51 protein-coding genes and 4 pseudogenes (2 of these 55 cut by a window edge) are annotated in these 57,671 nt (G+C 57.9%); 40 read left to right on the top strand and 15 right to left on the bottom strand.

Translation table 11 applies throughout. The annotated features are described in order from the left end of the window. The 19 genes and pseudogenes from HKK53_RS32755 to tssA all read left to right on the top strand — a co-directional run. A pseudogene (locus HKK53_RS32755) lies at positions 1–61 on the top strand (hypothetical protein); it begins 493 nt to the left of the window's first position. A 90-nt stretch (positions 62–151) separates the two neighbouring features. Then, positions 152–544 carry a hypothetical protein gene (locus HKK53_RS32380; RefSeq protein ID WP_169374128.1) on the top strand — a complete coding sequence of 131 codons (393 nt, stop codon included), beginning with the start codon at positions 152–154 and terminating at the stop codon, positions 542–544. Between the two features lie 102 nt (positions 545–646). Next, positions 647–1,042 (top strand): immunity protein Tsi6 family protein, encoded by a 396-nt coding sequence (locus HKK53_RS32375; RefSeq protein ID WP_237150635.1) that lies wholly within the window; start codon positions 647–649, stop codon positions 1,040–1,042. Positions 1,043–1,155: 113 nt separating this feature from the next. Beyond that, positions 1,156–1,434 carry a DUF6966 domain-containing protein gene (locus HKK53_RS32370; protein WP_169374127.1) on the top strand — a complete coding sequence of 93 codons (279 nt, stop codon included), beginning with the start codon at positions 1,156–1,158 and terminating at the stop codon, positions 1,432–1,434. A 623-nt stretch (positions 1,435–2,057) separates the two neighbouring features. Beyond that, a complete protein-coding gene (locus tag HKK53_RS32365) occupies positions 2,058–2,807 on the top strand; it encodes a hypothetical protein (RefSeq protein ID WP_169374126.1) in 750 nt (249 codons plus the stop codon). A 68-nt stretch (positions 2,808–2,875) separates the two neighbouring features. Further along, entirely contained in the window at positions 2,876–3,409 is a 534-nt protein-coding gene (gene tssB, locus HKK53_RS32360) for a type VI secretion system contractile sheath small subunit (RefSeq protein ID WP_149658792.1), read from the top strand. Positions 3,410–3,419: 10 nt separating this feature from the next. Further along, on the top strand, positions 3,420–4,922 hold the full coding sequence (tssC, locus tag HKK53_RS32355; protein WP_059404744.1) for a type VI secretion system contractile sheath large subunit: 1,503 nt from the start codon (positions 3,420–3,422) through the stop codon (positions 4,920–4,922). 25 nt (positions 4,923–4,947) lie between these two features. Beyond that, complete coding sequence (gene tssE / locus HKK53_RS32350; RefSeq protein WP_149658793.1) at positions 4,948–5,430, top strand: type VI secretion system baseplate subunit TssE; 483 nt, start codon at positions 4,948–4,950, stop codon at positions 5,428–5,430. Next, positions 5,430–7,262, top strand: a complete 1,833-nt coding sequence (gene tssF, locus HKK53_RS32345; protein ID WP_169374125.1) for a type VI secretion system baseplate subunit TssF — start codon at positions 5,430–5,432, stop codon at positions 7,260–7,262. Before tssE ends, tssF begins: the two co-directional genes overlap by 1 nt. Then, positions 7,226–8,296: a type VI secretion system baseplate subunit TssG gene (gene tssG / locus HKK53_RS32340; protein ID WP_149658795.1), complete on the top strand. Its 1,071-nt coding sequence runs from the start codon at positions 7,226–7,228 to the stop codon at positions 8,294–8,296. Before tssF ends, tssG begins: the two co-directional genes overlap by 37 nt. After that, positions 8,293–10,896 (top strand): type VI secretion system ATPase TssH, encoded by a 2,604-nt coding sequence (gene tssH, locus HKK53_RS32335; protein WP_169374124.1) that lies wholly within the window; start codon positions 8,293–8,295, stop codon positions 10,894–10,896. Before tssG ends, tssH begins: the two co-directional genes overlap by 4 nt. Positions 10,897–10,919: 23 nt before the next feature. Continuing rightward, complete coding sequence (tssJ, locus tag HKK53_RS32330) at positions 10,920–11,678, top strand: type VI secretion system lipoprotein TssJ (RefSeq protein ID WP_169374123.1); 759 nt, start codon at positions 10,920–10,922, stop codon at positions 11,676–11,678. Beyond that, a complete protein-coding gene (gene tssK / locus HKK53_RS32325; RefSeq protein ID WP_149658798.1) occupies positions 11,671–13,014 on the top strand; it encodes a type VI secretion system baseplate subunit TssK in 1,344 nt (447 codons plus the stop codon). Before tssJ ends, tssK begins: the two co-directional genes overlap by 8 nt. Then, positions 13,011–13,724: a type IVB secretion system protein IcmH/DotU gene (icmH, locus tag HKK53_RS32320; RefSeq protein ID WP_169374122.1), complete on the top strand. Its 714-nt coding sequence runs from the start codon at positions 13,011–13,013 to the stop codon at positions 13,722–13,724. The genes tssK and icmH overlap by 4 nt, the downstream gene beginning before the upstream one ends. Before the next feature lie 30 nt (positions 13,725–13,754). Continuing rightward, entirely contained in the window at positions 13,755–17,639 is a 3,885-nt protein-coding gene (locus HKK53_RS32315; protein ID WP_169374121.1) for a type VI secretion protein IcmF/TssM N-terminal domain-containing protein, read from the top strand. Between the two features lie 31 nt (positions 17,640–17,670). Then, a complete protein-coding gene (gene tagF, locus HKK53_RS32310; RefSeq protein ID WP_169374120.1) occupies positions 17,671–18,597 on the top strand; it encodes a type VI secretion system-associated protein TagF in 927 nt (308 codons plus the stop codon). Then, complete coding sequence (gene tssM / locus HKK53_RS32305) at positions 18,594–21,089, top strand: type VI secretion system membrane subunit TssM (protein ID WP_169374119.1); 2,496 nt, start codon at positions 18,594–18,596, stop codon at positions 21,087–21,089. Before tagF ends, tssM begins: the two co-directional genes overlap by 4 nt. Positions 21,090–21,254: 165 nt before the next feature. Beyond that, entirely contained in the window at positions 21,255–21,773 is a 519-nt protein-coding gene (locus HKK53_RS32300) for an Hcp family type VI secretion system effector (protein ID WP_059404755.1), read from the top strand. Between the two features lie 94 nt (positions 21,774–21,867). Beyond that, complete coding sequence (tssA, locus tag HKK53_RS32295) at positions 21,868–22,965, top strand: type VI secretion system protein TssA (RefSeq protein ID WP_169374118.1); 1,098 nt, start codon at positions 21,868–21,870, stop codon at positions 22,963–22,965. Positions 22,966–23,145: 180 nt separating this feature from the next. Here tssA and HKK53_RS32290 read toward each other — a convergent pair whose 3' ends face one another. The 3 genes from HKK53_RS32290 to HKK53_RS32280 all read right to left on the bottom strand — a co-directional run bounded on the left by HKK53_RS32290 (position 23,146) and on the right by HKK53_RS32280 (position 27,010). Further along, the gene (locus tag HKK53_RS32290; RefSeq protein ID WP_169374117.1) at positions 23,146–24,237 is read right to left on the bottom strand and encodes a GlxA family transcriptional regulator; all 1,092 of its coding nucleotides are present in this window, start codon (positions 24,235–24,237) and stop codon (positions 23,146–23,148) included. A 106-nt stretch (positions 24,238–24,343) separates the two neighbouring features. Continuing rightward, positions 24,344–25,750: a GABA permease gene (gene gabP, locus HKK53_RS32285; protein ID WP_169374116.1), complete on the bottom strand. Its 1,407-nt coding sequence runs from the start codon at positions 25,748–25,750 to the stop codon at positions 24,344–24,346. A 351-nt stretch (positions 25,751–26,101) separates the two neighbouring features. Next, positions 26,102–27,010 (bottom strand): LysR family transcriptional regulator, encoded by a 909-nt coding sequence (locus tag HKK53_RS32280; protein ID WP_169374115.1) that lies wholly within the window; start codon positions 27,008–27,010, stop codon positions 26,102–26,104. 194 nt (positions 27,011–27,204) lie between these two features. On the opposite strand from HKK53_RS32280, the pseudogene HKK53_RS32750 reads away from it, so the two are divergent. From HKK53_RS32750 to HKK53_RS32255, 5 genes and pseudogenes are all read left to right on the top strand, one after another. Further along, positions 27,205–27,463, top strand: a pseudogene (locus HKK53_RS32750) (aldo/keto reductase); the annotation flags it as partial. 103 nt (positions 27,464–27,566) lie between these two features. Next, the gene (locus tag HKK53_RS32270) at positions 27,567–28,340 is read left to right on the top strand and encodes a carboxymuconolactone decarboxylase family protein (protein WP_169374114.1); all 774 of its coding nucleotides are present in this window, start codon (positions 27,567–27,569) and stop codon (positions 28,338–28,340) included. A 139-nt stretch (positions 28,341–28,479) separates the two neighbouring features. Next, the gene (locus tag HKK53_RS32265; protein ID WP_169374113.1) at positions 28,480–28,893 is read left to right on the top strand and encodes a putative quinol monooxygenase; all 414 of its coding nucleotides are present in this window, start codon (positions 28,480–28,482) and stop codon (positions 28,891–28,893) included. 132 nt (positions 28,894–29,025) lie between these two features. Continuing rightward, a complete protein-coding gene (locus tag HKK53_RS32260; protein ID WP_169374112.1) occupies positions 29,026–29,958 on the top strand; it encodes an NAD(P)-dependent alcohol dehydrogenase in 933 nt (310 codons plus the stop codon). Between the two features lie 2 nt (positions 29,959–29,960). After that, a complete protein-coding gene (locus HKK53_RS32255) occupies positions 29,961–30,665 on the top strand; it encodes a helix-turn-helix transcriptional regulator (RefSeq protein WP_169374111.1) in 705 nt (234 codons plus the stop codon). 122 nt (positions 30,666–30,787) lie between these two features. Here the strand turns inward: HKK53_RS32255 and HKK53_RS32250 are convergent, their stop codons facing one another. After that, complete coding sequence (locus HKK53_RS32250) at positions 30,788–31,399, bottom strand: cytochrome d ubiquinol oxidase subunit II (RefSeq protein WP_169374110.1); 612 nt, start codon at positions 31,397–31,399, stop codon at positions 30,788–30,790. Between the two features lie 251 nt (positions 31,400–31,650). After that, positions 31,651–31,812 (bottom strand): annotated as a pseudogene (locus HKK53_RS32745) (general stress protein); the annotation flags it as partial. A 266-nt stretch (positions 31,813–32,078) separates the two neighbouring features. Between HKK53_RS32745 and HKK53_RS32240 the strand changes: the two are divergent. Then, positions 32,079–32,636, top strand: a complete 558-nt coding sequence (locus HKK53_RS32240; RefSeq protein ID WP_169374108.1) for an ATP-dependent Clp protease proteolytic subunit — start codon at positions 32,079–32,081, stop codon at positions 32,634–32,636. Between the two features lie 95 nt (positions 32,637–32,731). Next, positions 32,732–34,897 (top strand): ATP-binding protein, encoded by a 2,166-nt coding sequence (locus tag HKK53_RS32235; RefSeq protein ID WP_169374107.1) that lies wholly within the window; start codon positions 32,732–32,734, stop codon positions 34,895–34,897. A 184-nt stretch (positions 34,898–35,081) separates the two neighbouring features. Here HKK53_RS32235 and HKK53_RS32230 read toward each other — a convergent pair whose 3' ends face one another. Together HKK53_RS32230 and HKK53_RS32225 are read right to left on the bottom strand one after the other, a co-directional pair. Beyond that, a complete protein-coding gene (locus HKK53_RS32230; protein ID WP_169374106.1) occupies positions 35,082–36,500 on the bottom strand; it encodes an aldehyde dehydrogenase family protein in 1,419 nt (472 codons plus the stop codon). A gap of 94 nt (positions 36,501–36,594) precedes the next feature. Then, a complete protein-coding gene (locus HKK53_RS32225; protein WP_429515418.1) occupies positions 36,595–36,912 on the bottom strand; it encodes a creatininase family protein in 318 nt (105 codons plus the stop codon). Between the two features lie 130 nt (positions 36,913–37,042). On the opposite strand from HKK53_RS32225, the gene HKK53_RS32220 reads away from it, so the two are divergent. Further along, positions 37,043–37,972 (top strand): LysR family transcriptional regulator, encoded by a 930-nt coding sequence (locus tag HKK53_RS32220; protein ID WP_169374105.1) that lies wholly within the window; start codon positions 37,043–37,045, stop codon positions 37,970–37,972. Positions 37,973–38,148: 176 nt separating this feature from the next. Here the strand turns inward: HKK53_RS32220 and HKK53_RS32215 are convergent. The 6 genes and pseudogenes from HKK53_RS32215 to HKK53_RS32190 all read right to left on the bottom strand — a co-directional run. Next, positions 38,149–38,484 (bottom strand): annotated as a pseudogene (locus HKK53_RS32215) (LysR substrate-binding domain-containing protein); the annotation flags it as partial. A gap of 194 nt (positions 38,485–38,678) precedes the next feature. Then, the gene (locus HKK53_RS32210; RefSeq protein ID WP_169374104.1) at positions 38,679–39,749 is read right to left on the bottom strand and encodes a threonine aldolase family protein; all 1,071 of its coding nucleotides are present in this window, start codon (positions 39,747–39,749) and stop codon (positions 38,679–38,681) included. A gap of 113 nt (positions 39,750–39,862) precedes the next feature. Next, positions 39,863–40,678 carry an AraC family transcriptional regulator gene (locus HKK53_RS32205; protein WP_169374103.1) on the bottom strand — a complete coding sequence of 272 codons (816 nt, stop codon included), beginning with the start codon at positions 40,676–40,678 and terminating at the stop codon, positions 39,863–39,865. A gap of 74 nt (positions 40,679–40,752) precedes the next feature. After that, positions 40,753–41,076 carry an antibiotic biosynthesis monooxygenase family protein gene (locus tag HKK53_RS32200; RefSeq protein ID WP_169374102.1) on the bottom strand — a complete coding sequence of 108 codons (324 nt, stop codon included), beginning with the start codon at positions 41,074–41,076 and terminating at the stop codon, positions 40,753–40,755. A gap of 41 nt (positions 41,077–41,117) precedes the next feature. Then, positions 41,118–42,092, bottom strand: coding sequence for a zinc-dependent alcohol dehydrogenase family protein (locus HKK53_RS32195; RefSeq protein ID WP_169374101.1), 975 nt, complete (start codon positions 42,090–42,092; stop codon positions 41,118–41,120). A 62-nt stretch (positions 42,093–42,154) separates the two neighbouring features. Beyond that, complete coding sequence (locus tag HKK53_RS32190; RefSeq protein WP_123509004.1) at positions 42,155–42,457, bottom strand: ArsR/SmtB family transcription factor; 303 nt, start codon at positions 42,455–42,457, stop codon at positions 42,155–42,157. A 215-nt stretch (positions 42,458–42,672) separates the two neighbouring features. On the opposite strand from HKK53_RS32190, the gene HKK53_RS32185 reads away from it, so the two are divergent. From HKK53_RS32185 to HKK53_RS32170, 4 genes are all read left to right on the top strand, one after another. Next, positions 42,673–44,103 (top strand): IS1182 family transposase, encoded by a 1,431-nt coding sequence (locus tag HKK53_RS32185; RefSeq protein WP_169374100.1) that lies wholly within the window; start codon positions 42,673–42,675, stop codon positions 44,101–44,103. A gap of 236 nt (positions 44,104–44,339) precedes the next feature. After that, positions 44,340–44,747 (top strand): hypothetical protein, encoded by a 408-nt coding sequence (locus HKK53_RS32180; RefSeq protein ID WP_169374099.1) that lies wholly within the window; start codon positions 44,340–44,342, stop codon positions 44,745–44,747. Positions 44,748–45,312: 565 nt separating this feature from the next. Then, on the top strand, positions 45,313–46,362 hold the full coding sequence (locus tag HKK53_RS32175) for a DUF262 domain-containing protein (RefSeq protein ID WP_169374098.1): 1,050 nt from the start codon (positions 45,313–45,315) through the stop codon (positions 46,360–46,362). Positions 46,363–46,379: 17 nt separating this feature from the next. Continuing rightward, entirely contained in the window at positions 46,380–47,024 is a 645-nt protein-coding gene (locus tag HKK53_RS32170; RefSeq protein WP_169374097.1) for a hypothetical protein, read from the top strand. Positions 47,025–47,147: 123 nt separating this feature from the next. Here HKK53_RS32170 and HKK53_RS32165 read toward each other — a convergent pair whose 3' ends face one another. Beyond that, positions 47,148–47,879, bottom strand: a complete 732-nt coding sequence (locus tag HKK53_RS32165; protein WP_178117473.1) for a carbon-nitrogen hydrolase family protein — start codon at positions 47,877–47,879, stop codon at positions 47,148–47,150. Positions 47,880–48,223: 344 nt separating this feature from the next. On the opposite strand from HKK53_RS32165, the gene HKK53_RS32160 reads away from it, so the two are divergent. The 3 genes from HKK53_RS32160 to HKK53_RS32150 all read left to right on the top strand — a co-directional run bounded on the left by HKK53_RS32160 (position 48,224) and on the right by HKK53_RS32150 (position 51,383). After that, complete coding sequence (locus tag HKK53_RS32160) at positions 48,224–48,634, top strand: hypothetical protein (RefSeq protein WP_169374095.1); 411 nt, start codon at positions 48,224–48,226, stop codon at positions 48,632–48,634. A 400-nt stretch (positions 48,635–49,034) separates the two neighbouring features. Continuing rightward, positions 49,035–49,895 carry a CAP domain-containing protein gene (locus tag HKK53_RS32155; RefSeq protein ID WP_169374094.1) on the top strand — a complete coding sequence of 287 codons (861 nt, stop codon included), beginning with the start codon at positions 49,035–49,037 and terminating at the stop codon, positions 49,893–49,895. A 183-nt stretch (positions 49,896–50,078) separates the two neighbouring features. Then, positions 50,079–51,383, top strand: a complete 1,305-nt coding sequence (locus HKK53_RS32150) for an MFS transporter (protein WP_237150819.1) — start codon at positions 50,079–50,081, stop codon at positions 51,381–51,383. Positions 51,384–51,539: 156 nt separating this feature from the next. On the opposite strand, the gene HKK53_RS32145 is transcribed toward HKK53_RS32150, so the two are convergent. Then, positions 51,540–52,580: an ABC transporter substrate-binding protein gene (locus tag HKK53_RS32145; RefSeq protein WP_169374092.1), complete on the bottom strand. Its 1,041-nt coding sequence runs from the start codon at positions 52,578–52,580 to the stop codon at positions 51,540–51,542. A gap of 651 nt (positions 52,581–53,231) precedes the next feature. On the opposite strand from HKK53_RS32145, the gene HKK53_RS32140 reads away from it, so the two are divergent. From HKK53_RS32140 to HKK53_RS32115, 6 genes are all read left to right on the top strand, one after another. Continuing rightward, a complete protein-coding gene (locus HKK53_RS32140; RefSeq protein ID WP_169374091.1) occupies positions 53,232–54,008 on the top strand; it encodes an ABC transporter substrate-binding protein in 777 nt (258 codons plus the stop codon). 79 nt (positions 54,009–54,087) lie between these two features. Continuing rightward, entirely contained in the window at positions 54,088–54,777 is a 690-nt protein-coding gene (locus HKK53_RS32135; protein WP_149659861.1) for an ABC transporter permease, read from the top strand. A gap of 16 nt (positions 54,778–54,793) precedes the next feature. Then, positions 54,794–55,489, top strand: a complete 696-nt coding sequence (locus HKK53_RS32130; RefSeq protein WP_169374090.1) for an ABC transporter permease — start codon at positions 54,794–54,796, stop codon at positions 55,487–55,489. A 9-nt stretch (positions 55,490–55,498) separates the two neighbouring features. After that, complete coding sequence (locus HKK53_RS32125; protein ID WP_169374089.1) at positions 55,499–56,611, top strand: succinylglutamate desuccinylase/aspartoacylase family protein; 1,113 nt, start codon at positions 55,499–55,501, stop codon at positions 56,609–56,611. Positions 56,612–56,630: 19 nt separating this feature from the next. Next, entirely contained in the window at positions 56,631–57,395 is a 765-nt protein-coding gene (locus HKK53_RS32120) for an ABC transporter ATP-binding protein (RefSeq protein ID WP_169374088.1), read from the top strand. A gap of 81 nt (positions 57,396–57,476) precedes the next feature. After that, on the top strand, positions 57,477–57,671 hold the beginning of the coding sequence (locus tag HKK53_RS32115) for a MurR/RpiR family transcriptional regulator (protein WP_169374087.1). It continues 714 nt past the right edge of the window; the window shows 195 of its 909 coding nt (coding positions 1–195); it begins with the start codon at positions 57,477–57,479; its stop codon lies beyond the right edge, outside the window.

Genomic DNA, 57,671 nt, shown 5'->3' with positions numbered 1-57,671 from the left:
CAATTGGCCTTGTAAAATGATCGGCAACCAGGAGGTTTGCATACAGGTGGACGGAAGGTGAGAGGCATAAGCCATATTGACCAAACTGACTGTATTTTTGCACTGTTAAAGGCGCACCTTCAAAAAAAACTCCCTCTTTACCGGCTATCCCATGTCAAAACTACTGCGTCATTTGAAAGCTCTTTTCAAGCGAAAGACTGGTCTTCCACCCGCCTCCACCGAGCAGGTTGTTGATGCAGCGCCCTTGACAGCAGTGGACAAGGCACCTTCCCGCGCGGAGAGGAACTTGTCCTGGCTACCGATCAATCGTGAAGCAGAGGTATTTGTCCCGCTGATGCCCCCCGCCTGTCCGGACCTGACACTTGTTGATGCCCTCCTATTGCAGCGCTATCGGGTATTCGTCATAGCGAATGAATCGGCCGGTTCGACATCAGAGACGACGATAAACCGCAATACAGCCAGCCAACTGGCTGATGACTTGCGCAAGCAAGGGGAAAATCTCGGTTATTGTCGAGGCACTGAATCCTTGTTTGAAATCTATTGACTCATGCAATGTGTAACCATTGTTTCGCTACTGACTCATGGGCCACATTCAGAACAATTCCTTAGCGATAGAAAACACGTTGATTACTATCGGGACGATGACTTGACCAGCGAGCAGGTTCAAATGTTTGATGATTACGTGGCGTCGCGTAGCTATCAAACCGCTGGAGCCGGAAGGGACAACCTCCTGAAAACACCAATAACGGCCCTGGATTACATCGACAATGCGATAGCAATAACCGCCCTGAGATACAACGGGCGCCCGGAACTCCAGATCTACTCAAGCTCGTTGATTCAATTGCAATTCATCAAAAACGTGTTGCTTGGCATTGAAAAAGATAAAGCGAGGCTACACCAGTTGACTATCGGTGCCTGGGCCGGCAAAGAGTTTGAAGCCAATGACCCTGAACTTGCCAGCGCCCTGGGAAATGCCTTCTACATTGGCCATCAGATTGCACAGGGCTTAAAGATTCAGCTGCCTAATGGGCTGCCGCCATAAAGCCTTCCTCGGACATGGCCTTAGCTACTCGATCAACTTGCACAATGGCACCGTCAGCGTTGCTGCTTTTGAAAAATAGAACGCCGCTCGCTCAATGACAGAGGACCGTCAATATGAAAAACATCAGTAAAATCTCCTCGATCATCGTCCAAACGACCGACTTACTGCGCAAGTTCGGTTGCCCTGAATGGGCGGTCAAACTCGACGCATGCAGAATTGCCCTGCCCCACGACACTACGTACGCGTTGTCTCAAATCGTATCGCTGTACGGCGGATCAGGCTCGATCAACGACATCGTTCTGTATGAGCAGGCAAAACCCTTGTTGAACGAGAACAACGAACTGCACGCGCTGCTAGCAGAACTCTATGACGCTTTGGTGGGTAGCCATTAATCGACTATTCAAACCGCTGCTGCAAAAAATACCGCGCCGTCCCCGGGTTCAGTACGTGACAATCGAGCTCCATACGCCCCCCCCCGCAATGCCGTCCTACAAACAGAACGGTGAGATAAACCTTTCCTTATTCCAAATACTCTGCGTTGCCATCACTTCCACGCGAAATAAATCTCACTTCCCCCCATTCCCATTTTTACCGGCGCTAAATAAACCGGCATTTGGTGAACCGGTTCACCCTTTTTCAAATTAATTTTACTTGGAAATTGGATCCACAATCCTTCTCAAACCATTGAACTTGCTAGGTTTCAGAGCCTTCTGCCAGACAGATCCGTCAACTAATGGCAAGCGGACATCATTGCGGCATGTATCAAAAACGAGAAAAAATCCTTTTCTGTGTGAACTTTTCCATTCGAGATGTTGCCATATACGACGTTGCTGGCCACTCGACATCCATATGCCAGCACCGTGTTCCTACAAATTCCTGCCAATGTGTATTTCCGATGTAGAAACATCGGCCATCGCACTTTGTGAACAGGTGCTCAATTGAGAAATTCGTAGCTCTTCACGTTTTCCCTGAATAATCGGGAAGCGGTCGTAAAGAGTTCAAGGAAGATACACCGATGACTCAGACGTTTGACGTTGAAGCACTGATCAAATTGCGAAGCCAGACCCGGGTCATTTCCGATGCGCTCAAGGCGCAGGCTTCGGATTATCTGTCGACCCTCGCATTGCTGATCCGTCCGCAGACGTTTTTCGGTGAATACCTGCAAGGTGCGCAGCGCAGCAGCGGCCGCGAGACCCAGCACCACTTCAAGGAGTTCAAGGAACTCTACGACCGCATCGGGTCGGCAACGCCCTTTCAGTTGGTCAATGAACTGGAAGTGCCTCTCAACCTGATCGGCACGACGCCGGAACTGTTTCCGCTGGAGTACGACAAGGTGCTCTCGCAAAGCGGCCAGACCATCCGCATCACCAGCCCTGTGCGCTGGGTCGTGGGCTTCAACTCGTTCGACCTGGCGCGCTTTCGCACCGTCATCAAAGACCCCAATCGCAGCAGCGCCGAGTTGTACCGCTTCGTCGTGCACTACCTGGTGTTGTTCTACTGCCTGAGACAGTCACCTGGCCTGGGCCGTTTGTTTGGCGGCCTGCGCTTTCCCCTCAGTTTCGAACGCCTCAAAGACTTTGGTGACCTGCCCTTCTGCGTCATCGGCTCACCGGTGCGCTCCCAATTGCCGGACGAATCGGTTATCCGCAGCAGCACGCAGATCGCCGGCAATACCAGCTTCGAAGAGTTGGTGGGGCACGAAAACATTATTGAAATGAACGATGAAATCCGTCAGCGCCTTCTGCTGACGATCGAAGGAATGTAACGCGCCCGGCCACCCGCTGGCCGGAACGCAAACGACTTGCAGCGAATTGGTTCGCACAGGAGATCACGATGGCGAAGAAGGAAAGTACCCAGCACAAACTCGACCGCGTTCGCGCGCCTCGGGTCCATATCACCTATGACGTGGATATCGGTGACGCTCAGGAAAAGAAAGAGCTGCCCTTTGTCGTCGGTGTGCTGGGCGATTTCTCCGGCAACCCGCTGGAGCCGCTGCCGAAGCTCAAAGAGCGCAAGTTCATTTTCATCGACCGCGACAACTTCAACGGCGTGCTCAAGGGCATCAAGCCGCGCCTGAGTTATCGGGTCGACAACACGCTGGTCAGGAACGGCACGCAGTTGGGCGTCGAGCTCAACTTCAACGCCCTCGAAGACTTCGAGCCGCAGAACGTGGTGAAGCAGGTCGAGCCGCTGCGCAAGCTGCTGGAAGTGCGCAACAAGCTGGCTGATCTGCGCAACAAGATGGGCGGTAACGACAAGCTCGAAGAGCTGCTCATGGACGTGTTGCAGAACACTGAAAAGTTGAAAACGCTGGGCAAGGAATTCGGCCGTGAAGCCGCTGTTCCAGCCACCGATGGCAAAGAGTAGGAGCCTGAAGATGAACGATAAGCAAACCGTGACTCAACAGGACGGCGATCTGGTTGAAGTGGAAAACTTCGCCCCGCAATCCTCGCTGCTCGACAGCATCATTTCGCAAAGCCGTGTGGCGCGCTCCGAGACTGAGCGCACCCGCACACGTGATTTGATCGGCGAACTGGTCAGCCAGGTGCTCGAAGGCGAAATGACGCCGAGCAAGGACCTGATTGCCGTGCTCGATGCGCGCATCGCCGAAATCGACGCGATGCTCTCCGAGCAGATGAACGAAATCATGCATGCTCGCGAATTCCAGCAACTGGAAGCGTCGTGGCGTGGCCTGAAGTATCAGGTGGACCAGACCGAAACCAGCACCACGCTGAAGATTCACCTGCTCAATGCGTCGAAGAAAGACCTGGTGCGCGACCTCAAGTCCGCCTCCGAATTCGACCAGAGCGCGCTGTTCAAAAAGATCTACGAAGAAGAATACGGCACCTTCGGTGGTGCACCGTTCGGCATGTTGCTGGGTGATTACGAGTTCAATCGCAGCCCCGAAGACATGTACCTGCTCGAAGAGATTTCCCATGTCGCCGCCGCGGCCCATGCACCGTTTATCTCGGCGGCTTCGCCAGAGCTGTTCGGCTGGGATTCGTTTACCGACATGTCCGGCCCACGGGACCTGGCGAAGATTTTCGATACCGTCGAATACGCCAAGTGGAAGTCGTTCCGCGCCTCCGAAGACTCGCGTTATGTCGGTCTGACGTTGCCCCACGTGCTGGGTCGCCTGCCTTATGGCCCGGATACCACGCCAGTTGAAGAATTCAACTTCGTGGAAAGCGTCGATGGCCGCGACCACAACAAGTACCTGTGGATGAACGCCGCCTACGCGCTGGGCACTCGGGTCACCGACGCGTTCTCGCGATACGGCTGGTGCGTGGCGATTCGCGGTGTCGAGGGTGGAGGTCTGGTGGAAGGCCTGCCGACGCACACGTTCAAAACCGATGACGGCGAAATTGCCCTCAAGTGCCCGACCGAAATCGCCATCACCGACCGTCGTGAAAAAGAACTGTCGGACCTTGGCTTCATTCCGCTGGTGCACTGCAAAGGCACCGACTATGCCGCGTTCTTCGGCACTCAGTCGGCGCAGAAACAGAAGCACTACAACACCGACATCGCCAACGCCAACGCCCGGCTTTCCGCGCAGCTGCAATACATCTTCGCCACGTCGCGCATCGCGCATTACATGAAGGCGATCATGCGCGACAAGATCGGCAGCTTCGCGTCCCGCAAGGACGTCGAGATGTTCCTCAACAAGTGGCTGTCGAGCTATGTGCTGCTGGATGACACCGCCAGCCAGGAAGCCAAGGCCAAATTCCCGTTGCGCGAAGCGCGGGCTGAAGTGTTCGAGGTTCCCGGCAAACCAGGTGTGTACAAGGCCGTGACGTACCTGCGTCCACATTACCAACTGGACGAGCTGACCGCTTCGTTGCGCCTGGTCGCCGAATTGCCGCAATCGACTCGCGGCTGATCCACACCATTGCCAGGGAGGCTATATGAGTAGTCAACACAAGCTGTTGCCATCGTTGCTGGATCGATTGCTGGACGATCATCCGCATCAATCCATGGAAGCTTCATCGCAACGCTTGTGTTCGCTGGCCGATTACAAGGCCAGCATCGTTCGCGACCTGGAGGTGCTGGTCAACACGCGCCAGTCCCTGGTCGCCAACGAGCTGGAGGGTTTCGTCAATCTGGGCGGAACCATCCTCGACTACGGCATGCCGGATTTCACCAGTCGCAGCGTGCTTGATCCACAAGACCGCCTGTTGATTCAACGACAACTGGAGAAAGCGATCACCGTCGGCGATCGACGGTTTCGCAGCGTAAAAGTCCAACTGCTCGCCCAACAAACCGGCCAACGCATGCTGACCTTCCGCGTGGACGCAGTACTGCGCCTGCAGGACATCACCCGTCAGGTTTCCTTCGACGCGGTGCTGCAGGTCAACACCCAGGAATACAAAGTGCAGAACCTCAACTGATGCTCGACGATCTGCTGCCCTATTACGAAAAGGAACTGTCGCACCTGCGCTTTTTAGGGCAGGAGTTCGCGAGCCAGTACCCGAAGATTGCTTCGCGGTTGCTCATCGAGGGCGATAACTGCGAAGACCCGCATACCGAGCGCTTGATCGAAGCGTTCTCGTTCCTGTCGGCCCGCGTGCACAAAAAACTCGACGATGAGCTGCCGGAAATCGTCGAGTCGTTTCTCGAAGTGTTGTACCCGCATTACCTGCGCCCTACCCCGTCGATGTCGATCGTCGAGTTCAACATGGGCAAGCAGGAAAAGGTCACCGAAGCCTTCCGCGTCGCCCGCCACACCGAACTCAGCGCCAACCCGATTGATGGCGTGGTGTGCAAATTCCGCACTTGCTACCCGGTTGAACTGTGGCCGGTGGCAGTGCATCAAGCGTCGTTCATTGAAATGGAACGCTCAGCGTTCAACGGTCATCGCGCTGACTTGGTCGCGCGCCTGCGCATCGGCCTGACGGCAACCTCTGATGTGTTGTTCGGCAAGATGGAACTGGACAGTCTGCGTTTTTTCCTCGACGGCGAAAGCACCCTGATGCTGCAGCTCTATGAGCTGCTGTTCAACAACCTGGCCAAGGCTACGTTGTCGTTCGAGGATGAGGGGCGAACCCGCGAGATCTCGCTGCCAGCGAACGCGCTGAAAGCCGTCGGTTATGGTCGCGATGAAGGCCTGGTGGATTATTCGGAGCGCTCGTTCCTGGGTTATCGCTTGCTGCACGAGTACTTCACCTTTCCGGACAAGTTCATGTTCTTCGATCTGTCGGGTTTTGCGCGGCTGTTAGCGGGCCAGAACCTCGAGAAAATCGAGATCAACTTCTACTTTTCGGACTACGACCTGAGCGATCGCCTGGCACGCCTGACGCAGAACATCGGGCGCAATAACTTCAAGCTCAACTGCACGCCGATCATCAATCTGTTCCGCCAACAGGCAGAGCCGATCAAGTTGACCCACGCCCAGCACGAGTATGCCGTGACGCCGGATGTGCGCCTGCAAGGCTCGGCGGAAGTCGTGTCGATCGATCGTGTGCGCCGGGTGCGCAAAGTCGGCGGTGTCGATCAGGTCAGCACCTGTCATCCATTCTTCGAACCGCGTGGCGATCAAGGTCCCGGCCAGAGCTTCTGGATCGCACGACGTCGGCCGGTGCAGGCGCGCCAGCGTGATGGCTCGGACGTGTTTATCCGGGTGGTGGATCGCGAACTGGAGTTGATCACCTCCAGCAACGACACCTTGAGCCTGCGCCTGACCTGCAGCAATCGTGACCTGCCGTTGATGCTGCCGTTCGGCGGTGAGCGCGGAGACTTCAACATCCCCGGCAACTCGGTGATCCAGGACATCCGCTGCTTGCGCAAACCCACCGCAACCGCGCGCGTGCCGCTGGGTAACGGGGTGATCTGGCGGCTGATTTCGCACCTCTCGCTCAACCACATGTCGCTGGTGTCCCAGGGGCGCGAAGTGCTGCTGGAGCTGCTGTCGCTCTACAACTACCGCAACGTGTCAGCGCTGCGCAAACAGATCAACGGCATTGTCTCGGTCAGCAGCGAGCCGGTGGTGGCACGCATCGGCCATCCGCGTCCGAATTTTGTCCGAGGCGTCGGCATCACCCTCAATTTCGATGAAAGCCAATACACCGGCAGCGGTGTGTTTTTGTTCGGCATGGTGCTCGACCACTTCTTTGGCCAGTACTGCACCATGAACAGTTTTACCCAATTAACCCTTCGCACCTTGCAGCGCGAAAAGAGAGTCGTCCAATGGCCACCGCGAACCGGCGATCAACCCCTGGTCTGATCGATCAGGCACGGGCTGAGCCGCACCGATTCGAGTTTTTCCAATTGGTGCGTTTGCTCCGTCTGCATTACAGCAGAACCGGGCGCATGGACCTGGACACTCGACCGCACGAAGACCCGTTGCGTTTTCGCTCGCAGCTGTCGCTGAACTTCCCTGCGAGTGAAGTCAGCGACTTGCAGTTTGAGCGTGAAGGCAAGGTGTCCGCGGCAGGTTTGCCCCTGTCTGAAGTGCAAGTCACGTTCATGGGGCTGGTCGGGCCGTCCGGCGTGTTGCCGCGCCCCTACACCGAATTGTTGATCGAGCGGCATATCCAGCACCGCGATGATGCGGCCCATGCGTTCCTCGATATGTTCTCGCATCGCATGACCACGCTGTTCTACGAGGCCTGGCAGAAATACAAGTTCTACATCGAATACGAACGCAACGGCACCTCGGATTTCGATCGCTACCTGCTCAATCTGGTGGGTTTCGGGCCTGAGGCGCAGAAACAGAAATTCGACAAGCAAGGCTCACCGCTGCGGCGCGAATTGTTCAGCTATTTCTCCGGCCTGTTCGCCCAGAAGCCGCGCAACTCGCTGAACCTTGAAGTGATGCTGTCCTTCTATTTTTCGCTGCCATTCAAGGTCAAGCCATTTGCCGGACGCTGGCTGAAACTCGACGCCAGCCAATGCACGCAATTGGGCCGCAAAAACGCCGCGCTCGGGCAAAGCGCAGTCGCCGGTAACCGGGTCTGGGATTACCAATCGTGCGTGCGCATCGAGTTGGGTCCGTTGGACCTGGTCGACTATCAGCGCTTCCAGCCAGGCACCGTCGACTACCAGAAACTGGTGGAGCTGGTGCGGTTCTACGTCGGCGCCGAACTGGACTTCCAGTTGTCGCCCCGGCTCAAACCCGAAGCAGTCCCCGTGGCCCGCCTCGGTCGCCAGGGCAACGTTGCACTGGGCTGGCAAGGCTGGCTCAAACGTCCTGGTGTCGACGTGGAACCTTCCCGTTGTGCCCTCTTCCACATTCCTTTTGATGGGGTCTCCCTGTGAACCTGAAGTCCCTGTTTGCCAAACTGAACGACACCAGCCGCACCGCCACCGAAAGTGCCGCGGCCTTGTGCCTGTCGGAACAGCATTACGACGTCGAGATCGAGCACCTGTTATTGCAGTTGCTCGACAGCAACGACAACGACCTGCCGGCCATTCTGCGTCACTACGATGTGGTGCCGGATCGCCTGCAGGCTCAGTTGGTGAGCGCGCTGGGGACCTTCAAAAAAGGCAACACTCGCACGCCTGCACTGTCGCCGCACATCACGCGAATGATCGAGCAAGCCTGGGTGCTGGCCTCTATCGAGTTCGGGCAAGGGCAGATTCGCACCGGTTATCTGTTGCAAGCATTGCTGGATGACAACGAGCTGCGCCGGGTAGTGATCGCGTCCGCCCCCGAGCTGGAAAAAATCAATGCCGACGACCTGCGGGTCAACCTCGGCGCGCTGGTCGAAGGCAGCGCCGAATCGCAGCAAGCCAAGCCGTTGGCGGGGGCGGACGTCGCTGCGCGCAGTACGGTTAAAGGCAACGGCAAGACCCCGGCTCTCGATCAATACACCATCAACCTGACGCAAAGTGCGCGCGAAGGCCGGATTGATCCCGTGCTGGGACGTGAGTTCGAGGTTCGGCAGATGGTCGACATCCTCACCCGTCGGCGCCAGAACAACCCGATCCTGACCGGTGAAGCCGGCGTCGGTAAAACCGCCGTGGTTGAAGGCCTGGCGCTGCGCATCATCCAGGGAGATGTGCCGTCGGTGCTTAAAGACGTGGCCATCCACACCCTGGACCTGGGCTTGCTCCAGGCCGGTGCCGGGGTGAAAGGCGAGTTCGAAAGCCGCCTCAAGTCGGTCATCGAAGAAACCAAGCGCAGCCTGCACCCGATCATCCTGTTCATCGACGAAGCCCACACCCTGATCGGCTCCGGTGGCCAGGCCGGGCAAAACGACGCAGCCAACCTGCTCAAGCCAGCCTTGGCCCGAGGCGAATTGCGCACCATCGCGGCGACCACGTGGGCCGAGTACAAGAAGTACTTCGAGAAAGATGCCGCCCTGGCACGTCGCTTCCAGGTGGTGAAGGTCGAAGAGCCGGACGAAGACAAAGCGATCCACATGCTTCGCGGCCTGCTGGCCAAAATGCAGGATCACCACAAGGTTACGGTAATGGACGAAGCGCTGGTGCAAGCCGTGCGTTTGTCCAATCGCTACATCACCGGGCGCCAGTTGCCGGACAAGGCCGTCAGCGTATTGGACACTGCCTGCGCGCGGGTCGCCCTCGGCCAATCGTCGCAGCCGGGGCCGCTGGAAGACTGCAAAAGAACCATCGACAACCTTCAGGCGGAAATCTCGGTGCTGCAGCAAGAAGCCGCCAAAGGCAGCGACCATGCCCGGCGTCTGGCAATTCTCGACACCGATTTACTGGCGCAACAGCAAACCCGCGATGCATTGGAGCAACAGTGGCAACGCGAACTGGAACTGGTCGAAAAACTCGGCGCGCTCAGCCATCCGGACAACCAGACACCCGATGCCCGCGAGATTGCAGCGGTACGCGCCGAACTGACCAGCGTCCAGGGTGAACAACCGCTGGTGCATGCGTTGGTCGACGGCGGGACCATTGGCGAAGTGATCTCCGGTTGGACCGGCATCCCGTTGGGCAAAATGCTCCGTGATGAAATCGACACCGTCCAGCGCCTGCCCGCGCTGCTGGGCGAACGGGTACTGGGACAAGATCACGCCCTGCAGGAAATCGGCAAGCGCATCAAGGTATCCCGCGCACGCATGGAAGACCCTAACAAGCCGATCGGGGTGTTCCTGTTGCTCGGCCCGAGCGGTGTCGGCAAGACCGAAACCGCGCTGGCCCTGGCCGACACCCTGTACGGCGGCGAACGTAACCTGATCACCATCAACATGTCCGAGTACCAGGAAGCCCACACAGTATCGAGCCTTAAGGGTTCGCCACCGGGTTACGTCGGTTATGGCGAAGGCGGCGTGCTGACCGAAGCCGTGCGGCGCAAGCCTTACAGCGTGGTGCTGCTGGATGAAGTGGAAAAAGCCCACCCGGACGTGCTCGAACTGTTTTTCCAGGTGTTCGATAAAGGTGTGCTGGATGACGGTGAAGGCCGGGAGATCAACTTCCGCAACACCGTGATCATCCTCACCTCCAACACCGGCACCGATCGCATCATGCAGTGGTGCCTGAATGCCGAGCAGCAACCGACGCCGGAAGACATCGTCGAAGGCCTGCGCGAGGAGTTGAACCAGGTGTTCAAACCGGCGTTCCTCGGCCGCCTGACCATCGTCCCGTACTACCCGGTCAAGGACGCCATTCTGGAGCGCATCGTCGCGCTCAAACTCGAACGTATCCGCAAGCGTTTCGAGCGCAACCATCAAGCCGTCCTGAGCTACGACGAAGCACTGGTCAAAGCCATTGCCTCGCGCTGCACCGAAGTCGACAGCGGCGCCCGCAACATCGACAACATCCTGTCGAAAACCCTGATGCCGGAACTGGCGCAACGGGTCCTGGAGCGGATGGCGCAGGACAAGCCGATCCAGAGTTTGAACATCGCGTTGGGCAGCGACGGCGATTTCGCCTACAGCCTGTGCTGAATGAGTATTTAAAGGTAGCCATCATGGATAACAGACATTCAAGGAAGCGCCCTGCGCAGCCGGCATTGGCAAATTGCCTGATCGCAGTGGCATTGATGATGGCGTTGACGGCCTGTGGCGTCACCGACCGTGTCAGCAAGCGGGTCGACGATACGTGGGCCGGCGACATGCTGTTCGACGATAACGAGAAAGTCATCCTGACGTCGGATGGCGGCAATCAGCTCAATCCCGATGAGTCCGGCAAACCGCTGTCCGTAGTGATTCGCGTGTATCAGCTGACGTCGCTGGAGCGCTTTTCGTCGATCGACGCCGACACGCTGTGGGACGACCCGCAAAAGGCCCTCGGCAATACGCTGCTCGAAAACCGTGAAATCACCTTGCTGCCGGGCATGGGGCAGGTCGACAAGTGGCCGTTGAACAAGGCCGCGGGCTACGTCGGCGTTGCCGCGTTTTTCCGCTCGGATGAAAACAGCCGCTGGAAGGTTGCGTTTGACGCCAACTCGCTGCGCAAGGATGGCATCTGGTTTTCCGCCGATGGCCTGCGGGTGTTGGTGGACAACAACACCGTTTCCGCCGTGAACGGTGTCGATGTCTTGAACAAACCCAAGACTCAGGAGCAGCTCGCCCAAGCCTCTGCCCTGCCCGACCCGTCAGCGAAGCCAACCCTCACCCAGCGTGTGCAGAACGCGGCCGTGCAAAAGGCTGAAGACACGGCGACCAGCTCCGCGCAAAAAGCCACCGAGTCAAAATTCAACTCTCTATTGGAAGGCGTTCATGAGTAAGCAAAGCCGGGTGATGTGGTCGGAAGGCATGTTCCTTTTGCCACAACATTTCCAATATCAGGATGAGTTCCATCAGCATCAGCTGGCAGAGTCGACGCTGCGCAACACGCCTTTCCATTGGGGTGTGCAAATGCTGCAGGTCGATGAAGAGGCGCTCGCAACCGGCTCTTTGCAGCTGAAACGGTTGAAACTGGTGTTTCCCGACGGCAGCCTGTACGACGCGCCTCAGCATGACCCGCTGCCGGCAGCGCGTGACTTGAAGGACTTGCTCAAGGGCAACGACCTGAAGGTCTACGCCGCGCTGAAACTGCCTGAGCCTTTCGGCATGAATTACGTCGAAGACGGCCAGGAACAAAAAAGCGCACGGCGGTTTCGCAAACAGTTCGACACCTTGCCGGACCTCAACGAAGGCGACCTCGAGAACGAAATCACCAGCCTGCGCCTGAACGTGGTGATGCTGATCGACGGCGATAACCTGGATGGCTACAGCCACTGCCCGATCGCCCGGCTGTCACGCAACAACATCGGCGGCTTCAACCTCGATGCACACTTCGTGCACCCGACCTTGCATGTCGGCACTCACGAGACCCTGACCGGTCTGGGCAAGCGATTGCTCGGCGCGCTGCAATCCAAAAGCAAGGCGCTGTCGGGTCGTCGTCGCGAACGCGCGGACCAGATTGCCGAGTTCGGCTCCAGCGACGTGACCTTGTTCTGGCTGTTGAACACGGTGAACCGTGCGCACCCGGGCCTGGCGCACCTGCTCGCCCACCCGCGCCTGCACCCCGAGCGCTTGTATCTGTTTCTGGCGGAACTCGCGGGCGGCTTGCTGACGTTTTCGCTGGACACGCAACTCAACGACATCCCCGAGTATGACCATCACGACCCGGCGGCCTCGCTGGTCAAGCTCGATGAAATGATTCGTGTACTGCTCGACAACGTCGTGCCTAACCAGTGCGTGATGATCAACCTGACCCAGACCAAGCCTTCGTACTGGCAGGGACAGCTGCTCGATCCGCGCCTGGCCGAGGCGGATTTCTATATTTCGGTGCACGCCGACATGCCCGGTTCCAGCCTGCTGGAACTGGTGCCGCGCGCGTTCAAGGTCGGCTCGCCGGAAGACATTGAAGTCGTGGTCAACAGCGCCATGCCCGGCGTCACGCTCAATCACTCGACCCGCTTACCCAACGCGATTCCGGTGCGACTGGACAATCACTACTTCTCCATCGAGCCCCATGGCCGGGTGTATGAACGCATGATGAGTGCCCAGGCCATCTCTTTTTACGCACCCAGCGCCTTTACCAATCTCAAGCTTGAACTGATGGCGGTACTCAAATGAACGAAGCCGTAATGCAAGGCGCCGTGGCGGCCGCAACTGAAAAACCGGTGTTGAAAGACCTGGTGCAAGACTTCATCAGCATGGCGCTGATCGTGCGCAAAGGCCGTCAAGTGACCTCGGTCACCGCTTTTGAGGCGAGCATCGATGCCTTCTTCTCGACACTGGAACGCGAAGCCCGTAACGCCAACTACAGCGTTGAACAGGTGAAGGACACGCAATACGCCCTGTGTGCGTTCCTCGACGAAAGCGTGTTGCGCTCCGGGGAAAACGATCTGCGTCGTCACTTCGAACTGCAGCCGTTGCAGTTCCGCTATTTCGGCGTGCACCTGGCGGGCGAAGGCTTTTTCGAGAAAATCGATTCGTTGCGCAGTGACGTCAAGCAAAACCTGGATGTGCTTGAGGTCTATCACCTGTGTCTGGCGCTGGGTTTCGAAGGCAAATTCAGCCTCGGCCAAAAAGACCAATTGCGTTATCTGGCCAACACCCTGGGCCAGGACATCGCGCGATACCGCAAGACGCCCAAGGCGCTCTCGCCGGATTGGGCATTGCCCGACCAGGTCTCGCAGATGCTGCGCCATGAAGTTCCCGTTTGGCTCTATCTGGCGCTCATTGCGCTGGTCTGCGTGGGTGTTTACCTGACGCTGGACTGGCTGTTGGCCAAGGACGTAGCCGCATTGTCCGAACAAATCAGCCAGCTGTTCAGTGCCTGAGCACACCTCAGGTAATCGAGTCAGGAAGACATGAAGACATTATTGCGTTTGTTGAAAAGCTTTTGGTTTGTCATCCCCGTGCTGTGGCTGGCGAGCCTGGCGGTTGGCTGGTTCGCGGCACCGCACGTGAACTGGTTGCGTGGTTACACGCTGGAGGCGATGGCGATCATCAGCGCCTTCTATTTGCTGATCATTGTGCTGCGTCAGTACAAGCGGATCCGCGCTGAGCACAACCTTGAGAACCTGGTGCAGATCGAGGTCGATCGATCGCTTAAATCCACCGGTGAATTCCGCGACCAGCAAGTGCTGCGCGAACGGCTCAAGCACGCCATCGCGATGCTGCGCACCGACCGCTCGGCCGGTGGTGGCGGCTCGTCGGCGCTGTATGACTTGCCGTGGTACCTGGTCATCGGCATGTCCGGTGCCGGCAAAACCTCATTACTGACGCGTTCCGGCCTGTCCGCGAGCATCGCCAACAGCGCCAATGACACACAAAGCGGTACGCAACATTGCGACTGGTACTTCAGCCCTGAGGCCGTGATGATCGACACGGCCGGTCGCTACCTGCGGGACGACCAGTCGGCCAGCGAATTCGCCGCGTTCCTGCGGATGCTGAAAAAACAACGTAACAAAGCCGCCGTCAACGGCCTGGTGCTGGTGGTGAGCCTGCCTGAACTGCTGGCCGCCAGCGCCACCGAGCGCAACGAGCTCGCCGCGCAACTGGTGTCACGCATCGAGGAATACACCGACTGCCTGGACGCCAACCCGCCGATCTACCTGATGTTGAGCAAGACCGATCAACTGCCGGGGTTCAGCCAGGCTTTTGAAGGCCTGGACCTGAACGAACGTCAGCAACCGCTGGGCATGACCTTCGGTTTGTCGGAAATCCGCAACCAGGGTTTGCGCCCGGTGCTGGATGCCAAGCTGGCCAACCTGCACAGTCATATTCGCCGTCACGTCGACGCGCAGATGATTGCGTTGGGCGCCGATGCCAACAGCGCGCTGCTGAACTTCCCGAACTATTTTTCGGAATTGTCGGTGGTGCTTGAGCAATTTCTCCAGCACTTCGCCCAGACCGGTCATTCGGGTACGCAACTGTTGCTGCGTGGCCTGTATTTCACCAGTGCCCTGCAGACCGATCAGCAACTGAGCCAGGTGTATGAAGATGATCTGGCCGAGTCGTTTTCGCTGCTGCCGGAAGTCGAGCACGAAAAGCACACGCCAAGCAGCGGCAAGAAAATCAGTGACCGCAGCTATTTCATTACCGATACGTTCCGCCGTGTGATTTTCCCGGACCGCGACCTGACGCTTTACCAGTCGCGTTCCGGACACAACAAATCCTTCAGCCCGGCCGTGCTGGGCGTGGCCGTGCTCGCCGCACTGGTGTTCATTGGCTGGCAAACCCTGTCCTTCCAGAACAACCGTCAGTGGCTGGCCGCATTGCGCGAGCAACTCAACGAGCTGCAGCAATCACCGGAGCGCGCCGAGTTGCTGGCCTCGGGCCAAGGCCTGGAATTGCTCCGCGATCAACTCGCCGCCATCGAGAAGTACCGTGCCAAAGGCGTACCACTGCAACTCAGCGCTGGCCTCTATCGGGGTGACGACATCTACCGCGTCGCACAGACTGCTTATTTGCAGCAGTTGCGTACTCAGGCGCTCGAACCGATCACCCTGCAACTTCAATTGCAGATGCGCGCCTTCAATGAGTTCGCAAAAACCATGGACCCGCAAAACAGCTTCGCGGCGGCGCCCGCCAAGGCCGGCAGTCCGTCAGCCAAGGCTCGCGCGCAAGGGCTGAAACTGCCGACCCGCTTGAGCAGCGTTCCGCGCAGCGCCGGTGATGTCACCAGTCGTTTGAGCGCTGCGGCCAAGGGTTCCGCGAACAAGGCTCGCAGGGATGCGTTGACCGCACTGCGTAATCCGGCCACGGCGAGCGACGCCGCAGAACTGTCGGCGACCACCGGTGGGCTCTCGTTGTCCGAGGAAATGCTCGGTCGACTGGATGAACGCCAGGTCGCCTCCATCATCGAGTCCTATAACGCGCTGAAGCTCTACTTGATGCTGACGCAACCTGAAACCCATCCTGAGCCAGAGTTCGTCGGCGCGGCGTTGCCGGTTGCCTGGGCCAACACCGCCAATACCGACAACCCGGTCAGCACTGCGGTTATTCAGGACAACTCGCCGGTCTACGTGCAACTGCTGAAAAATGGCCAGGCGCCGTCCCTGCCACGTAACGAGCAATTGATCAGCGAAACCCGCAATAGCTTGAAGTCGTTCATGATTTCCAGCTCGCTGGTGGACCGTGAATATCTGCGCCTGCAATTGGAGTCCAGCCGCCAGTTCCCGGCCGTGGGCCTGAGCGATCTGGTGCCGCTGCCTGGGCGTCAGCTGTTGTACGGCAGCGAAGCGGTGCCGGCGATTTTCACCCGTCAGGGCTGGGAACAGTTTGTGAAGCCTGAGCTGATCAAACTGCTGTCGGGCAACCTGCAAAACGAATCGGACTGGGTGCTCGATGGCGAAGGCGGCGATAGCCTGGTGCAGAAAGCCAACTTCATCCGTGAGTTCATGACGCGTTACAAACGCGACTACACCCAGGCCTGGTACACCCTGATCGACAGCGTCGGTGTTCGCCATTTCACTGACATGGCCAACGCGACCCAACAACTGTCGCTGCTCAGCGACGTGCAGAACTCGCCGGTGAAAAACCTGCTGGCAGCGGTCAACGACAACACCCAATGGGATGTGCCTGCACCGCGTGAAACGCAGCAACCGGGGATCAAGCGCGATGACGGTTTCTGGGGCAAGGTCACGGGGATTTTCGATGGGCAGGACACCTCGCCCAATGCGCTGATTTCGCCGTTGCCTGCGGTGGACGACGGCAGCCTGGCCAAGCGCTTCGAGCCGGTGTCACGAGTCTTCGCCGTGCAAAACGCCGAGGGCGCCGACAGCACGATCATGGATCGCTACCTGGCGGCGTTGCGCAAACTCAAAGTGAGGATGAACAACATCCAGCGCTCCCAAGACGTCGGCAAAAGCAGCAAGCAACTGATCAGCGAAACCCTGGAAGGTCAGCCGAGCGAAGTCACCAGCGTGCGCAACTACGTGGAGACCACCGTCGACACCAGTCAGGGCGGCCTGTCGACTTCGTTGCAAGGCCTGTTCAGTTTGCCGATTCAGTTCGCCTGGGAAACCCTGCGCGATCCGGCCGGCGAGCAGATCGCCAAGGCCTGGGCACAACAGATCGCCAAGCCTTGGGAACAAGTCATGGCGCACCGTTACCCGATTGCGGCAGGCAGTCGCAATGAAGCCTCGGTCAAGGACCTGCAGCGTTTCGTCGACCCGGAATCCGGCTTGCTGCCGAACTTCAAGCGCAACGAAATCGGCAATCTGTCCGGGGGCGAAGGCCTCGGCATGAGCAGCGCCAGCAAAGCAACGCCGTTGGTCAATCCGAACATGGTCAACAGCATCGACAAGGCCAGCTCACTGGGCCAGGTCATTACCAGCCTGTCGGACCGGGAAAACGGTTTTGAGATCATGCTGGAGCCAGCGGCCTGGTTCACCGACATCATCTTCACCCTGGACGGTCAGGTGCAGCACTATCGCAACGGCAAGACCAGCTGGAGCCGCTTCTCCTGGCCGGGCACCACCACCGCACCGGGTGCGCGCATGGACGTGATCACGCTGAGCGGCGAACGCATCACGGTGTTCGACTACCCCGGTCGCTGGGGCCTGTTGCGCATGAATGACAGCGCCCGCGTCAGCGATCTGGATGGTATCCAGCAACGTTTCAGCTGGAACACCGCCAGTGGCCAGGTCAGCCTCGCCGTGCGCAACTACGGTGGCGTCAAGCTGACCGACCTGGCGAACGTCAAGGCACTGAGTGCACTCAACGCCAGCGGCGGACGGGTCCAGTGAGCACGCTCGCCTTGAATCAGGGACACGGCCAATGATTGGCTGTTTCGGAAAAGTGCCCGCGAGCCCGGACTTCGTCAGCCTGCACGGTGCAGCCGACGACGTCTGCGAGTTCGATGCCTGGCTGCAAGGCGCATTGGCCGCCCTGCAGCCTCTTGAGGACTGGCGAGAGTTGTTCGACACGTTACCGGTGTGCTTTTTCAGCTACCGCGCACGCAGTGGCAACTGGCTGGTCGGCGGCTTGATCAGCTCGAGGGATTCCAGCCAGCGGCGTTATCCGTTTTTCATTTTTCAAACGGTCAAAGCCAGCGACTCCGGGACGTTGGTCAATCCTTTCACCCTGAGCGAACTGTTCAGCGGGCAGATCAGGCCGTTGCTGCACATGGCCGCCCAGGGCGAAAGTACGTCCGTGCTGTTCGACCGAATCAAGGCCTTGCGCCCGTTGCAAGGTCAGGATTTCGAGTTGTTCCGGCGCGTGCATGACAAGTTCCTGGTGAACTTCAACCTGCGCGACATTGCCACCGCGCTGGAAGGCGCCTACCCGGAATTTGTCACCAATGCCGTACTAACCCGGCTGCTGGCGTTCAAAAGCCATCTGCATCAGCCAACGCCGATGGGGATTTCCCTGCCCTTGCCGGCGGAAAGAGGTTTGAAAAATCCGACCGCCGATTTGTGGATCACCTGGTTGGCGCGAATGACCGCCGGCAGCGGCGTGCCGCAGGTCAGTCTGTTGGCAGACGACTTTATGCGCCCCCGGCTGATCTGCTTCCCGTCACGAAACAACAGCGATGCCTATCGTGTGCTGACCGGTAGCGCAAACCGCTTGCAGAGCCATGACGTGCTGGCGTCATTCGATGCATTTGATGAGCACCACCCGAAACACGCCTTTCCCGAAATCGACCGCCCTCTTGATGACGTTATCGACCGTTTTGTCGACGCGCTGGATTTGAAGTCCGTATGAACAAGATCAAGTATTACTTCTTGCGCTTCCAACCCTACATTCTGGGGGTTTGCTTTTTCCTCACCATTTTCGTGGTGTGGAGCATTGGTCGTGCGTTTGACTTCAGCTCGCTGAACAGCCTGCTGACCGGCATCGGCGTGTTCCTGCTGCTCTCGGCTGGTTACGTGCTGCTGCTTTATCGGGGCGTGTCGCGTCACCACAACCTTGAAGGGCTGCTGCGCGACGACGCCGATCAAGCGGTGCTCAACGCCAGCCCGGCGGACCGCGAAGAAGTCAGCCTGTTGCGCGAGCGCCTGTTGCAGAGCATCGAGCGGCTGCACAACAACAAGCCGCGGGGCAGCAATCCCAAGGATGCGCTGTATGCCCTGCCCTGGTACCTGGTGATCGGCCAGCCGGCTGCCGGCAAAAGTACAATGCTCTATCAATCGGGCCTCAACTTCCCGTATGCGGAGCGTGAAGGTGCGCGTGTCGCCGGCCTGGGCGGCACCCGCAACTGCGACTGGTTTTTCAGTTCCGAAGCCGTCCTGCTGGATACCGCCGGTCGCTACATGAACAACCAGGAAGAGGCCGGCAAATGGCGGGCCTTCCTGCAACTGTTGCGTCAGCACCGCCAGCGTCGGCCGCTCAACGGCTTGATCGTTACCGTCAGCATTCACGACATTCTGCAAACGTCGCTCGAAGACCAGGAGCGTATTGCCAAGCGGCTGCGCGAACGCATCCAGGAAACCCATGCGCTGCTGGAAGTGCGCCTGCCGGTCTATCTGGTGTTCACCAAGTGTGACCTGGTGCCGGGTTTTGCCCCGTTCTATCGCCAACTGGATGACGTTGCCCGCGGCGAAGTCATGGGCAAGACGTTTTCCCATAAGGGGTACGAACAGGCCGACTGGGGCCGGCAATTCGGCGTGGCGATGGACGAGTTGGTCAGCTATTGGCAGCAAGTGGCGAGTCAACAACTGGTCATGCAGGACATTCAGATCACCCGCCAGGATTCAGCGGTATATCGCTTTCCGCTGGAACTGGCGGCGCTGAAGCCGAGACTGCAGTTGTTCGTCGATGCGCTGTTGCGCGCCAACCCGTACCAAAAGGCCGAACTGCTGCGCGGCTTCTATTTCACCAGTGCTCTCGACGCCGACCAGCCGGAAATGGGTGGGCACACGCGCCAGGTCACCGAGCGTTTCTCACTGGACAGTGATCAAGAGATCGCCGGCGGCGATGCGCAACCGCGTCCGCTGTTCATCAACAGCCTGTTCCGCAAAGTCATCATTCCCGACCAGCATCTGGTGGCGCTGTACACCACCAACCATCGCGAACGTCGGCGCAAGGCGGCGTGGATTGGTGGTGCCGGGCTGGTCGCGGTGCTGCTGTGCAGCTTGCTGGGCTGGTCCTATGTGAACAACAAAAACACCGTGCAGACTATTTCCACGGAACTGGCCCAGGCGGCCAAAGCCGACGCTTCGGCGACAGGGCAATACACCGACTGGCAAACGCTGGATCGCATGCGCTTCTGGACCGCCCATTACTACGCGCAGCACCACGATGAAGGTGTGCCGATGCGCATGCGCCTGGGGCTTTACCAAGGCTACAAAGTCGAGCCGCTGGTGCGCAGTCAGTATTTCAGCCGGCTGGAAAGCGTGATGCTCAAGCCGACCGCCGACAACCTGACCCGCTCGCTGTACCTGTTGACCACCCTCAAGGTGTATCAGCGCAACAGCAACGAACTGCTGCCCGTGACCGGCGTGGACAGTGTCGAACCCAAGGCGCTGCCTGGCGACAACCGGGCACAGTCCATCGCGGCGTTCGGCAAGACCACGCTGGACACCTACGTCATGCTCTCGCGTGCCCAGCGCGAAAAGGCTGATCCGGCGATCCTGAAAGCGAAAATGCCAGATTACTGGTACCCGGCGATTGCCCGCCAGACCGGTAAAACCATCGGTGCTTCGAATGACGGTTCGGCCTCGAATCAGGATTACGAGTTTGCCAGCCGGCAGATCAATTTCTACAGCGACCAGATCCACGAGGAAGACGTGCCTCGGATCCTCGATAACGCGTTCCTGACCTCCAGTTCGCGTAACTACATCAACAGTTTGCTCACGCAATCCTTGCGCTCGATCGAGACCATCACCCTGGAATCGGACACCTTGTTCGCCTTTGGCCGTGCCGACTTCCAGAGCCTGAAAACCGAAGGTCAGGGCCAGTTGAGCGCTATCGCCGGCAAGCTGTTGAACACGCCTGACATCGGCAAAATCATCATCTCCGGGCACGCCGATCAACTGGGCGACCCACAGGGCAACCTGCAGGTTTCCCGGCAGCGCGCACAAACCATCAAGACCTACCTGGTGGGCAAAGGCGTGCCGGGTGAACTGGTGGAAGCCGTCGGCGAAGGCAGCACCAAGCCCTTGGTCAAATGCAACACGCAGCAACCAAGAGCCCAACTTATTCAGTGCCTGGAACCTAACCGGCGCGTGGAAATCGAAGTACGGGCGCTCAACTGAGACGGCCGCGCTTCTGAAGGGAAACCGCCGCCTGGGCCCGCTTGAAGTTCGGCCCAGGCCGGTAAGACACCTCTCTTGATCGTTCAAAGAGGTTAAAAACGAAGGGTTCGTGATCTGTCCGCAGGTTGTTACAGCCCTTTAAATGAAGGTAAGGAGAAATGAAAAATGGCATTTGACGCATACATTCAGATCGAAGGCATTCCAGGTGAAGTGCTCGACGACAAGCACAAGGACTGGATCGAAGTGCTGGGCTACGAGTACGGCGCAACTCAGGCGACTTCCGCAACTGCAAGCTCCTCGGGCGGTGCTTCGTCGGAGCGTGTGTCGTTGAGCGATTTCAGCATCCGCAAAGCCGTTGACAAGGCTTCTGCCAAGCTGTTCGAAGCCTGCTGCAAAGGCACCCACATCGCCAAGATCCAGCTGAACGTCAACCGCGCGGGCGGTGACAAGGTCACTTACCTGACCATCAACCTGGAAGAAGTCGTGGTCTCCTCCGTCAAGGCCGTTGCTGGCGGCAGTCAGGGCGGTGAAGACAAAGCGGTCAGCGATCTGCCGATCGAAGAAATCAGCTTCAACTTCGCGCGCATCAAGACTACCTACACCCAACAAAGCCGTGCCGATGGCCAGGGTGGCGGTAACGTCACCGGTGGTTGGGATCGCACGGCGAACAAAGTTTTCGCTTAAGCCCGTAGCGATAGCGGACCGCGCACGCGGTCCGTATTCAGCACCGTGCTTGCCAAACAGGCGCGGTGTTCTTTTATTTTGATCAGAGTTGCCTATGTCTGAATTTCTCAACGACCTTTCGCTGGCCGAACTGACAGCGCCCATCAATGAGGGGAGCGGTGAAGACTTGAGCTTTTCCACCTTGTTCGATCAGGTGAAGGAAGCTCGTCGAGCAGACCCCGATTACCTTACCCAGGGTGACTGGCAAACCGATCTCAAGGCTTCCGATTGGGATCTGACCATTACCTTGGCGGCACAAGGCCTGGCTCGACAGAGCAAAGACTTGATGCTGGTCGCCTGGCTCAGTGAAGGCCTGGCGCACAAGTACCATTTTGTTGGTATTACCTTCGGCCTGACGCTGGCCGAGCGCATTCTGCAAACCTTCTGGGCGGATCTGTTTCCCTCCTTGGAGGACGGCGTCGATGAACGTGCCGCACGCCTGGCGTGGATGAAAACCTCGCTGGCGGACATCGTCGGCGCATTGCCGATCACCCAGGGGCAATATTACGGCCTGCTTCGCTATGACGAATCCCGGCACATCGAAAACCTGGCGCTGCAAAACCCTCAGGCGATGCGGGCCGCCCTCGACGAAGGCAAGATCAACGCGGAAGTCTTCCAGCGTTCGGTGGTGCTGACCGACTCGGATCATCTGCGCCTCAAGGCCGGCGAGATAGCCGCCTGCCTGAAAGCCTGCCAGCAGCTTCAGAGCACCGCGGACAGGCTCTTTGGCCCTGAAGCGCCGAGCTTTTCTGGGCTCAATGACATTCTGTTCCGCGCAGGACAACTGGCGGAAAAACTGCTCAAGGACCGGGGCATCGAACTGACCCCGGCCCCTGTCGCGCCGGCTCCGGCCGTCCCTGAAAGCACTGGCGAACAACCCGCAGGTTCCGCAATGACCCAGCCTGAACAAAGTCTTTCAAGCACACCGCTTCGAACCACCCCGCAGACCCGCGATGAAGCGTTCACCCTGCTGGCGGGCATCGCCCAGTTCTTCAAACAGACCGAGCCCCAAAGCCCCGTCCCTTATCTGATCGAACGCGCGATCAAATGGGGCAACATGCCGCTCGAGGGCTGGCTGAACGATGTGATCAAAGACAGCAATGTGGTGGACAGCATCCGCGATGTGCTGGGGACCAAGGAAGCGAAGTCCTGACATACCCCCTTCACGCCCTGAGGCCTTTCGTCAACACCTTAGGGTTGTTAACGCCATTGATAGGTGCCGATCTCAGACCTCCTCCCTTCCCTGCTCTTAAAGATTAACGAACATCAACTAGCGCTTGAGGCAGCCCTGCTTGAGCTGTCGAACCGGGTCGAGCCACATCACCCAATCTGCTCAGGGTTTCAAAATGTTGATACTTGCGAATGTCGACTCTTCACGCGCCTGATCCAGCGAACTCATCGGCCTTGACGAGGGCATTGACTGCGTGATCGGTCGTGCTGTCACTCGCGGTTGCGTTTGCGCTACCGAGCGCTCTTCGCTGGGTGGAATTCCAAAACATTCGCGGTAGCACTTTGAGAAGTGTGGCGTCGACACAAAGCCGCATACGACCGACAACTCTACAATGGAGATCGGTGTTTGCTTGAGCAACTGACGCGCGCGGATCAGGCGCAGTTTGAGGTAATACCGCGAAGGCGAAGTATGTAGGTACTTCTGGAATAACCGCTCGAGCTGTCGACGGGACAAGTCGGCATAATTGGCCAGGTCGTCGAGATCTATAGGTTCTTCCAGATTCGCTTCCATTAGCGCGACGATTTCCTGCAACTTCGGTTGATGTGTACCCAGCATGTGCTTGAGGGGTACTCGCTGGTGATCCTGCTCATTGCGGATTCGTTCGTAGACGAACATTTCGGAGATGGCGGCTGCCAACTCATGCCCATAATCGCGACTGATCAGATGCAGCATCATGTCCATTGGCGCGGTTCCACCCGAGCTGGTGACACGGTCTCGGTCGAGGGTGAACAGACTGGGGCTGAGATTCACTCGCGGAAAAGCTTCCTGCATGGCAGCCAGAAATTCCCAGTGCACGCTGCAATCGAAACCATCAAGCAAGCCTGCCTGGGCCAACGCCCAACTGCCTGTACACACGCCCCCGATCCGTTTCGAACGCCGCGCTTGGACACGCAACCAAGTGATGTGCTCCCGGGTCACCGCGCTTTGAATACCAGTGCCACCGCAGACGATGACAGTATCAAGGATCGATGCGTTATTGATTGACGAGTCCGGAGTGATCGGCATCCCGTCGCTTGCCCATACTCGCTCGCCCCCCAAACTGAAAGTTTGCCAACGATACAGCTCCCGACCTGTCAACTGATTGGCCATTCGTAGAGGCTCTACAGCAGACGCCAGAGAGATCAGAGTGAATTGGTCCAGCAGCAAAAAACCAATGGTTTGCGTGGGCGCGGGCTTGGAGATGTCATATGCCATCGAAGTTACTCTCGCAGCGAACGGTCAGGACTTGCCGCGCAGGCCGCTTTAACCGCCCGCGGCGGCTCATGCTCTGATGAGACCGCAAGCACGTTTGTGCTGGCGACTAGGCACGTTGCGCCGATACCGCCCTCTGCGATCGCCCATGGTGACGCGTGGTCACAAGGCCGATAAAGGAAATCACCAGCGCCAGGCCGATGGTTGAAGACACCTCCAGACGGTGCTCTGGCGTCACCATCATCACCGCCAACGCCGCGCAGATGAAGGCGATGACCAACCAGGTGAGCCATGGAAACAACCACATCTTAAAGGTCAGCGTGACGTTCTGCCGACGCAGAATCCCACGCATGCGCAATTGCGAAACGGCGATCACCAGGTACACCAGCAACGCAATGGCGCCGGAACTGGCGAGCAGAAACTGGAATAAACCAGCGGGCATGAAGTAGCTGAACAAGGTCACACCGGCACCCAGTACGGTGCTGGCAATCACCGCAGCCCTCGGCACGCCCGCCGACGACGTTACCCTCAGCGGCTTCGGAGCATCACCGCGCTTGCCCAAGGAAAACAACATGCGCGAGGAAATATAGATCGACGAGTTCATGCAGCTGGCCACGGCAATCAACACCACCATATCCACCAGCAACTTGGCATGCGGAACGTTCATCAGCTCCAGTGCCCGCTGATAAGAGCCCACCGACGCCAGCAACGGATCATTCCAGGGCACCACGGAAATGACCACGAAGATGGACAGCAAATAGAACACTCCGATGCGCCAGATCACCGAGCGCGTGGCTTTGGCGATATTCTGCGCGGGGTTGCTGGATTCGGCGGCGGCAATAGTCACCGCTTCTGTCCCGATGAAGCTGAACATGATGGTGATGAACGCGCCTACCACCGCTGACAAGCCGTTGGGCGCAAACCCGCCATGTTCCTCCATGAGTCGACTCAACCCGCTGGCTTCCCGCTCGGGAATCCACCCCATCAGCACCGCAAAACCAAGGCCGATAAACCCGATGATCGCCACGACCTTGGCCATCGCAAACCAGAATTCGAACTCGCCGTATTTGGAAACACTGAACAGGTTGGTCACCACCAACAGGACGATGGACAACAAGGCAAAGAGCCAGGAGTCGATTTGGGGAAACCATTGATTCATGACATGCCCGGCCGCGAGCGCCTCGATCGGAATCACCAACACCCAAAACCACCAGTAGAGCCAGCCAATGGTGAAGCCGGCCCAACGCCCGATCGCCTGATCGGCATAGGTTGAGAAGGAACCGGTGTCGGGGTTGGCCACCGCCATTTCACCCAGCATGCGCATGACCAATACGACCAACAGGCCGGAACAAAGATAAGCCAGCAATACCGCCGGACCAGCAGCAGCGATGGCATGTCCCGACCCAACGAACAAACCTGCGCCGATAATCCCTGCGATGGAAAGCATGGTGACGTGTCGTGGCTTGAAACCCTGTGCCAACTGACCGTTCGAATCTTTAGAGTTCAGGCTATTCATTGTTTTTTTTGATCTCTGTTGATCGACATTAGAGCGTGTTGACTGAAGGGGCAGGCGATCATCATTTATCCCTGTTGCCCCTGATCGAAAGCGCCTACCTCAGCGCTTTGGAGCATTCCCCCTCTGTCATCGCAACCGCACACTGACTTGAAATGACACGCAACCTTACGCGTCCAGTCTTCCATGCGAGTAGCCTGAGCGCGCCATGTGCAAGCCTGATTTCGACATACTCCAGAGCGTATGTTCTTTGATGGAAGAAGGTTGGCTATCCACGCTCAGGTGATCGCGCGAGCGCCATCGAACTTGCGCTTGTGCGACAACCTTACGGGCTGCACATTCCGACCAGTCAGGTTACAAGCCCAAGGGCCGGACTTCTCGGATGAACTCTATAAGTAAGCGCAACCCCGTTGGCAGTTGCCGTCGGCTCGAATAGTAGATATGAAAACCATCTTCCAGCGGGGCCCATTCCGTAAGCACCAGGCGGAGCCGTCCGTCCTTCACATAAGGCTCAACAAGAGGTTCCGGGAAATACATCAAGCCAGCACCACCGAGCACCGCAATGAGGCCCGTCTCAGCTTGGTCGACCGTGACGGATGTTGGTACGGTGATCTGGAATGCCTCACCATTGCGCACCAGTTCCCACCGATAAACCCGATCATCGCCAAGACGGTTGCTGATGCATCGGTGATTCAACAGGTCATCCGGATGTTCGGGCGTACCGAACCGCTCCAGGTAACTCGGCGCCGCTGCAACAACCCAGCGAATATCAGCCGAGAGGCGCCGGCTCACCATGTCCTCGGGGACGGTACCACCGTACCGGATCCCGGCATCGAAGCCGGCGTCGGTCATATCCACCAAACGATTACTGGCAACGATATCGAGCTCAACATCGGGATACCGATCCATGAAAGCCGGAATAATAGGAGCCAGTAAAAGATTTGCCGCCTCGACGGCAGCATTGATCCTGACCCTGCCACTGGGTGTATCTCGGAACCGATTCAGCGTGTCCAGTGCGGTATCGATCGCCTCAAAAGGATCACCGATCGATTGGGCAAGCGCTTCGCCAGCTGCGGTCAAGGTCACGCTTTTCGTGGTGCGGTTGAGCAGCCGGACCCCAAGCCGACTCTCCAGGCCCTTCAACGCATGGCTCAGCGCCGATGCACTTACGCCGATCTCCACCGCGGCGCGGCTGAAGCTACGCTGGCGCGCAATGGCCAGGAAATAAATCAGATCGGCTACATCGGCGCGACTGGTCTGCATGTCGAATACGACCTCTTGGTTTAACGAGACCTACCTTGCCACAGGGTGTCATTTATCGCGCAAGCGCGGCCATGGGTTGAATAGTCATTCAGGTCCTGGCCTGCTTTTTACGGCTGATCCTGAATTTTTCTCACAAGTCCATCCTACATGCCCCTGTAACTGACTTGCGTATGCATCGTTATGCTTGATTCATCCCCGAGCATATCCGCCGGGCCGTCGATGGCTCGCTCAAACGCTTCAAGACCAGCCATATCGACCTTCTCTACCAACATCGCCCCGATCCTGATGTGCCAATCGAGGACGTGGCGGGGACGATCAAGGATCTGGTCCAGGCAGGCAAGAACAAGCACTGGGCTGTCGGAGGCGAGCGCCACGACGATCTGCCGTGCCCATGCCGTGCATCCCATTGCCGCGGTCCAGAGCGAATATGCCCTGTGGTGGCGGGAGCCCGAGACGCGGCCGGGCTGCCCCCTCCACCAAAAGCCAGTTCGATCACGGCTAGAAGGTGATCGCGCCTTTGCTGCAACCCATTCATTCATGCCGAGGAGATACCGATATGAAGCGCCTCGCCCCCATCATCGCAGGAGCCATCATCATGACAACCACGAGCACCGAAGCCCGGCAACCGAACAATGAAGGACGTCATCTTGAGCAGGTTCGCTCGGTCGCACCCGCCCTTGAACAGTACACGCAGGACCGTCTTTACAGCGACGTATGGAACCGCCCCGGCCTGAGCCGCCGCGACCGCAGCCTGGTGACCATCGCCGCGCTGATCGCGCGCGGCGAAACGCTGGAGCTGACGCAGTATGCCGATTTGGCGATCGAATCCGGCGTAAAACCGGCCGAGATATCAGAGACCATCACCCACCTCGCCTATTACTCAGGATGGGGCAAAGCCATGGCCGCAGTGGGGCCTGTCGGCCAGGTGTTCGCCAAGCACGGCATCAAAGCGGATCAGCTGGCTGCCATTCGCCCGGCCTCTTTGCCTCTCGATGAACAGGCCGAAGCCCAGCGCGCAGCACGGGTCGCCGAGCAGTTCAACAGCGTGGCGCCGGGCCTCGTGCAGTACACCACGGATTACCTCTTCCGTGATCTCTGGCTACGTCCCGATCTCAAGCCTCGCGACCGCAGCCTCATCACTGTCGCCGCCCTGATCTCCACCGGCCAGGTCGAGCAGATCACCTACCATCTCAACCGTGCAATGGACAGCGGCCTGACAGAAGAACAGGCCAGCGAAGTCATCACCCACCTGGCCTTCTACGCCGGCTGGCCGAACGCCATGTCTGCCCTGCCCGTGGCCAAGGGCGTTTTCGAACAACGACGCAGCTGATGACGGTCGTGGCAAATGCCCCAGGACAATTGCCCCATGATGCCCCGGACAGCGACGAATTCGGAACCAGAATCGAGTCGGCCCCGATAAAGCCATCGACATGCGAACCACTTTCACCCCATGACCCAGGAAACATCCCATGGCGAATAACGGAAATCGACTACTGACGGCAGTATTTATCGCGGGCACGGTATGTGGCCTCGGTACAGGTACGGCACAGGCACAGGAAGCAGCCAAGACCGTCGTACGCATTGCGGAATTGGTGATCGATCCGGCCCAGCTTGAAGCCTACAAGGTGGCCGTCAAAGAGGAGATGGAAGAATCCATCCGTACCGAGCCCGGCGTGCTCGCCATCTACTCGGTCGCGGAGAAGGACAAACCCAATAATCTGCGTTTCTTCGAGATTTACGCTAGCGAGGATGCCTATCGTGCACACATCGAATCGCCGCACTTCAAGCAATATGTTGCGCTCACACAACCAATGATTCTCTCACGCAAACTGATCGAGACACTGCCCGTCCAGCTCAGCGCCAAAGGACAGCCGCCTGACTGACCCTCGATCAGCCGGGCAACTGTTCCGAACAGCAAGCCACACAGAGCGAGCCGCATGAATGGTGCCAGGAATTGGCACCACTGCGTTATAGGCTGAGTTCCTCGGACAGAAAGACCTCAGGTGGCTGCACTCATGAAACGCATTCAGTACAACAACTATGGTGGCCCGGAAGTGATGCGGGTCGAAGACTTCGAATTACGTCCACCTGGCAACGGTGAGGTGGCCGTACGGGTGAAGTTCGCAGCAATCAATCCGATCGACTGGAAGCTGCGCGGCGGACAGATGAAGATCGTGACTGGCAGGACGTTCCCCCGCGCGATGGGCATGGATTTCTCCGGCATCGTTACGGCCGTCGGCGCCGGTGTCACGCGACTGCAGACCGGCGACGCCGTCTTCGGCCTCGCCCGCTTCAAGGAGAGTGGCGCGCTCGGCCAGGCCGTGGTGACGAAGGAGGCATTCCTGGCCAAGAAACCCGACAGCGTTTCCTTCGAGGACGCGGCATGTCTGGGCACCCCAGGCATCACCGCATGGAACGGGCTGATCGACAAGGCGAAGCTGCAAGCAGGTCAGCATGTCTTCATCAACGGATGTGCCGGGGCGGTCGGCGAAGCCGCAGTACAAGTCGCCCGACTTTTCGGCGCCGTCGTCTCCGGCAGCTGTAGCGCCAGGGACATGGACCGAGCCAAATCACTCGGCGTGCAGACCGTCCATGATTACCGCACGATGGACCTGTCGACGATCACCACCCGCTTCGACGTGGTCTACGACACCGCCGCTACAATGACAGTGTCTGCGGGGATGGCCATGCTGCGCCGAGGCGGCGTGTACCTGGACCTGAACCCCGGCCCGGGCAAGTTCATCCGGGCGATCTTCGATCGACGGCTGAAGCCTGTCATCGGCTCGCCGCGCGCCGATATTCTCGAGAAGCTTGCGGACGCCGCGCGGGAAAACACGTTCAGTCTTCCGATTGGAGAAATCGTTTCCCTGAGCGCCGCAGTCCCACTGATCACCGAGCTTGAAAACGGCCGCAAGCTCGGCGGTAAAGGCATCGTGGCGATGGAGTAGCAATGACCCGAAGTCATCGATTGTTCGACTTGATGCAAGCACTTCGCCGACACCGCAGGACGGTGTCAGGCAAAGCCCTTGCGCATGAGTTGGGAGTGTCCCTGCGCACTATCCGCCGTGACGTCGCAACACTGCAGGGCATGGGCGCCGACATCGAGGGAGAGCCCGGTGTCGGCTATGTTCTGCGGCCAGGATTCCTGCTTCCCCCGCTGTCCTTCACCGAAGAGGAACTGCATGCGCTGGCAATCGGCGCCCAATGGGTGAGGCGACAAGCCGACGATCCGCTCACCCTCGCCGTGACGAATGCGCTGGCCAAGATCAATGCCGTTCTTCCGCCCGACATGCAATCGGCCCTGGACGACGACACGATCTACGTGGGCCATCCGCTGAAGAGCGCGATGGCGCTCGACCTGAGCGAAATACGCAGGGCGCTTCGGGAGCAGCGCAAGCTGCGCATAACCCTGTCGATCGAACACACGCCGCTGGACGAGCAGGTGGTCTGGCCGATCAAGCTGGGCTTCATCGAGTCCAAGCGGTTCATCGCAGCCTGGTGCGAGTTGGACAGTAGGTTCCGGGTGATCGCGATGGATGACATTGCGAGCGCCCAGGTACTTGCCGAACGCTACCCTCGCCACCGCCGCCAGCTCGTCAAGGAGTGGCGCGCCCTGGAGGTGCGGCCGTGCAACAGCGAAGGCGAAACATGTTGATGAAGTAAAGCTTTTGTAGGGTAGATCAGGCCCTGTTCAGCATGCATCCGACCAGGATCCGGTGCTAGGCGCGCAAGGCGCTGTACACCGGTATTGGGCTGGCCTGCATTGAGATGCTGCACTCAATCATGAACGACGCGAACCTTTCCGCTGAAGACTCTGAAGCCGTAGGTGTTATAGATGAGCGTCACCGGGATCAGCACGGCGAAACCGACCAACATGAAGATCTGACTGGTGGGACTTGAAGCAGCTTTTTGCAAGGTCAGATTAGGCGGGACAATCAACGGAAAGAGCGCTGCGACCATCAGGGCGAACGCCAAGATAAAAATCCCCAGTGCTGCAAAGAGCGGCAGATAATGCCGGCGGCTTCGAAAGCCCAAGGCGAAACTGACCAGCACTGCAGTCAGCAGTATTGCCGCCGGCAACCAGATCAGTCGATTGGAAAGCCGTTGCGCATATTGAGCATCCAGCCTCGCTGTCCAGATTACCAAAACGGCCAAAAGCATCATGGTCACGATGACCAACGCCCTGGCCTGTCGACCTGACCGACGTTGCAGATCGTCTACAGTGCGCCAATACAGCCAGCACGCGCCCAACCACATATAGCCCACGACGAGCACCGCGCCACAATAGAGCGGAAACAGTCCCGACCATTCCCAGCCGTTCCCGCCGTACTGCCCTGCTTTACGAATCAAGCCCCGAAAGGTTCGGGGCTTGATGATGTCAGCGGGCATCAGGGTTTGCGTCCTCCACCTCCGCTCATCCCGCCGTCTTTGCGTCCCGATTCAGATGATTTGTCATCGGAAAGATTGCTGCCGCGTCCACCGCCGGACGATTGATCAGGCTTGTTGGACTGTTGTCCGCCTGAAGCCTGGCCACCTTTCTGGCCTGGTTTGGACATGTTTTCTTTATCGTCGGCAAATTCCCCTCCGCGATTCGTACCCTGTCCGCCTCCGGACATGCGGTCGCTATCGCGCGATTGTTGTCCGCCGGAAGCTTGACCACCTTTTTGGCCTGCTTCAGATGCGCGTTGTGGGTCGTTGGCAAAATTTCCGCCGGAAGCGCCTCCACCTTTCTTACCGGCTTCTGAAGCCTTGTCCCGATCAGTAGAAAAATTGCCTGGCTTATCGTTTCCTGTATTGGCCATTTCGTTCACCTCTACATCGTTGGCACGAGCAAGGGCTCGTCTAATTCGGAGGACGCACAAAACAGAAAGTTTGAATAAAAACCGGGAGCTCGCGACGAGTGGATTCGCGCAGATGGTTCCATTGGAAACAAGCGTATTCGACTGACGGCACGTCACCGTTCATCGACGGGGCCTTACACCCGTTTGCATGCCAAATGTTCGATATTTACTAGACTTAATAACTCGTAGAAGCCCCCTCCCCCGCATCACAAACAGGAGGTCAAGTGATGACAGAACACATCGTGCATTTTCATTGCCAGATCGATCAGGGAACGACTGAACGCTTTCGGGACTCCTGCCTGGAAGCCATCGATCAAGGCGCCACCTCGTTGCTCCTCAATCTTTCTACAAGCGGCGGCAGTACCAACTTTGGCTTCACCCTCTACACGTTCCTGAAGTCATTGCCGGTGCCGCTGTGCGCGATCAACGCGGGCAACATCGAATCAATGGGCATCATTATGTTTTTGGCAGCAGGTCGCCGTATCACATCGCCCCACTCACGCTTCCTGATTCACCCGATGAATTGGTACTTCAGCCAAAAATCAGTCGACCATCAGCGCCTGCGCGAATACCTGTCGAGTCTCGACAACGACTTGGCGCGCTACGTCCAGATATTCATGCTCGAAACCGCCGAGGCGGCGACCAAGCTCGACATTTTTCATTGCTTGTCGGCGGAAGAAAAAGTCATTGCCGCGCACGAATCCTTGGCCTACGGGATTGCTCATGAGATGAAGCAGATGGTGTTCGCTGAAGATGTCAAACACTGGAAAATCAGCGGCAACTAAATAAGCGTGTTTTTAGCGGAGGGTGCATCGATCAAGGAAATTGAACCTGGACTGCGGACAGGCCTCGGATATTAAAACCCCTCATTGGTGAACCTATGACTATCGAGGATACGTTACTGCGCCAACGCAAAGTGCTTGCCAAATTTGGCGAGCTTGCCTTGGCGTCAGATGACCTGGAGCACATCCTTGATGAGGCGTGTCGATTAGTCGGAGAAGCGCTGGAAACCAATCTGGCCAAATTTATGTTGCTCGAAGGAGACGGCGTCACGTTCTTCGTGAGAAATGGCGTGGGCTGGGCGCCCGACGTCGTTGGGAAGGTTCGGGTAACAGCAGTTGAAGGCAGCCCGGAGTTGTACTCCCTCAATACCCATGCGCCCGTCGTCTCGACAGACATTGGGACGGAAACCCGATTCCGTTATCACGACTTTCAGAAGAAAAACGGGGTAAAAGCCTTCGTCAACGTTTTAGTCCACGGCGCCAATGGCGAGCGGCCCTTTGGCATCTTCGAGGTTGATAGTCGCAGCCCCCGCCAGTTCACAGACAGCGATATCGACTTCCTCCGGGGCTACAGCAACTTGCTTGGCGCAGTGTTGAAGCGTTCCAAAACCCAGGAAGCCATGCGGCTTACAGAGAACCGACTGCGTGAAAGCGAGCGGCATTACCGTATCGCGGCTGAGCTCAATCCGCTATGGCCCTGGACGGCTGACAAGCACGGCAATCTTATCTCCATCGATCCGCGCTGGTATGAATACACCGGATTGGCACCCGCGCTGACATTGGAACGTCAGTGGGCCAATGCCGTTTACCCGGCGGATCAGGTGTCAATCGCCGCACTGTGGGATCAGTCACTAGGCACTTTGCAGCCTTTTGATTTACAAATCCGCTTGCGAAAACACACGGGCGATTATCGTTGGTTCAGAGTCCGGGCCCTCTGCAGTCTCGACGCTTGCGGACAATGCGAGCAATGGTACGGCACCTTCGAGGACATCGACGATCGGATACAGCTGGAAAACGCACTGCGTGAATGGAATGACTTGCTCGAAGATCGTATCGCTCAACGTACTCAGCAACTCGAGGACGAACAGCATGAGCGCGCCATGATGGAATCCAAGCTGCGGCAGAGTCAAAAAATGGAGGCCGTCGGCCAACTGACCGGGGGAATAGCCCATGACTTCAATAATCTGTTGGCTGGAGTCATGGGTAGTCTGGAGTTGATGCAGCGACGCATAGACGCGGGCCGTCACACCGACCTGGCGCGTTATAACTCCTTGGCAATGACCTCCGCTTCTCGAGCGGCTGCATTAACGCAACGCCTTTTGACGTTTTCTCGTCAGCAATCACTCGAACCCGAACGGTTGGATCCTCGCCAAGTGGTGGCCGGGCTTGAAGACCTGATTCGTCGCACTGTCGGGCCAAGCATTACTGTCGAGTGCTCATTCCGTGCAAACGATCACATCAGGTGCGACCTCAACCAGCTGGAAAATGCGCTGCTTAATCTTGCGATCAACGCCAGAGACGCAATGCCGGAAGGAGGCGCGCTTGATCTGCTGGTCGACCGCTGCGTCATAGACGAAGCGGCCGCCTCCGACAAAATGTTGCCACCTGGAACCTATGTGAGCCTATCCGTCACGGACTCAGGTACTGGAATCAATCCTGACATCTTGTCCCGCATATTCGACCCGTTTTTTACGACCAAGAAGATTGGTGAAGGCACAGGATTAGGCCTTTCGATGATTTACGGCTTTACCCAGCAATCAGGTGGACAAGTGAAAGTTCACAGCAGTGTGGGTGTCGGAACAACGGTGATCATGTATTTCCCGGTCGATAATTCTCCGCCTGATGACTCCCCGGTCGACTCTGGCAAGACTGATCAGCCAGAACCCTTCGGCAGCAATGAAACTGTTTTGCTGGTGGACGACGAATCGGTCGTTCGGCAGACCACATCGGAACTTTTGTCCGAAATCGGCTATCGCGTTTTTGAAGCAGTAGATAGCGTGTCTGCGATGAAGCAGGCGGAGAAAATCGAGCATCTGGATTTGCTGTTGACCGATATAGGCCTCCCTGGGTCTATGAACGGAATCAGCTTATCGGCCGAACTCAGGAACAGATATCCAAACCTCAAGGTGCTTTTCATCACCGGCTTCGCTGGCGGTGCGGGATTGGTCACGGCCGATGCTATTACCGGGGTTCTGACCAAGCCCTTTAGCTTGAACGAACTCAGCTCGCGCGTGAGCGCTTTGATAAACAAATCTGTTGATTAGCGCACGGCCCACACATCGAAGGCCTTCGTTGATCCCATGCTGATCTGTGCTCGATAAGACATGACAAAAATGACGTTGACCCGTTGAACAGATGAACGCAGCCCCTTACTCCAAAGCCACGCGCGCCAACATCCATGTGAGCATCACCCTTGCCTGATTTGTCGCGCCACCCGGAAAACCCGGGCTAATCCGACACGATACTTTTCGCCTCAAGAAATGCTTCCAGCCCAAAAACTCCGAATTCGCGGCCGATACCGGACTGCTTGACCCCGCCAAACGGCGCAAGCAGCTCTGGCGCGATTCTGTTGATCAACACCGAGCCAGCCTGCAGCCGGGCCGCCAGGCTTCGGGCACGTTCCGGTTGCCGGGAAAAAACATAGGCCTGCAAGCCGTAGATGCTGGCGTTGGCGATATCGATCGCCTGTTCTGGCGAGTCATACGCAATGACTGATAGCACCGGGCCGAAAATCTCCTCTTGCGCGATGTCCATGTCACCGGTGACGTCGGTAAAGACCGTGGGCCTGACGAAATAGCCCTTGTCCAGGCCAATCGGTCTGCCCTCGCCACCGGTGATCAGCGTTGCGCCCTGCGCCTGCCCTCGGCGGATGTAACCTTGTACGCGTTCGAATTGGGCCCGACTGACCAGAGGCCCGATAACGGTGGCCGGATCCTGCGGATTGCCGACGACCATCGCTCCGACCAGGTTTTTCACACGGTCGATGATGTCCTCGGCGTGCTTGCGCGGCACCAGCAGACGCGTGCCGGCGACACACGCCTGACCGTTATTCATGAACGCAGCATTCAGTGCCAGGGGAATGGCGGAGTCGAGATCGGCGTCATCAAGCACGATGGAGGCCGACTTCCCCGTTAGCGACAGGCTCACTCGCTTCATGGTCTCTATACCGGCGCGAGCAATGAGCTTCCCGGTGGCGGTGGACCCCGTAAATGAAATTTTCGCGACGTGTGGGCTGGTGCTGATTTCATCACCGACATCACTGCCGCGCCCCAACAGAATGTTGAAAACCCCTTTGGGCAAATCTGCGCGATGCAACGCCTGGGCGAGCACATCGGTCTGCAAGGGACTCAACTCGCTCGGCTTGATGACCGAGGCACATCCGGCCGCAATGGCCGATGCCAGTTTGCTGCATATCGTCCCGGCGGTACTGTTCCAGGGAGCAATCAGCGCCGCCACACCGACCGGTTCCATCACCACGGTAGCGTCGCCGACCGAACGAACCAGGTCGTAGTTTTTCAACACCTGCGCCGCATTGGCAAATGACTGCGAAGCGTAACGACTGACCCATTGGGCACGGGCAAACGGCGCGCCGTACTCCTCGATGGCGGTATCGCGAATTTCATTCGTGCTCGCCAGCACGGCAGCCTGCAACTGCTCGAGCATCTCGATACGCTCGGCCTTGGAGGTGTGGCCCATCGCGACTTGAGCACGCGAAGCCGCCGCGATGGCGCGCCTGGCATCTTCACGATCAGCCAAGGTGACCGTACCGATGACCGCCTCGGTCGCCGGGTTGATGCATTGCACTGTTTCATTTCCCTGAACGGGAACGAATGTTCCATCAATGTAACTGTGATTGATCTTCCACATCGTGGTGTACCTGATCGATTGCGGTTTTCCCCGCGATAAGCATTAACGCCCGGGTATGTCCAGGCGTTGGCCGGGTCCGATAACGCTCCGTAATTCAGCCCGGGATCGGCTCACGGCTGAAGGCTTGCACCTCCTGCACCAGGCCTTGTGCTGCCATCATCACCAATTGCCGGCCTTTTTCCGGTGACGCTTGCGCCGGGTCCGATCCCATGCGGCCATCCGGATGACGGGCGCGGAAATCGACAGCCTCTCGAATAGGCCCCCAATTGGCGATCTGTGGCGAGTAGTCAGCCGACTTGATGGCGTGCGGATAGGCCCACTGGGTTACGGCAATTTCCGAAGGCGTTGCATGAATGCCGTGTCCTGTCGGGAAAATGGCGGCGCTGTTTGCGGGCGTCACGATGGTCGACATGCGAGTCTCCAATTTTCTTGTTGGCCTGACGTGTCGAAAGATGTTGCGCCGACCGCTTAAACAGCAGCAAGAGCAACTATGTTCGTGTACCGTTGCCCTACGAGCAACGCTGTTCTTAAGGACACGCCCTATGCGCGAAATCAACCAGCAACGCTTGCGGTATTTTCATGAGGTGCTGACCCACGGATCGATCCGTGGCGCGGCGGACAGCATCAACACTTCCCCGTCAGTGATCACGCGTCAGATCAAACTGCTGGAAGAAGAACTGGGCACCCGGCTGTTTGAACGCCAGGCCCGTGGCGTTCAGCCCACCGAGGCTGCAGCGCACCTGCTGGAATTCTGGCGGGGCTATCGATCGCATCAGGAAAAGCTTGAAGACCAACTCCAGGCGATCAAGGGTCTACAGTTGGGACACGTGCGGGTCGTCATCAGCGAGGGCTACGTCGATACATTGGTCGACCACGTGCTTGCACCGTTCTGCAAACAGTATCCCAAGCTCGATATCAGGCTGGACATACTGCCCGTTGACGACGTCCTCAACGATATCGCGGAAAATCGCGCGCATATCGGCCTGGCCTACAACCCTCCTCCCCACCCTCACATCGATTATCGAGCGACATCCCGGCAACCCGTGATGCTATTGGTTCACCCGGACCATCCATTGGCCTTGAAAGGGGCAATGGCAACCGTCGCCGATTTGCTCGACTGTCAACTGGTGCTGACGCCGACTACCTTCGGTATCGGTCATGCGCTGAAAATGCTCGAGTACGCCGAGAAGATCGAGATCCGTCCGGCCCTGGTGAGCAACTCGTTGGCCGCCCTCAAGCGCCTTGTTGCATCCGGCGAGTTTGCTTCGCTGCTGGGTGAGGTGGCAGCCTATCGGGAAATCGCACAGGGCAGCCTCGCGGCCGTGGCCGTCGACCATCCGCTGTTCCAAGGGGTCGAGGCGAAACTGCTGGTGAAGTCCGGACGCCCGCTGGCGGCACCCGCTCAAGAACTGCTGAACTGGATGTTGCAGCGTTTGCCAATGTTCGCTTCCGGCAATCCTGATCACCCATGAAAAACGCGACGTTGATCTTCAGCTGGATTGAAAGTAAAGCTATTGAATTCAGTCCGGCTTGCCATGCCAGCCCTCAATGTATCCATAAACCCAGCCGGCTCCGGATGATCAAAATGTGCACGCATCTGACAGCAGCAGCGCGCGGGACAGTGTCAGTGTTTGCACTTCAACCAATGCCCCTCTTCAAGCTGACGTTTGATCAACCATGACGGTAACTGCGCGATCCCGCATCCCGCCGATACCGCGATCACCAGACCTTCGCCATCTCCCACAACAAACTTTGCGGCTATCGCCCTGCGTTCAATTTCGCCCGGGTGCTTTCCTGAAAAACTCCAAGGGCTAACCGTTCCATCCGCCCAGCCGTAAGCGATGCACTGATGATGTTCCAGATCGCGATCGGTCACGGGCGTGCCGTGCTTACTCAAATAGGCGGGAGACGCACAGAAGATATGCCACTCACTGCCCAGATAGCGGTGCTCCAATGTGGCGGGCCAAACGTCCGAACCACCGATGCCGTCGGAGTAGCGTTTAGCGCTGTTTTGTGGCCGAGGGGGAGCAAGCTCCCTCGCCACAGGATCAAGATCAAAGATCGCAGCCTTCGGCGGCTCCTACGGGATGTACGTCGTTCTTCTGCAGGAACTGCCGAAAGCTGCGATATTTTTTTGCGTGACAATCACCGATACCCGACCATTGCCCATTACAACGGTTATACGCGCAGCGTATCGACCACTCCCCTGACCTGACTCAACAGATGATCGACATCCTCGGCGGTGGTCGCGAATGAGGTGACAAAGCGCACGATGTTCGGCCCCCAGCGATCATGGTAGAACCCGAACCCGGCCTTTAGCAGGGCGTCGATGATTACCGAATCCAGCTTGCAGAACAGGATGTTGGCCTCGGTGTCGCCCGATACTTCCACGCCCCTCAGACCCGCAAGCCCACGTGCCAGACGCTGGGCGGCGTCGTTGGCCTGGCGTGCGTTGCGCAGCCACAGGTCGTCGGTCAGGTACGCATCGATCTGCGCCGAAAGAAAACGCATCTTGGACAGGAGATGGCCGGAGCGCTTGCGGCGATAGCTCATCTCGGTGGCCAGCTTGGGATTGAACAGAACGATCGCTTCGGCGGCCAGCGCACCATTCTTGGTCGCCCCGAACGACAACGCATCCACCCCGGCTTTCCACGTCATCTGCGCTGGCGAGCACCCCAGGGAAACCAGCGCGTTGGCGAATCGGGAACCGTCCATGTGAAACCCCAAGGCGCTTGCTTTGCACACCTCACCGATGGCGCCGATTTCATCCAGGTTGTAGAGGCTGCCGACTTCAGTGGCTTGGGTAATGCTGACGCACGCCGGTTGGGTGGTGTGCACGTCGCCGACCTTTTCCCTTGTGCGTTCGCGCAAGCGGGCGATATCCAGCTTGGCCGATGGGCCGTCGACGGTCATCAGCTTTGCGCCGTTGGAAAAGAATTCGGGCGCGCCGCACTCATCGTTGTTGATATGGCTGGCCGGATGGCAATAGATGTTGCCCCAAGGCGGTGTCATTGCACTCAGGCACAGGCTGTTGGCGGCGGTGCCGGTGGGGACGAGAAAGACGTCCACCTCACGCTCGAATATCTCGCTGAGTTTGAGCGTGACCTGCCGGGAGAGTTCGTCCGTGCCGTAAGGACTCGCCTGCCCGGTACTGTGCCTGATCATGGCTTGCGCCACTTCTGGCGAAGCCCCCGCGATGTTGTCGCTGGCAAAACCCAATGCGGGCGGTCTGCTTGATTCACCGTTCATCTTTTCTGTCCTCGGCTGCACGAGCGAAGAAAATCCGCCCGGTTTTGCGCATCCTAGGGAGAGGGATGATGCCCTGGCTTGTAAAAAATTGACGGCCAGCGAAAGGCCGACACTCAATTCCTGTAGCGCGAAGGCGCAACGCCGAATGCGTGTCGAAAAGCACGGTTGAAATGGCTTTGATCGTAAAACCCGACCGCTTGGGCGACATCGATGATCGGCAGTTCGCTGCGCGACAGCAGGCCACAGGCCTGTTCAAGACGCAGGCGCAGCAGCCAGGCATGCGGCGTCATGCCGATGGTCCGTTTGAACTGCTTGAGGAACGAAAACCGCCCCAGCGCGCAAAGCCCGGCGAGGTCATCGAGGGTAATTCGTTGATCGATGTGACTGAAACAATAGTCCCTGAGGCGTGACCATTGCAGGGGCGAGAGCGCGCCCGAAATCGCCTCGGGCATGATCATCCGAGACTGACGCAACAAGCATTCAACGAGGGTGATCCATTGCGTCTGCACCGCCAGACCGCCGGGTCCAATGGCCTGTTGCATGACCGCGTGCAAGCCGCGCAGGTTGCCAGCGAGCCCGGTGTTCTCGAGCAACATGCCGGCCAGTTCCAGGTCCTGGGGCCGACCGCTGATGTCCTCGGTGAGGCTCGCGACCAGCGCCTGGGACAGACGGAATGTCTTGAGCGTGTAGGCGCCGCCGCCCTCGGCCACGCCATCATGGATTTCGCCCGGCGGCATCAGCGCAATATTGCCCGGCCCCAACAGAAACGACTCGCCTTTGGATCGATGACGCTGGATGCCTTCGGTCACGAAGCCAACGTGAAAGTCGAGGTGGTAATGGCGATCGAAACCGGCATCCGTCAGGCGCGCTGAGCCCAGCACCAAGCCAGGCACTTCGGCAACGTGATGGTAACTGGCGTGTTCAGTCATGGGACGGTACCGGGTTCGGCGGCGAGGAAGGCCAATAAATTCTAGATCCGCGCGGGATATAGATCTACCGGTTGTCAGGTTTTGGCTGTTGCGAAGGATGGCAACTCTGAAGCTGCCCCCTCAACATGGTAGACCCTCGGTTCTTCCGAAAAATAGTCCTCCAAACCCATCATGAACAGCCGATGGTCTTCACTCTCTTCGAAGCCCGGTGTGTGATCCTCGAGTGAAGCCCAGCGCACGATCAGGTTGAATACATGGGGGGATTCGATCCCTTGCGCGAGCAAGTGGCCGCCGTAACCCTTTGCGCGGGTGAGCAAAGGAGCGACCTCGGCAAATGCACGTCTGAACATTTCGATGCGTTCTTTGTGGACGGGGAGCAAAGCGATCTCGTAAATCATGGCGTTCCTCTGATATGACTTAAGCGGTTAAAAGTACGCACTTACGAAATGAGCGATGGCTCGACTGCAATCACGATTTTTCCTTGAATGCCGTTATTTGGACTCTCCAACCGGGCATGGGCGAGCGCAAGGTCGGCAAGCGAATAGACAGCGCCAACGTGTGGCCGCAGCTGACCGCGCTCCACCAATGCGCTCAGCTCATCAAGCTTGCCGCGGTTCTGTCTGGTGAAAACGAAGTGATAACTCGCGTTCTTGCCCCAGGCCTGAACGACGTTTTGTGGCTGTGCAATGTCCACGATCGTGACCACGCGGCCAAGTTGTGCGAGCACATCGGGGCTACGCGACAATGTGTTGCCGCCGATGGTGTCGAACACGACATCGACTCCGCGGCCAGCCGTTTCCCGGAGGATGGCGTCGACGTAATCCTCCTTTTCGTAGTCGATGACCACATCGGCACCCAAGCTTCGTGCGAACTCAGAGTTTGCCTCGCGCACGGTCGTGAATACCTTGGCGCCGATGGCTTTTGCCAGTTGGATCGCGACATGACCGACGCCTCCCGCGCCGCCGTGTATGAGGATGCTCTCCCCCACTCTGAGCGCTGCACGCACGACCAGTGCTTCCCACGCCGTCCCGCCAACCAGGGTCAGACTTGCCGCCTCAAGATGGCTTAGCGAGGAAGGCTTCTTCCCGATAATGCTTTCGGCCGCGACGTGGTAATCGGCATAACTGCCTGGCCCGTCAAATATTTGCGGGGTGTACCAGACTTCGTCGCCCGGGGCGAAGGCCGTCACACCCTCCCCGACTGCTTCGACAACGCCCGATACGTCGTGCCCGGTAATGGCCGGCAGTGGCACCAAGTCGGGATAATCGCCACGTCGAACCTGATAATCCAAGGGGTTGATGGAGGTTGCGTGAACCCGGACCAGGACTTGTCCCGCACGCGGCACGGGCTTGGGCACATCGCAGAGTTCGAACGATTCCGGGCCGCCAAATGATTTAAGCATCATCGCTTTCATTGAAAATCCTCGTATCGATAAAAAGGGATATCGAGATATCTCGATATCGTGCAGCAAAAAAATTACAGATCTTTGCCTATGATCTCGGCAAGCGCACTGATGGTTGCTTCATTGCGTTTGTAGTAAGTCCACTGCCCGATGCGCCTGACTTCGACCAGGCCCACTCGCTGCAGCGTTGCAAGATAACCAGACACCGTCGACTGCGACAGCCCGATACCTTCCTGGATACTACTGACGCAGACCCCCACCGTGAGAACGTCACCCTCATCCTGCGGAGGGAAGTTCTTTGCGGGGTCCTTCAAGCCTTTCAGGATTTCAAGGCGTGTAGGATTTGAGAGGGCTTTGAATATTTCGAGTAATTCCATGCGCCCGAGGATATCGAGATTTATCGATATGTCAATGCGAGAGGCAGCAGAGGACGAAAATCGTAGGGGGATGATTTTCGACCGTGGGCTTTATGGCGATAGTACTTTTGGCGGAAATCAGTCGTTCGTGAACGGCAGCAATCGGCCCAGAGTGTGTAAAAACACCTCCGCGAACCCTTGCTATGATTTCTGAGGATTTCATCGCAGGGATTCCCATGAAGCGCTTCATCCAAGGTGAACATCGAGGCCAAGGCACCTTATTTCCCGAGAGCCTCGACGACTACGTCAGCGATACCAATCCGGTGCGTGTAGTCGACGTCTTCGTCGACGAACTGGACTTAGTCAATCTGGGTTTTGAAGGTGCCATTCCAGCCGATACTGGCCGGCCTGCTTACCACCCCGCGATCTTGTTGAAGATCTACATCTACGGCTATCTCAACCGCATCCAGTCGAGCCGACGTTTGGAGCGAGAAGCTCAACGCAATGTCGAGCTGATGTGGCTGACCGGGCGTTTGATGCCAGATTTCAAAACCATCGCCAACTTCCGAAAAGACAACAGCAAGGCCATTCGAGGCGTCTGTCGCCAGTTCGTTGTGCTCTGTCAGCAGTTGGGACTTTTCGGAGAAAATTTGGTCGCCATCGATGGCAGTAAATTCAAAGCAGTCAACAACCGCGACCGCAACTTCACCAGCGCCAAACTGAAACGGCGAATGGAAGAAATTGAATCGAGCATCAACCGTTATCTGACGGCACTCGATGCTGTTGATCGGCAAGAACCCACAGCCTCCGAGCCCAGCGCCGTGCGGCTGGAAGAGAAAATCGCCAAGCTCAAAACTCAAATGAAAGAGCTTCAAGCGATCGAAATCCAGCTCAACGAATCGCCGGATAAACAGGTCTCACTGACCGATCCGGACGCCCGCTCCATGATGACGCGCGGCACGGGAATCGTCGGCTACAACGTGCAAACAGCGGTCGATACCCAGAACCATTTGATCGTTGCTCATGAGGTCACCAACTTCGGTTCCGACCGCGATCAACTCAGCTCGATGGCGAAGCAGGCTCGCGATGCCATGGCGTCAGAAACGCTGGCGGTGGTAGCTGATCGAGGTTACTTCAAGAGTGAGGAAATCCTTGCCTGTCACGACGCGGACATCACTGCCTACGTGCCAAAGCCGATGACTTCAAGCGCCAAGGCGGATGGTCGATTCAACAAAGATGCTTTCGTTTATGACGCGACGAAAAACGAATACATCTGTCCGGCTGGAGAGGCGCTGCCCTGGCGCTTCTCCAGTATTGAGAAAGGCATGAATATGCACTGTTATTGGAGTTCGAAATGCCAAGGCTGCGGGCTGAAAACGCAGTGCACGCCGAGCAAAAATCGTCGAGTAAGGCGCTGGGAAAATGAAGCGGTGCTGGAGGAAATGCAGCGTCGGTTGAACGATGCACCGGACATGATGCGAATCCGAAAAAGGACAGTTGAGCATCCCTTCGGGACGCTCAAACAATGGATGGGCTCAACGCATTTCCTGACGCGCAAACTGGTCGGGGTAAGCGCGGAGATGAGTCTGAATGTACTCGCCTACAACATGAAGCGGGTTATGAACATCATCGGTACAGCAAGTTTGCTGAAGGCGATGGCGGCGTAAAGTCTCGGTTTTCTCTGCCCCAGAAGGCGCTAAACCGCTACATAACCGCTTTGGAACGTCAGTAATGCCCATCACGGAAAACGCTTGGGCAATCGCATCGCCCAGGAACGCCTGGTTTACGCACTCAAGATACGAAAGCGTTTTTACACACTCTGGGCCAGAAGCTGCCATTCACCTGTGCACAGAAATACACTCAACGTATCCTGCTGAAAAGGGAACATTGAAAAGGAGTTCGAATGAAAACTGATTGGCAACAAATTCGAGAAATGATGAACACTGTCATTGATAGCTGTGAGCAGATCGAAATGGCTGGATTCAATGAAGAACATCGCTCCGCGACCGTGGAAATCAAAGGCGTCGATTACTCCGTTCAGGAGTTTTTAATCAGTGCCTGGACGCTCCCGGAAAACATTCGTTACCAGATCATTCGTGAGCGTCATGAGGCTGGAAATGACCTTCCCTACGTTCCAGAAGCAGCCCGCATTCTTGTCTCAATGGCGCAGGCTTGTGCGGAATTGGTCGGAGCAGCCGACACGGCACCCGCTCAGAAAGCTATTGCAGGAATGAATCATTGGTACAAGGCCTACGCCGTACCGCATATGACTACAGCCATCAGGCTGGCAAAAAAAGAATCTGACGCTTAGATTCACAAGCAATCCCCCAGCGGAGACGGATCTGTCATCTCTAGTATGAACGTCTCCTAGGGGTCGATTTCAGCCCCTCGTGAGTGGCAGAAATCGGCCAAAAGCGGTCAGTGAAATACTTCCCATCAATCCTAGGGGCAGAAATCGGAACCTTTCCAAATCCGTCACTCCATGTGAGGGTTGGGAGGTTGCTCCCTACCAAGCATCAGTGTGCCGTTATACGACTACATACCAACCTCAAATTCGGGCTGATCTACATAGATGAATCAGGCTCAGCGGCGCGCTGAATTGAAAGCAATCAAGGATCAACAGGAAAATTCGGTGATGGAACCTTCCCCTCAATAGCCCTCGACCTGCCTGGCTATTAGTGTGAAATACTGTCCATAGGAGGCCGATATACCTCGTGATCCCCGCGCACCCATGGGGTGCGCCAGCCTCAATGCAGGATCGACGCCCTCAATACATCCAGCGCTCGTACCAAATGCAGTTTTAGGCAAAGGTTGCGAATTTCGCAATCTGGTAGTACCAATGCCACCACAGAACCGACTATCAAGGACAGCTACGAATGAAGGTTGACGAAAGCAAGCTATCAATTGCAAATCTAAGGGACATGCTGACTCGCGGAGATCTTGTAGCAAACCACGGATATCAACGCTCACCCGGTCTTTGGCCAAACGCGTCCCGAAGCTATTTTATCGATACTATTTTAGAAGGATATCCCTTCCCTAAAATTTATTTCCACGAGTATCTAGACAGGAAAACGAAGAAGGTAAGAACTGAAATTGTCGATGGACAGCAAAGAATTACCACTATTTATGATTTCCTAAATGATAAATTCGCTCTTGGCAAAAACTCCAACAACTACAACGGAGCCAGGTTCTCCGATCTTGACGAAGATACTCAAGACAAGTTCATCTTCTATACGGTATCCACTGATGTGATTCGAGACGCGGGGTACTCGGAAATACTTCAGATGTTCCGGAGAATGAACGCCTATACGCTTCCGCTTAATGCAGCGGAAAAGCGTCACTCTGAGTTCTTTGGTGAATTCAAGGATCTGATAACTAGAGCTTTAGACGATACCCAGCTGCTGTATGAATGGGGGATTTTTACGACTCGTCAAATTGTCAGAATGAATGACGCTGCGTTTATCGCAGACCTCGTACTAGCCATACAAGAGGGCATTACCAGCACTAGCGATGCAAAGCTTCATGCATTATATAAAAAATACGACCAAGCTTTTCCAGGGAGTGAACAGATAGAGGAGGACATCAGCCGAATTTTTGAAGTCATTGCCCAAGATCTGTCGGGAATTAGAGGGTCGTATCTCACAAAACCTCACGCTATCCACGCGTTATTCTGCGCCATCTACCACAACATGTTTGGTCTACCCGGATTTGAGCAGGCCACAGGACTCTCCCCAGTTGGTCGAGCTATAACCTGCCCGCCCGACCGAGCGATCGGAAACCTTCTAGAATTGGCCGCTGCCCACGAAAGTAAAGACATGTCTCGTTTCCCTGCATACGTTGAGGCAATGAGTAGCGGTACAAACCGAGAAAAACAACGGATGGAAAGAACCCTTTCTATGTGCAAGGCGCTCAGAGACGAGCTTTAATTGTCGGACGTTGAAAAATGGACTTGAATAGCATTTACTTCCGATTTGAGCTACAGATACATCGTTCCGAGAAACATTTTAAGGAGACGCTGATAGCAAACGATAACAACGATAAATCGAATAGACATTACCTTCTAGAGGGGATACTTTCCAGTGCGTGGCAAGCATATTGCTCCTTTGTAAGGCAAGTCACCATCTATTCATCTCTAGGGTGCAAAACGGCAAATGGTGTAACACATGCAGCATCAGTAGCACCTGCTATATGGCAGCGCGCATCGTACATAGCTCTGAGGGCAGCAAATGGTGCTGCCATTAAGCCAACAGATCTCAATTCACTTTTGATAAAAGAACCCACCTGGGGTGATAGCAGCAAAATATCAGATATTGTAAATGCGCTGAGCCCAGGTAATGGTGGCACTTTGAAAGGTTATTTGGCAGGTGGTTTAACTGGCCCAAAGCATTGCCAGCAAGTTAGGAATGCCTGTGCCCATCGAAATCATCAAACCAAAGCTGACTTAAAGACCCTGGCACCTTTTTACATCGCATCGGCAGTAGTCCATCCGACAGATGTGATGACTTGGAGAGATCCTCTGAGTCAAGAGTTCGCTTTTCTCTCTTGGACCGATGACATGAAAACCATCGCACAAGGCGCGGTGCGTTAATTTAGATAGATATTTGGGAATGGCTAAGCGTCCGCTTTTGGCCGTTTTCTGCCTGTCACGACGGGCCGCAAATGACCCGAAGCAACCGACAGTTTTGGAAGAACGGCGATCATAAGCAGACGTTCAAGCCAAACTGAAAATACCCGCTTCTCCAGTCTGTAGGTCGTACGCAACCAATGCCTCTTGAAAGGCGTCAGCGCCGCAAACAATTTCACCGTCACTGTTCCAGATGGCAGACCGACCCGCTGCTACATAGTTGTCGGCGGCGCCTATACAGTTGGCCATCATCACTGTCATGGAATGCTTTTTAGCAATCATCGGATAATGACTGTAAGCCGATGCAACTCCTCTCTCAGACTTGGCCACGCTTGCCAGATAAACCTGAGCGCCTGACTCTGCGGCTTGTTCGGCATGGCTGGATTGCAATGACTCGTAGCAGATGGCGGGTGCCAGGACAAAATTCGCCTGACTGATCACAAGCTTTTGGGTGCCCGGGGTGAAAAAAGGTAATTCGTCGGCGTGTAAAAGCTGCTTTGAATAGGTTGTGCGCTCCAGCCCTGGCTGGAAGGTAATCATACTGATCTCGGTGCCTTTGGTGCCCTTCGTTGGCGCACCCACCGCGATGAGCATGCCATATCGGTCGCTTAACGCCTGGAACTCGTCAAAACGGCTATCACTTGGATGCACTGCCAAGACGTCGGCCAGCCCGGGTTCGTAACCGGTAAGGGAAAGTTCGGGAAAGAGCAGCAGATTGGCACCTTGGCTTGCAGCCAAGTGGATGACATCAATGTGTCTGGCGATGTTTTTTTCAACTTCGCCCGGTACAGCGAGGATTTGCGCAGCGATTAGCTTCATTTCCCGTCTCGCGTCCATGTGTTGGGTTAGCTTCGCGAGTGACTGAACCGGTGCTCAGCCCCTGCCTGAAAGTCAATGTATGCTGCACGAACGTTGGTAATTTGCAAAGTGCGGGGGCGCGTTTACCCGCAGTCGACATGATCCATACTTGAATCAATAACCCCCCTCTCAACCAACGTTTCCACCCCAAACAGCCCACATCCCACCACCTGCTATATTCACCCCACCCCGCTCACGCGGCTCAAAACATCGCATCAAAGGGAAGTCATGCCTGAATTTCTCGCAGCCCTCCTGAACGCGTTATCCCTCATGGATACCTCAGCGCCAAAGGAAGGCCAATCCACATGGACCCAACGCCATCGGAAACTGATCAACATTCTTTTCATCCTGTGCATGATCCCCTTCTGCGCGGTGGGTTTGGTGTTTTTGATCCAATGGCTGAGCAACTTGGGGCCGGTGGCGCAGAAAGTGGCGATGGGCGTGGGCGCGATCCAGTTGATTGGCTTATTGGTATTGCTAGGTCGCCGAAGCAAAGGTTAGCCGCTCTTGCCCTGTACGACGGCGCATTGCTCGCAGAAGCGATAGTCGCCCATCCTGGAAACGTCGACGCCGCGCTGCTGGCCTATGAACAGGAACTGTTCCCTCGCAGTGCAGAGACGGCGGCGGAAACGGACAAGAACCTGAAGTTGTTTTTCAACGAGACTGCGCCGCAGGGCCTGGTTGATTTGTTCACTCAATACTTACCGCGCCAGTGACTGTTTTCACCTTGTAGCAGCTGGCGAAGCCTGCGTTCGGCGGCGAAGCCGTCGTGAAATCAGGCAACGCGTTGCATCAGAAAGATCGCGCGCTCAGGTATGACGACTGCTTCGCAGCCGGACGCAGGCTTCGCCAGCGGCTACAAAGTGCGTGTTCGTCTGAGACGTTCTTCGCTGATCGCACGCTTCATCGCGTCAGTTCCGGCGGGTGTCTTATGGGGTCGTGCAATCCTAAACGCATACAGGGTCACCGACTACGCGCAGCGTAAAACACGCCATGGCCATCATGAACCAGATTTAAAACCCGCAGTCTTAGACCTGCCCTGACATGCGCTCGCCCACTCACACGGCAAAACGCAGCCTCAGCCCCTGGTCGTCTTTTATCCGAGCCGCTCGCCCCATGCGCCAAACCGTCGTGTCCTTTCGCGTTGTTTCGCTCTGTCTTTTTCCTTTGTTCTCCTTGTTCGCCACGCCCGCCCACGCCAGTGAAGAACGGCAACTGGTGTCGGACATCAACGACTACCGTGCCCACCCCCGCCGCTGCTCGGTGCGTCCGACCCAGGCGTTGACGCCGTTGGCGCTGAAGTCGAACCTGGCCTTGCCGATCGGTTATGGCGGCGCGTTGCGCGAGGGGTTGAAGCAGAACGGCTATCAAGCGGTGACCGTGCGCACCATCCGCCTGGTCGGTGCGCAAGATGCCGAAGATGCTTTCGATATGCTGCAGAGCAATTATTGCGGGGCGCTGCTCGATGCGCAGTACGCCGACATCGGCATCAGCCGCGCCCGCAGCGAATGGCAAGTGGTGCTGGCGCGGCCGTTGCTCGACAGTCGGATGGGCGATAGTCGGGCGGCGAGCAAGACCTTGCTGGCCGAGGTCAACGCCGCCCGGGCCAAACCGCGAATGTGTGGTCGCCAGCGCTTCGCCGCCGCCCGGCCACTGAGCTGGAACGCGGCGTTGGGCGCCGCCGCGCAAGGTCACAGCAAGGCCATGGCCTACGGTAATTATCTCGCGCACCAGGACGCCGACGGCGAAACGCCGTCGGACCGCGCCAGGGCCGCCGGTTACCGTGGCCGGCAGATTGGCGAAAACATCGCTGCCGGCCAGGGTTCGCCGAGCAAGGCGATGGCCGGTTGGCTGGCCAGTCCCGGGCATTGCGCCAACCTGATGAACCCGATGTTTACCCAGGTCGGCGCTGCTTTTGCTACGGATGCGCGCAGCGATGAAGGTGTGTATTGGACGATGCTGTTCGGGGCGAAGTGAGTGGCGAAGCGTCTACAGAACCGCAATGGATTTAGGTAGAGTGAGGGCCTTGCGCAACGCCTGCACACGGGGGTTTTCAATGATCAGTCTTTCAGTCCTGGCCAGTCGCAGCCGATGACTCAGCCCGCCGCGAATCTGCCCGCCACCGCCCCTGGCCGACTCACCCCCCGTGAACGCCGTGGGCTGTTGGCGATTCTGGTGTCGATTGCCCTGGCGGTGCTCGACACCGCCATCGCCAACACCGCGTTGCCGAGCATTGCCGCGGATTTGCAGGCCTCGCCCGCCGCGTCGGTGTGGATCATCAACGCCTATCAACTGGCGGCCGTGGCCACGTTGCTGCCGTTTGCCGCGCTGGGCGGGATCATCGGTCATCGCAAAGTGTTCCTCGGCGGGATCATTCTGTTTGTGGTGGCTTCGGCGTTGTGTGCGCTCGCATGGTCGTTGCCGACGCTGACTGTGGCCCGCGTTCTCCAAGGCGTCGGGGCCAGTGCGATCATGAGCGTCAACGCCGCGCTGATCGGCTTGATCTTCCCTCCGGAACGCCTCGGTCGCGGCCTGGGGTTGAACGCGCTGGTAGTCGGCACCTGCTTCGCCGCCGGCCCGACCATCGCCTCACTGGTGCTGTCGGTGGCTAATTGGCCGTGGCTGTTTGCGATCAACCTGCCCCTCGGTTTATTTGCCCTCGCCTTCGCCTGGAGTTCCTTGCCGACCAGCAAGCCTAGAGCCGTGGTGTTTGACCGCCTGACCGCTGTGCTCAACGTCATTGCGTTCGGTGCGCTGATCTTCTCTCTGAGCCAGGCGGCGCAGTTGGGCTCGATGAGCAGCGTGGTGATCGCCCTGGCGGTGTTCCTGATCGCCGGGGCGTTGATGTTGCGCCGCGAGGCTGGACACCCGACGCCGATGTTCCCGCTGGACCTGCTCAAGCGCCCGATGTTTGCCTTATCGGCACTGACCGCGTTCTGTTCATTCGCCACCCAAGGCTTGGCGTTCGTCTCGCTGCCCTTCTTCTTCGAAACCACCCTGGGGCGCGATCCGATCCAGACCGGTTTTCTAATGACGCCGTGGTCCATCGTCGTGGCCCTTATCGCACCGATGGCCGGACGCCTGTCCGACACCTACCCGCCGGGCCTGCTCGGCGGCATCGGCCTGGCCATCCTCAGCGCCGGCATGGTCTCCTTCGCCTTGCTGCCGAGCGACCCCAGCGCCACCGGAATCGTGATTCGCATGATCATCTGCGGCATCGGTTTCGGCTTCTTCCAGGCCCCCAACCAAAAAGCCCTGATGACCAGCGCCCCCCGGGAACGCGCCAGCGGCGCCAGCGGCACCATCGCCATGGCCCGGCTGATCGGCCAGGCGACCGGCGCGGCGTTGGTGGCGTTGAGTTTCGGGATTTCGGGGACTCATGGGCCGGTGCTGGCGTTGAGTATCGGGGCTGGGTTTGCGGCGGTGGGGAGTGTGGCGAGCGGGTTGCGGTTGGTAGCGCGCTGAGCGAGAGACTCAAGGGCATGACACCAAACCTGTGGCGAGGGAGCTTGCTCCCGCTGGGTTGCGAAGCGACCCCCAAAGAGGGACTGCTGCGCAGTCCAGCGGGAGCAAGCTCCCTCGCCACAGGTTATTCATCGTTTGTTCTGTTTTTGAACGGACTTAGCGCGCAGCCCACGCATTAAACCGCTCTTCCAGCTCCTCGCCATGGTCCACCCAGAACTCCGCATCCACTGCCCGGGCCTTGGCCATGTTGGCGTCGGCGGTGGGCAGTTGCTGTTGCACTTGCGGCGGTAGCAGGGCCAGGGCCTGGCGGTGGACCGGGCCGTAGGGGATGTTTTCCGAGAATACTTTCTGGGTTTGCGGCTGGCTGGCAAACGCGATGAAACGTTCGGCCAACGCTTTGTTAGGCGTGCCTTTGACCACGGCCCAGTATTCCGGGTCGTAGAGGCTTTGCGGCCAGACAATGCTCAGGTTCATGCCTTCTTTCTGGGCCGAGGCGATGCGGCCGTTGTAGGCGGCGCTCATGACCACGTCACCGGCAATCAACCATTGCGCCGGTTGCGCGCCGGCCTCCCACCACTGGATGTTCGACTTGATCTTGTCGAGCTTGGCAAAGGCGCGGCTCACGCCTTCGGGGGTGTTCAGGACTTTGTAGAGTTGGTCCGGCGCAACGCCATCGGCCAGCAGCGCGATTTCCAGGGTGTACTTGGCGCCTTTGCGCAGTCCGCGCTTGCCCGGGAAGTCGTTGACGTTCCAGAAATCCGCCCAGGAGGTCGGGGCCTTGGTCAGTTTGTTCTGGTCGTAGGCCATGACCATCGACCACACGTAGGTGGCGACGCCGCACTCGGTGAAGGTCCCCGGTACGTATTGGCTCTGGTCGCCAAAACTGGACGCGTCCAGTTTCTCGAACAAACCGGCATCGCAGCCGCGCAACAGTTCCGGGCTCTCGACCTCGACCACGTCCCAACTGGTGTGGCCGACATCGACCATGGCCTTGATCTTCGACAGCTCGCCGTTGTATTCGCCGGCGACGATGCGCCCGGCGCCGCTGGCGTTGAAGGGTTGGAAGTAGGCTTTGTTCTGGGCCTGCTTGGTGACGCCGCCAAAGGAAATGACGGTCAAATCCTGCGGTGCGGCGAACACGCCGGTGCACAACAGGGCCAGGGAAAAAGGGATGCACGTACGTAAGGTTAAAGACATGGAACGCTCCCACAGCTGTTTTTTAAAATTAGGGTAAAGCCGGGCAGTGCTGGCCAGAGACCAATAACAGTTCCATCGTGCTGGCCTCATGGGACCTACATCGTTCTGAGTAACGGCTTCCATCCGGGAACGCCGAACCACGCGGGGTGTGGCTCGATAGTGCGTCATCCCTCTACAGAGGAAAATTATTAAAAATATGCTTGGGAGCGATAAAAAAGCTCGTTAGCAGGTGATCCGACTGACGGTATTCGCCACCTCCCCGTCCCACCGAAACCCTTCTGCGACAAGCCTCCAAACATTCAAACCCTGGGTGAAACCGGGATTTTTTGCGTTTCGTTTTGATATGTTTATTTTCAATGTATTGATTAATGAAATATTACGTGTCATTTATAGCCACACCAACACCACCGCCAGCCCCGTTCGCTTGTAGCAGCTGCCGAGGTACGAGGCTGCGTTCGGCTGCGAAGCAGTCGCGAAATCAGACGGCGCGGTGTTTCAGGAAGACCGCGTTCTCAGGTTTACGACTGCTGCGCAGCCGAACGCAGCCTCGTACCTCGGCAGCTGCTACAGGCCGAACGCAGGCTTCGGCAGCTGGTACAGATCGTGTGGCAGCAGCAATACCCCCAACCGTCCCACCAAGGAGTCAACAATATGAACAAGACAGCACTTCTAGGCGCCCTGACCCTCTGCGCCGCGAGCTTCCTGGCCCACGCCGATGAAGACAGCCTGCGCATCGGGATCGAAGCCGCTTACCCGCCCTTCTCCTACAAGACCCCGCAAGGCAATGTCAGTGGTTTCGACTACGACATCGGCAACGCGCTGTGCGAGGAAATGAAGGTCAAGTGTGAGTGGGTGATCCAGGAATTCGACGGCATGATCCCGTCGCTGAAAGTGCGCAAGATCGATGCGGTGCTGTCGTCGATGTCGATCACTGAAGACCGGATGAAGTCGGTCGACTTCAGCAAAAAGTACTACCACACGCCGGGCAAGTTCGCGATGAAGGGTGGCAACGTGATCAACGATCCGCTGGTGGATCTCAAGGGCAAGAAAGTCGGGGTGCAACGGTCCTCGACCTATGACCGCTTCGCCACCGATCAACTGGAAAAAGCCGGGGTCAGCGTCGTGCGCTACGGGTCGCAGAATGAAGCGTTCCTCGACCTCGCCTCGGGTCGCCTCGACGCCACCCTCGCCGACATCGTCAACACCGATGAGAGCTTTATCAAGACCCCGGCGGGCAACGGTTTCGCCCTCGTCGGACCGGACATCAACGACCCGAGATACTTCGGTCGCGGCGCCGGGATCGCGGTGCGCAAGGGTGACAGCGTGAACACCGCACGCCTCAACACCGCGATTGACGCGATCCGCGCCAACGGCAAGTACCAGCAAGTCATGGCCAAGTACTTCGCGTTCGATATCTACGGCGAGTAACCCCTTACCTGTCACCCGGGCGCCCGTCTCCGGCAGGCGGCGCAGCGGTTTGTCTCGCGGTTTTTTTGAGGACTTCATCATGCTTCACGGCTACGGATCGAGCATTCTCGATGGCGCCTGGCTGACCATTAACCTGGCCCTGACCTCCATGGCCATGGCGATTGCCCTCGGCCTGATCGGTGCAGCCTTTCGCCTGTCGCCCCTGAAATGGCTGGCCATGCTCGGCGAAAGCTACACCACGCTGATTCGCGGGATTCCGGACCTGGTGCTGATCCTGCTGATCTTCTACGGCGGCCAGGACCTGGTGAACCGCATCGCCCTCGCGCTCGGTTACACCCACTACATCGACATCAATCCCTTCATCGCCGGCGTCTGCACCATGGGCTTCATTTTTGGTGCCTACCTCTCGGAAACCTTTCGCGGCGCGTTCATGGCGATCCCCAAAGGCCAGGCCGAGGCCGGCGCGGCGTATGGCATGACGGGCGCGCAAGTGTTCTGGCGAATCCTGGTGCCGCAGATGATCCGCTTCGCCATCCCGGGGTTTACCAACAACTGGCTGGTGCTGACCAAATCCACTGCGCTGATTTCGGTGATTGGCCTGCAGGACATGATGTTCAAAGCCAAGAACGCGGCGGATGCAACCCACGAGCCGTTCACCTTTTTTCTCGCAGTGGCGGCGCTGTACCTGATGCTCACCAGCGTGTCGTTGCTGGTGCTGCGCTATCTGGAAAAACACTATTCGGTCGGCATCAAAGCCGCCGAATTGTGATCGGGAGTTGCCCTCAATGCTCGACTACAACCTGATCTGGGACAACCTGCCGCTGTACTTCAACGGCGCCCTGTTAACCCTCAAAGTGCTGCTGATTTCCTTGGCGTTCGGCCTGGTGCTGGCGATCCCGCTGGCCCTGATGCGCGTGTCCCGCTCGCCGCTGATCAGCTTTCCGGCGTGGCTCTACACCTATGTGATTCGCGGCACGCCGATGCTGGTGCAATTGTTCTTGATCTATTACGGCCTGGCGCAGTTCGCCGCGGTGCGGGAAAGCGCGCTGTGGCCGTACCTGTCCAGCGCGACTTTCTGCGCTTGCCTGGCCTTCGCGATCAATACCAGCGCCTACAGCGCCGAACTGCTGGCCGGCAGCCTGAAGTCCACGGCCCACGGCGAGATCGAAGCCGCCAAGGCCATGGGCATGTCGCGCTTCACCTTGTACCGGCGAATCCTCCTGCCCTCGGCCTTGCGCCGGGCGCTGCCGCAGTACAGCAACGAAGTCTTGATGATGCTGCAAACCACCAGCCTGGCGTCGATTGTCACGCTGGTCGACATTACCGGCGCCGCACGAACCGTCAGTTCGCGGTTTTACCTGCCGTTCGAGGCGTTCATCACCGCCGGCCTGATCTACCTGGCCCTGACCTTCATTCTGGTGCGTCTGTTCAAGCTGGCCGAGCGCCGCTGGCTGGCGTACCTGGCACCGCGCAAGCACTAAGGAGCGTGTATGGAACACATTGAATATCTGTTGCCGTGGAGTGCTTCGGGCACGGAACGGCGCCTGTCGCTGTTTCGCTTTGGCAGTGGACCGCGCAAGGCGTACATCCAAGCGTCCCTGCATGCCGATGAGCTGCCGGGGATGCGCGTGGCGGTCGAGCTCAAGCGCCGCTTGCGGCTGCTGGAAGAACAAGGTCGGCTGAACGGCGTGATCGAACTGGTACCGATGGCTAATCCGATCGGCATCGGCCAGATGTTCCAGGCTACGCATCAGGGGCGTTTCGAGTTCAACAGCGGCAAGAATTTCAACCGCGACTTCCCGGAGCTGACCGAAGCCGTAGCAGCGTTGATGCAAGGTCAATTGGGCGACGACGCCAACATCAACACCGCGCTGATCCGTCGCGCCATGAGCGATGTCCTCGCCGATATGCCGCCCGCGACCTCGGAACTCGATGGCCTGCGTCGCCTGTTGCTGGAACACGCGTGTAACGCCGACGTGGTGCTAGACCTGCACTGCGACTTCGAGTCGATCATGCTGCTTTACGCCATGCCGCAAAACTGGCCGCGCCTGCGTTCATTGGCCGCTCGCCTCGGGGCCGGCGCCGCGCTGCTGGCCGAAGATGCCGGCGGCAGTGCCTTCGACGAAGCCTGCGCGTTTCCCTGGTTGCGCTTGGCCGAGCTGTTTCCCGAAGCCGCTATTCCATTGGCCTGCGCGGCCACCACCATCGAATTGCGCGGCATGGCCGACACCGAGCGCGAGCAGTGCGTCGACAGCGCCGAAGCCATTCTCGGTTACCTCGCCGAACAAGGCCTGATCAGCGGCGATTGGCCCGAAGCGCCGTTATTCTGCTGTGACGCCACGCCATTTGCCGGCGCGCAATACGCCTATGCGCCGCACCCCGGCGTGGTGAGTTTCCTGCAACCGTTGGGCGCGCGAGTCCGGGTTGGCGATCCGCTGTTCGAAGTGCTGGATCCGCTGACCGATCGCCACAGCATCGTGCGCGCCAGCACCGACGGCATCCTCTATGCCCGCGAGCGCCTGCGCTTTGCCCAACCCGGTTTGTGGCTGGCCAAAGTCGCCGGTACCCGCCTTATTCGCCAGGGTCGCTTGCTCAGCGACTGACGCCAGAAGAGTGAACAGCATGTACAAACTTGAAATCCAGAACCTGCACAAAAGCTACGGCGCCCACCAAGTGCTCAAGGGCGTTTCCCTGGAAGCGAAGGCCGGTGACGTGATCAGCATCATCGGCTCCAGCGGCTCCGGCAAAAGCACCTTTTTGCGCTGCATCAACCTGCTGGAGCAGCCGAACGCCGGCAACATCGTACTCAACGGCGAACCTTTGAAACTGGTGACCAACAAGCTCGGCGGGCTCAAGGCTGCCGAGCCGAAACAGTTGCAACGCATGCGTTCGCGGTTGTCGATGGTGTTCCAGCACTTCAACCTGTGGTCGCACATGAGCGCCCTGGAAAATGTCATGGAAGCCCCGGTGCACGTGCTCGGCATGGGCAAGAAAGAAGCGCGGGAAAAGGCTGAGCATTACTTGAATAAAGTCGGCGTCGCCCATCGCAAGGACGCGTGGCCGGCGCACATGTCCGGCGGCGAGCAGCAACGCGTGGCGATTGCCCGCGCACTGGCCATGGAACCGGAAGTGATGCTGTTCGACGAACCGACCTCGGCCCTCGACCCGGAACTGGTCGGCGAAGTGCTCAAAGTCATGCAGGACCTGGCGCTGGAAGGCCGGACCATGGTGGTCGTCACCCACGAAATGGGCTTCGCCCGCGAGGTCTCGAACCAATTGGTGTTCCTGCACAAGGGCCAGGTCGAGGAGCGTGGCGACCCGCGCGAAGTGTTGGTCAATCCGCAGTCCGAACGCCTGCAGCAGTTTCTGTCGGGGAGCTTGAAGTAATCCCGCAGGCGCTGCGCACCCACGGTTGGCTTCGGATACACTCCAGCCAACCTTATGCCCTCAGGAACTGTTGAGCCGCACATGCCGACCTCTTCGAAAAACACCACGGTCTATGCCGCGCCGGTCATGCGCAAACTGGCGGAAATCGTCGCCGAGTTGCCGCCGTCGCTGCGCAAGGTCGCGGACTTTATCCTGCGCCACCCCTTGCGCGCCGCGACGTTGACCATCGAGGAGATGGCCCACGAAACGTCCACTTCGCCCGCTGCGGTCAACCGC

Origin of the sequence: Pseudomonas sp. ADAK7, from assembly GCF_012935675.1 — a bacterium.
Lineage (GTDB): Bacteria > Pseudomonadota > Gammaproteobacteria > Pseudomonadales > Pseudomonadaceae > Aquipseudomonas.
Note: the sequence above shows the minus strand (reverse complement) of the source record. Positions and strands in the feature narration are given on the sequence as shown.

Excerpts from the sequence above, each read along its gene's own strand:
- HKK53_RS32380 (WP_169374128.1), top strand. The coding sequence starts at position 152 with ATGTCAAAACTACTGCGTCATTTGAAAGCTCTTTTCAAGCGAAAGACT.
- HKK53_RS32370 (WP_169374127.1), top strand. The coding sequence starts at position 1,156 with ATGAAAAACATCAGTAAAATCTCCTCGATCATCGTCCAAACGACCGAC.
- HKK53_RS32365 (WP_169374126.1), top strand. The coding sequence starts at position 2,058 with ATGACTCAGACGTTTGACGTTGAAGCACTGATCAAATTGCGAAGCCAG.
- tssB (WP_149658792.1), top strand. The coding sequence starts at position 2,876 with ATGGCGAAGAAGGAAAGTACCCAGCACAAACTCGACCGCGTTCGCGCG.
- tssC (WP_059404744.1), top strand. The coding sequence starts at position 3,420 with ATGAACGATAAGCAAACCGTGACTCAACAGGACGGCGATCTGGTTGAA.
- tssE (WP_149658793.1), top strand. The coding sequence starts at position 4,948 with ATGAGTAGTCAACACAAGCTGTTGCCATCGTTGCTGGATCGATTGCTG.
- tssF (WP_169374125.1), top strand. The coding sequence starts at position 5,430 with ATGCTCGACGATCTGCTGCCCTATTACGAAAAGGAACTGTCGCACCTG.
- tssG (WP_149658795.1), top strand. The coding sequence starts at position 7,226 with ATGGCCACCGCGAACCGGCGATCAACCCCTGGTCTGATCGATCAGGCA.
- tssJ (WP_169374123.1), top strand. The coding sequence starts at position 10,920 with ATGGATAACAGACATTCAAGGAAGCGCCCTGCGCAGCCGGCATTGGCA.
- tssK (WP_149658798.1), top strand. The coding sequence starts at position 11,671 with ATGAGTAAGCAAAGCCGGGTGATGTGGTCGGAAGGCATGTTCCTTTTG.
- icmH (WP_169374122.1), top strand. The coding sequence starts at position 13,011 with ATGAACGAAGCCGTAATGCAAGGCGCCGTGGCGGCCGCAACTGAAAAA.
- HKK53_RS32315 (WP_169374121.1), top strand. The coding sequence starts at position 13,755 with ATGAAGACATTATTGCGTTTGTTGAAAAGCTTTTGGTTTGTCATCCCC.
- tagF (WP_169374120.1), top strand. The coding sequence starts at position 17,671 with ATGATTGGCTGTTTCGGAAAAGTGCCCGCGAGCCCGGACTTCGTCAGC.
- tssM (WP_169374119.1), top strand. The coding sequence starts at position 18,594 with ATGAACAAGATCAAGTATTACTTCTTGCGCTTCCAACCCTACATTCTG.
- HKK53_RS32300 (WP_059404755.1), top strand. The coding sequence starts at position 21,255 with ATGGCATTTGACGCATACATTCAGATCGAAGGCATTCCAGGTGAAGTG.
- tssA (WP_169374118.1), top strand. The coding sequence starts at position 21,868 with ATGTCTGAATTTCTCAACGACCTTTCGCTGGCCGAACTGACAGCGCCC.
- HKK53_RS32290 (WP_169374117.1), bottom strand. The coding sequence starts at position 24,237 with ATGGCATATGACATCTCCAAGCCCGCGCCCACGCAAACCATTGGTTTT.
- gabP (WP_169374116.1), bottom strand. The coding sequence starts at position 25,750 with ATGAATAGCCTGAACTCTAAAGATTCGAACGGTCAGTTGGCACAGGGT.
- HKK53_RS32280 (WP_169374115.1), bottom strand. The coding sequence starts at position 27,010 with ATGCAGACCAGTCGCGCCGATGTAGCCGATCTGATTTATTTCCTGGCC.
- HKK53_RS32270 (WP_169374114.1), top strand. The coding sequence starts at position 27,567 with ATGAAGCGCCTCGCCCCCATCATCGCAGGAGCCATCATCATGACAACC.
- HKK53_RS32265 (WP_169374113.1), top strand. The coding sequence starts at position 28,480 with ATGGCGAATAACGGAAATCGACTACTGACGGCAGTATTTATCGCGGGC.
- HKK53_RS32260 (WP_169374112.1), top strand. The coding sequence starts at position 29,026 with ATGAAACGCATTCAGTACAACAACTATGGTGGCCCGGAAGTGATGCGG.
- HKK53_RS32255 (WP_169374111.1), top strand. The coding sequence starts at position 29,961 with ATGACCCGAAGTCATCGATTGTTCGACTTGATGCAAGCACTTCGCCGA.
- HKK53_RS32250 (WP_169374110.1), bottom strand. The coding sequence starts at position 31,399 with ATGCCCGCTGACATCATCAAGCCCCGAACCTTTCGGGGCTTGATTCGT.
- HKK53_RS32240 (WP_169374108.1), top strand. The coding sequence starts at position 32,079 with ATGACAGAACACATCGTGCATTTTCATTGCCAGATCGATCAGGGAACG.
- HKK53_RS32235 (WP_169374107.1), top strand. The coding sequence starts at position 32,732 with ATGACTATCGAGGATACGTTACTGCGCCAACGCAAAGTGCTTGCCAAA.
- HKK53_RS32230 (WP_169374106.1), bottom strand. The coding sequence starts at position 36,500 with ATGTGGAAGATCAATCACAGTTACATTGATGGAACATTCGTTCCCGTT.
- HKK53_RS32225 (WP_429515418.1), bottom strand. The coding sequence starts at position 36,912 with ATGTCGACCATCGTGACGCCCGCAAACAGCGCCGCCATTTTCCCGACA.
- HKK53_RS32220 (WP_169374105.1), top strand. The coding sequence starts at position 37,043 with ATGCGCGAAATCAACCAGCAACGCTTGCGGTATTTTCATGAGGTGCTG.
- HKK53_RS32210 (WP_169374104.1), bottom strand. The coding sequence starts at position 39,749 with ATGAACGGTGAATCAAGCAGACCGCCCGCATTGGGTTTTGCCAGCGAC.
- HKK53_RS32205 (WP_169374103.1), bottom strand. The coding sequence starts at position 40,678 with ATGACTGAACACGCCAGTTACCATCACGTTGCCGAAGTGCCTGGCTTG.
- HKK53_RS32200 (WP_169374102.1), bottom strand. The coding sequence starts at position 41,076 with ATGATTTACGAGATCGCTTTGCTCCCCGTCCACAAAGAACGCATCGAA.
- HKK53_RS32195 (WP_169374101.1), bottom strand. The coding sequence starts at position 42,092 with ATGAAAGCGATGATGCTTAAATCATTTGGCGGCCCGGAATCGTTCGAA.
- HKK53_RS32190 (WP_123509004.1), bottom strand. The coding sequence starts at position 42,457 with ATGGAATTACTCGAAATATTCAAAGCCCTCTCAAATCCTACACGCCTT.
- HKK53_RS32185 (WP_169374100.1), top strand. The coding sequence starts at position 42,673 with ATGAAGCGCTTCATCCAAGGTGAACATCGAGGCCAAGGCACCTTATTT.
- HKK53_RS32180 (WP_169374099.1), top strand. The coding sequence starts at position 44,340 with ATGAAAACTGATTGGCAACAAATTCGAGAAATGATGAACACTGTCATT.
- HKK53_RS32175 (WP_169374098.1), top strand. The coding sequence starts at position 45,313 with ATGAAGGTTGACGAAAGCAAGCTATCAATTGCAAATCTAAGGGACATG.
- HKK53_RS32170 (WP_169374097.1), top strand. The coding sequence starts at position 46,380 with ATGGACTTGAATAGCATTTACTTCCGATTTGAGCTACAGATACATCGT.
- HKK53_RS32165 (WP_178117473.1), bottom strand. The coding sequence starts at position 47,879 with ATGAAGCTAATCGCTGCGCAAATCCTCGCTGTACCGGGCGAAGTTGAA.
- HKK53_RS32160 (WP_169374095.1), top strand. The coding sequence starts at position 48,224 with ATGGACCCAACGCCATCGGAAACTGATCAACATTCTTTTCATCCTGTG.
- HKK53_RS32155 (WP_169374094.1), top strand. The coding sequence starts at position 49,035 with ATGCGCCAAACCGTCGTGTCCTTTCGCGTTGTTTCGCTCTGTCTTTTT.
- HKK53_RS32145 (WP_169374092.1), bottom strand. The coding sequence starts at position 52,580 with ATGTCTTTAACCTTACGTACGTGCATCCCTTTTTCCCTGGCCCTGTTG.
- HKK53_RS32140 (WP_169374091.1), top strand. The coding sequence starts at position 53,232 with ATGAACAAGACAGCACTTCTAGGCGCCCTGACCCTCTGCGCCGCGAGC.
- HKK53_RS32135 (WP_149659861.1), top strand. The coding sequence starts at position 54,088 with ATGCTTCACGGCTACGGATCGAGCATTCTCGATGGCGCCTGGCTGACC.
- HKK53_RS32130 (WP_169374090.1), top strand. The coding sequence starts at position 54,794 with ATGCTCGACTACAACCTGATCTGGGACAACCTGCCGCTGTACTTCAAC.
- HKK53_RS32125 (WP_169374089.1), top strand. The coding sequence starts at position 55,499 with ATGGAACACATTGAATATCTGTTGCCGTGGAGTGCTTCGGGCACGGAA.
- HKK53_RS32120 (WP_169374088.1), top strand. The coding sequence starts at position 56,631 with ATGTACAAACTTGAAATCCAGAACCTGCACAAAAGCTACGGCGCCCAC.